The organism is Streptomyces sp. M2CJ-2, assembly GCF_016757295.1.
In the GTDB taxonomy this organism is placed as follows: Bacteria; Actinomycetota; Actinomycetes; order Streptomycetales; family Streptomycetaceae; genus Streptomyces.
On record NZ_JAESIF010000038.1, the window covers coordinates 1 to 55,917 of the forward strand.

The window sequence follows — 55,917 nt, forward strand, 5'->3', positions numbered from 1 at the left end:
GTCCTTCACCAGCCGGGCGCCGGTGATCCGGTTGTTCTTGTCGGCGCGCCTGCCGACCGGCAGGTCCCTGGTCCACACGAAGAGCGGCACCCCGCCGGCGGCGGTATCACAACGCCCGCGCCCTCTCCGACCAGTGCCTTCCCGCCTCCGGTCGACATCAGGGCGAGGGTGTCTCCGCTGACGACCTGCTCGACGGTCTCCTGCTGCTCCCCGTGGAAAGAGCTGTGGCCGAAAACACGGTGGAGCGCCCACAGGGCGTCGGATTCTCGGAGGAGTCGTCGGAGAGAACCAGTCGTGAAGACTGACGGCCCCGACCGACGCCCTGTCCCCGACCGTCTCGGCCTGCGGAAAACTCCGACGGCGGCATTCGGCCACCCTTCGGCCGTCCCGTCCGATTCAGACGACTTGCCGTGACGCTGACCGGGTATTGCTGCTTAGCATGGCCGTAACACGCGCGCCTCCAGCACCTGGTTCACCGCGGCCGTGCCCGGCCCCGGCGGACGGGGCGCGTGGCGGAGGCTCGTGGAGCGGGGAACGGGGGGCACAGGGGTGGAACATTCACTCGCGGAGTCGTGGCGCGTACGGATCCTGGACGCACAGGGCACGCCGGTCGGCGCAGGGGTGCTCGTGGCCGGCGGCAGGGTGGTGACCTGCGCGCACGTCGTGGAAGGGGCGCTCGGCCCCGACGACGGGGACCCGCGGGAGGCGGAGCTCACGGTGGACTTCTCCGGCTCCCTCGCGCCCGGCGCCGGGCCGGTGCGCGCCGGAGTCGCGCTCCGGGGATGGGCGCCGCCGGACGAGGAGCGGGCCGATGTCGCGGTGCTCGACCTGCACGAGGACGCCCCGGTCGACTGCCGGCCCGCCGGGCTGCGGCCGTGCGGCCCCGCCCGCGACCGGATCGTCCGGGCCTTCGGACAGGTCCTCGGCGCGCCCGCCGGGCTGTGGGTGCGAGCGCGGCTGGTGGGGCCCGGCGGACTGAGCCCCGAGTGGATGCAGCTCGAGGCGGCGGGCGAGGCCGGGGACCGGCTGCGACAGGGCTACAGCGGGGCGGGGGTCGTCGACGACTCCGGGGACGTGATCGGCCTGGTGGTCGCGGAGGACACCCGCGCGGAGCGCCGTACCGGCTGGATGGTCCCGGTCGAGACCCTCGTACGGTACTGCCCCGATCTCGCGGACGCGGTGACCAACCCCGCCACCGGGGCGGACCGGGTCCCGGGCGCCGACGGGCCCCGCGGATCCGGTCCCCACACGCGCCGACCGTACGGCTCGCATCACAGGCTCGGCTCGTACGCTCCGGACCGTGCCCCCGGCTCTTACAACTCGGCCAACGACCCCGGTTCGTACGGATCGGACCGCGACCCCGGCACGGAGGACATCCTTCCGCCACCCTGGCCGCCCAGCGCCGAGCGGGATCTTGCCCGGGTGCTCGTGAAGGTGCGGAGCTTCGCCGATCCGCACCGCCGCGAGCGGGTGCTGCGGGACACCGGGGACCACATAGCCTTCCATGTCGAGCGAACCGGGGTCCTGATCAACGACGCCCGGGCCGTGCTCGGGCTCTGCCTGGAGTACGAGGACGGCATCGACCGGTTCGCGGCGGCGCTGCGCTGGTACGAGTCGGGCTCGCTGCCGATGCGGGAGTTCGACCGAGAGGTCGCCCGGCTGCGTGCGCGGGGGGCCGGCGATGGAGCCGCCCGATGAGCGGCTCCCACGATCCGTACTGGACGCTGGCCCATGAGATGGTCCGGCTCCAGCGCTCGCCCGCGGACACCTCCTCGGCCCGGCGGGCGGCGCTCCGCCGGGTCACGTCGGAGTGCGGGGCGGCCCCGCGCTCGCCCGAGGGCGTCACCGTGGAGGCGCTCGCCTTGGAGCTGGCCTACTGCGCCGACCATCCGGGCGGACTGACCGTCTATCTGGAGGAGTTCTCCCGCGGCCACCAGAAGACGACCAGCTGGCGGACGGTGGAGCGGCTGCACCGGCAGCTCTTCCCTTCGGACCTCCTGGAGCCGCATCACCGCCGGACCCTGTGCGAGCTCCTGGAATCCTGCGAGCAGGCGCCCCGGCTGCGCCCCCTCGCCCTGCGCGTCCTGCACGAGTCCGGCGCCGCCCCGGCCTCCCCCGAGGACTGGGGGTCCGGCCGGGGCCACGACGACCGGCACGGTGAGATCGCGGCCCTGCTGACGGTCTTTGAGGACCTGCCGTACGGCTGGGAGGACGAGCCACACCCCCTGCTCGTCCTCGTCGAGACCGTCGCCGTCCTGGAGGACACCCCGCTCCGGGCCCGGCTGCACGCCTGGAGCGGGCGGGTCGCCGCCCAGCTTGGCTGCCGCAGTCCGCAGCGGCTGGTCCGGCTGCGCGACGAGGTGGCCGCCCGGGCCGGCCGACCGCTCTCCCCGTACCGGTTCCTCGTGGAGATCACCGCGCGCACGCCCGTGTCCCACCTCTACACCGTGCGGTCCTGGGTGGTACCGCCCGGCCCGGACGGAGCACGGCCGTACGGCGAGCCGATGCAGCTGTCCTCACGGTCCGCGATGGAGGAAGAGGTCGCGGGCCGCTATCTGTCCTGCGTGCAGAGGCTCGGGGAGCTGAGCGCGGGGATGGTGGTCGAGTTCCTGCTGCCGAGGCCGCTGCTGTGGCTGCCGGTGGACCAGATCATGGCCCGGCCGCCGGACTCGGTGGCTCGTCCGATCGGCGCCGACCACACGGTCCTGGTCCGCAGCCGGGACCGGTGGGCGAAGCCGCACTGGCGTCCGCAGCTCCACGCGCGGTCCAACCTCCTCACCACCGCCCTGGAGACCGCCTTCGAGTCGGCCGCCGTGCGCGTGGTGCCGTACGGCGAGCAGTTGCGGCCGGTCGAGCTGCTCCGGCAGCTGCGTCACGACCGCGAGCAGCTGGGCTGGCTGTTCCTCGAACCTCCCCCGTACACCGGTGGTTTGGAGGGGGACGCGGTCAACGTGCTGCTGGAGATGGGGATTCCGGTGATCGTGGCGGTGCGCAAGGTGGGCGGCCATCCGGAGGCGGAACGGAAGACACGAAAAGTACTGGCCGGCAGGCTCATGGAACTGCCCGAGCGGGTAAGGATGCTGAGGGGGGAAGTGGGGCCGGACGCGGAGGCGTTCTCCGTTCTGGACCTGCATCGCCACATCAGCCTAGTGTGGGACGGTCGTGACGGACTGGAGGGGGCGGACTCCGCACTGGGGCATCCGTCGACCGGGGGTGGCTTGCCATGAGCGGGACCGTGCACCGCGCGACGGGCGGCACGAGTGGTGCCGGTGGGACCGACGGATCCTCCGTGCCCGGCTGGTGGGTCTTCCGGGACACCGGTGAGCACCGCTCGCCGCAGGACGAGGTGCTGCCGAAGCTTCCCCCGCCGCCGGCCTGGCGCCGTTTCCGGTCGGAGTCCGAGCGCGGTCCGCTGGCCGTGCCGGTGCCCGCCGACGGCCACGACACCTGGCGCCGACTCGGCAGGCGACGCGGCGGCACGCTGAACCCGAAGGTGCTGCACGTCGTCAACGCCGCAATCCATCTGCGCCGCCCTCTGCTCGTCACGGGCGCGCCAGGCACCGGGAAGTCCGCCCTCGCCCACCAGATCGCCTCCGAGCTGGGGCTGGGCGGGGTGCTGTGGTGGCCGGTGGTCAGCCGCACCACGCTCCGCGACGGCCTGTACGACTACGACGCCATCGGCCGGGTCCAGGACGGCCCGCAGCCGGGGCGCCGCTCCTCCACCGGGGACAGCCCACTGCCCGGCATCGGCCGCTACCTCACGCTTGGTCCGCTGGGGACGGCCCTGCTGCCGTGGCGGCGGCCCCGGGTGCTCCTCGTCGACGAGCTGGACAAGAGCGACGTGGACCTCCCCAACGACCTGCTGCACATCTTCGAGGAGGGCGAGTACCGCGTCCCCGAGCTGGAGCGGCTCGCCCAGTCGCAGCGCCAGGTGGAGGTGGCCACCGCCGACCACGACCACCGGGTCACCGTGGCGGCAGGCCGGGTGCGCTGTGCCGAGTTCCCCATCGTAGTGATCACCAGCAACGGGGAACGCGACTTCCCACCCGCCTTTCGCCGCAGGTGTCTGGAGGTGCGGATGCCCGCGCCGGACGGGCAGCGGCTCGCCATAATGGTCGCCTCCCACTTCGGCGGGGCGCTTGACGAGCGGACGCGGGAGCTGGTGCGGGAGTTCGTGGAGCAGCGGGGCGACAGCGCCGACCTTGCCATCGACCAGCTGCTCAACACCGTGCACATGCTCACCAACGGCGCCGCCGAGGCGGACGACGCCTCCTGGCGGCAACTGCGCGACGCCCTCTGGCGGAAACTGTCCTCGGACACCTCACCATGACCGGACCCGGGGGCTCCGCAGAGCCCACGGCCCGCGAATGGGCGGAGGCGATCTGGCTCGCGGAGATAATCGGCCAGGAGGAGGGGCCGCCGGGCCCCGACCCTGACACCGACGACCGGGACACAGGCGATCGGGGCGCCGACGGCCGCGAAACCGGTGCCGCCCTCAACCATCCTTCCGGAGCCTCCCGTACGACGGAGGACATGGCCGAAGCAGCGGACACCGGCACAGGAACGGACGACGGGGCGGACACCCGAACGGGTCCCGGGAGCGGTGTCAGCGGAATGGAGCCGGCCCCGGCGGACGGCTCCTCCGCTCCCGGCGCTGGCGCCACCGGCCAGACCGTCCCCGACGGCCCGCTGCCCGCCCTCCCCCGGGTCTCCCACACGCTCTCCTCCGGCCGGGGGGCCGTCACCGGAGAGGAGTTGCCCGGCGCGCTCCGCGACGCCCGGGGTCTGGCCCGGGCTCTGCGGCCGCTCAATCGTCGGCTGCCGGGCGGCGCCCGGCGGCGGGTGCTGGACGAGGAGGCGACCGCGGTACGGGCGGCCGAGACCGGCCAGTGGAACCCGGTGCTCACCCGGCCGCCCGACCGCTGGTTCGAGGTGGCCTTCGTCGTGGAGCGCAGCGTGTCCATGACGGTGTGGCAGCCAGTGGCCCGCGCGTTCGCCGAACTGCTGCGCATGCAGGGTGCGTTCGCCGACGTACGGCTCTGGTCGCTGGACACCCAGGACGGCAAGCACGCGGTGCTGCGCTCGGCCGACGGGGGGCTTCGGCACAGCCCTGCCGAACTGTTCCATCCGGACGGGCGCCGGATCGTTCTGGTGATGAGCGATTGCGTGGGCGACGCCTGGGCGGGCGGGGCCGCGCCCCGACTGCTGCACACTTGGGGCAGACGCGCGCCCGTCGCCGTGCTGCAGCCGCTTCCGACCCATCTGTGGGACCTCTGCGACGGCGTACCGATGGAACTGCGGGTGCGCGCCCCCGCGCCGGGGCTCCCCAACTCCCGTCTCGAACTGCTGCGGTACGGCCGGTGGGAGCGGCCCCGCGACAGCGACCCGGCCGACCCGCTGCCCGTCCCCGTACCCGTGCTGGAGCTGGAGCCCGACTGGTTCACGGGCTGGGCCCGGATGGTGACCGGGGGCGCCCTGCCATGGGCCGAAACGACCTCGCTGCTGGTGGACGAGCAGGGGCTCACGCCGCACTGCCTGCCTCCGTTCACCTGGGAGGAGCGGCGCCGTCCGGTGCCACCAGACCTGGCGGTGCGGCGGTTCCTGCAGCACGCCTCGCCGACCGCGCGGCGGTTGGCGGCCCGACTCGCGATGGTGCCGCTACGGCCCGAAGTGGTGGAGGCGGTGCGGCAGGGGCCGACGGCGACCGGCGGACCGCTGCCGTTCGCGGAAATCCTGCTGGGCGGACTGCTCGCGTTACGCACCACGGCCGACCAGGGACGGACTGGCGAGGAGTACATGTTCGAGTTCCTGGACGGGGTGCGTTCCCGGCTACTGCGCGGGCTGGGCCGCACCGAGCTGCTGCGCACACTCCAGGAGACCTCCGCGCTGGCCGGACGTGCGGTCGGGGCGCGGTCGGACCTGTTGAGCACCGTGATCGGCAGCCGGGAGAAACCCCACGCGGACACCCTCACCGATCTGGACCGCGAACTCCTCGACGCCGCAGGGCCCGCGCTCAGGGCGCTCGGTCCACCCTATGGTGCGGTTTGGGACCGGGTTCGGGGCACGACTCCGTTCGGTCCGGTCACCACCGGGGAAGGGGTGACGGCGGAGGAGGATCCGGCGGGGAGCGCTCCTGCGGACGGCGCCTCGCGGGCAGGTCGGCCGGCAGACGGCGGAGCGGGCGAGAAGCCGGCTGCGGCCGGACCTCCGCCGACCGACGGAGCAGGAGATGACCCCCGCCCCGGAAACGAGGCCGGAACCGGAGCCGCCTCCGCCCAGCACAACGGCACAATGCCCCCGAACGTAAAGGACACCACCACCATGGAACCCCCACCGGCGGGAGGCACCGCACCGGGTGCCACGTCCCCCGGCTCCGGCGACATCGGCACCGGTCCCGGCACCAAGGGACCGGCCCCCTCCAACCAGTCCCGTTCGCCCCGTTCCGTACCCCTGCCCAATCCGCACTTCGCCGGGCGCGAGACCGAACTGGCCGAGCTGCACCGGCAGCTGGGGACGAGCACGCGGGCCGCTGTCCTGCCGCACGCGCTGCACGGCCTCGGGGGCGTCGGAAAGACGCAGCTCGCACTGAAGTACGTCCAGCTGCATCGGCACGAGTACGACCGGGTGTGGTGGATCGACGCCGAGCAGCCCGCAGTGATCCGCGCCCAGCTGACCATGCTGGCACCGGAACTCGGCCTGGTGCCGGACCCGCAGAGCGATACGGTGGCGCGTGTGCTGGCAGCGCTGGCCTCGGGCGTGCCGCACAACCGCTGGCTGCTGGTGTTCGACAACGCGGGACAGCCCAACGAGGTCATCCCGTATCTGCCGTCACTGATCGGCGACTCCGAGGGAGCCGGGCGCATCCTCATCACCTCGCGCCACGCCGGCTGGTCGGACCGGGTGCTCGCGACCAAGATGGACGTGTTCACCCGCACCGAGAGCCTGGGCTTCCTGCGGGCGCGCGCCCCCTGGGCCAGTCCGGAGCAGGCGGACCAACTGGCCGAACTCCTGGGCGATCTGCCGCTCGCCCTGGAGCAGTGCGCGGCACTGCAGCGACAGACCGGCATCGCGGTGCCGGACTTCCTGACGATGATCGAGCGGCGGCGGGCCGAGGTACTGGCCGAAGGCGTCGACTCGATCACCCTGCCGGTGGCTGTGGTGTGGCGGGCCTCCATGGAGTCGCTGGCCACGCAGACGCCGGGCGCGCTCGAACTCCTGCGCCTGCTGGCCTTCTTCGGGCCCGAGCCGGTGGCGCTGGGCTTCCTGCACGATGCCAGGATGCTGCCGTTGCCCCCGGCGCTCATGCGGCTTGCCCGCGACCCGCTGTCCCGGGGCCGTACCATCCGGGCGATCAACCAGTTCTCACTGCTCACTGTCGACAACGTGGCCGGGACGGTGCAGATGCACCGGCTGGTGCGAGCGGTCCTCCAGGACGAACTGTCGGCACAGACGCAGAGCGACATGCGGCACCTGGTGCACCAGGTCATTGCCGCGCACGACCCGGGCGACACCCAGCGGCCCGAGTACTGGCGGAACTACGCCGACATCCTTCCGCACCTGGAGCCGACGGGGCTGCCGCACTGCGACGACCGGCACATCCGGGACACCGCGACCAACCTGATCTCCTATCTGCTGGCGCGGGGCGTGCTGCGCGGAGCGGCGCAGCTCGGCGAGCGGATCAGCACGGACTGGCGGTCGTTCCTGGGCGCGGACGACCTCCAGACCCTGTGGGCGACGCGGTACCGGGCGAGCGCGCACTGGCAGCTGGCCGAGTTCGCCATCTCGCGGCCGCTGAGTGAGGAGGTGTTGCGGCGGCTTCGGGAGACCGTGGGCGACGACCACGAGTACACGCTCACGGCCGCCGGAGCACTCGCCGCCGACCTGCGGACAGCGGGCCGGTTCGCGGACGCCCTGGAGCTGGACGAGGACGCGTACCGGCGCAGCGTGAGCGTGTACGGGGCAGAGGACCCGTTCGCCCTGCGGGCCGGACACAACTACGGGGTGAGCCTGCGTGTCAATGGGCGCTACGGGGAGGCCCTGGACCTCGACCGGCGCGTCTACCACGACCGCCGCACGGTCCTCGGCCCCACCACGCCCTCCACCCTCTTCTCCGTCAACAACGTGGCCCGAGACATGCGTGAGTGCGGCGAGTACGCGGCGGCGCTGGAGCTCCAGGAACAGACGCTCGCACAGTACCGCGCGCAGTACGGCGACCGGCATCCGCACACCATGCGGGCGATCAAGAACATGTCGGTGACCTGCCGCAAGGCCGGTCGTTTCGACTGGGCGCGGGCGCTGGCCGAGGAGGCGCTCGACCTGTACCTGGCGATCTTCGGGCCGATGCACATCGACACGCTCGCCGCGTTCGCCAACCTCGCCAACGACCTGCGGCTGACGGGCGACGCGGAGGCTGCCGAGCGACAGAGCGCGCAGGCCGTGGAGCAGTACCGGACGGTGCTCGGCGCCGAGCACCCGTTGACGTACGTGGCGGCCGTCAATCACGGTGCGGCGCTGCGCGCGGTGGGCAAGTTCCCGCAGGCGCTCCGGCTCGACCAGGCGACTGCGCCCGGTCTCGAACGGGCGTTGCACGAGACGCATCCGTGGCCGCTGCTCGCGCACGTCAACCTGGCGACGGGACTGGCCAAGGCGGGCGAGCACGAGGCGGCGCGCGACCTGGGTGAGCGGTGTGCCCGAACCCTGGAGGAGTGCTACGGGGACCGGCATCCGGCCACCCTGGCCGCCTTGTGCAACGTGTCGCTCGACCTCGTGTCCTGTGGGGAGGAGGAGCGGGGCGCGGAGCTGCTGGCCTCGGTGGTGCGCCGCTACCACGAAATCCTGGGGGCCGATCACTGGGAGACGCTGTCGGCGGAGGCCGGGCGACGCGCGGAGTGCGACATCGAGCCGCCCCCACTGTGACGCTCCGGCACCCGCAGGGCCGTCGCCCGCATCCGTGGGCCGGGCAGCGGCCTTACGGGAGCGGGCGGCGGTCCCGCTCTTCCCACGAGGCGAGAACGGCGTGCAGGGCACCGAGCAGCCGCCGGCCCTCCTCCGTCGTCCAGTCGTCGTGGGCGGTGAGGGTGGCGAGGGCGGCTGCGGCGGTGCGGCGACAGTGCTCGTACAGCCGCCGGGCGGCGGGGTTGCCGAGCCGCAGTTCGGTGCGCCAGAAGCCGGCCGTGACGAGGAAGGCGGAGCCGCCCTGGAGCAGCGCGGCGGGTGGGCGGGGCCGATCGCTCCAGGGAGCGTCGGCCCGGGCACCGGGCGGGGAATCGAGCAGTTCGACGAGGTCCATGGCGGCGTAGAGCAGCGAGTGCTGGGTCTCGTGGACGAGGTCTGCGGCGAGTTCGGCCGGGTCGTCGACCGGGGAGAGCGCGACCAGTCCGGTCGCGTCGCCGAACGAGGCGCTGCGCCAGCCGGTTCCGTCCTCCCCCGTGAGCGGCACAAGCACGCGCAGCACCTCCGCGACCGTCTCCGCCCGCTCGGGGTGACGTGCCGTCAGCAAGTGCCAGGCGCCGTCGAGTCGATGGCCCCAGCCCGCGTGCTCGGCAGGCGACAGGGGGCGGGGCTGCAGGGGGGCCGGACCGCCGAGCCGCAGCGGGTCGAGGGTGTCGAGCCGTACGGCGGCCCGGCCGCCGAGGCGCAGCCTCGGCACGGGGAACCAGCCCCCGGTGCCGTCGGGAGCGGCCGCCGAGGCGCCGTGGATCGGTACCGGCCGCTCCCCGTCCCGTACGGCCGCAGCGCCGCTCCCGTCGCACAGGACGGTGGCGGCGCAGGGGCCTGGGTCCGGGAAGAGGACAGCGCCGAGTCCGGGCAGGACCAGCGCTGTACCGTTCGCGACCGGCACCCGGATCCGGAAGCGGAGCCCGGCGCGGAGGGCTGCCGCGGCGGCGAAACGGGCCAGTCCGGGAGCGGGTTCGCGATCGGTGCCGCGCACGGTTACGCCCTCGGGGGTACGAGGATGGGAGTGCCGCGCAAGCCAGGCGCCGGCCTCCGGGTCGCCGAGCAGTTCGGCGAAGACCTCCGGCCGGGCGCGGCGGACCTCGGCGAGCAGGGCCACCGCCGCCGCCCAGTGCGGGTCGGCCCGGTGACACTGGTGGGCGACGCGAAGCAGCAGGAGGTTGCGGTTGCGGCGGGCGGTGCGCAGGGCGGCGAGGACGGCCGGGCCGGGGGCACCGGCCGCCAGGGGCTCCCAGAAGTCCTGCCGGAAAACACGCGGAGGCAAGGACCGGATACTCATCCGCCGTGCTCCGCACCCCGGCAGCCCGGGGCCCGCCCTGCCGTCGCCATCGCCTTCGCCGTCGCCGCCGTCGGGAGGTCGGCAGCGACGGTCTGTGCCACATGGCCGATGAACCGGGCGAGGTCGGGGCAGTACACGGACGGGTTGTCGTGACCCACGCCGCCGGATCCCTCCCGGTAGCGGTGCGGATAGTGGCCGCCGCCGCACACAGCGACCAGCGGACAGGCCTGACAGGCGGCGCAGAGCCCCGTCCGGTCGGCCTGGCGGGCCGCGACGCCCGGGTGGCGGAGCAGCACGTCGAACGGGTCGCGGTACACGCTGAGTCCCGTCCGGTCGGCGCCGTCGTAGGTGGTCTTGAGGTGGTCGGAGAGGGTGAGTGAACCGTCGGTGTCGATCACGGCGAGCCGACTCGGGCCGCCGCCGATCACCTCGCTGCTGGAATCACCGCCGAGCAGCAGGTCGATCACCGACTCGAAGAGGGTGACACGCGGCGCCCGACCCGCACTTCCGTACCAGCGGTCGAAGACCTGGACGAGCCAGTCGGCGTACGGGGTGCGGGCCGGGTCCGGGACGCGGCCGGGCGGGGGGACGGTCCAGTTGCCGAGCGGCAGGATGAGGGTGAGGGCAGGCGGGTTGTACGAGAGCAGGTGGTCGTACGTGGCGAGCGGGTCGGTCGAGGGGTCGACCGTGGTGAGCAGCCCGCCCCAGAGCGGACGGTGCTCGGGGCGAGCGAGGAGTTCCAGCGCGGTGGCCACCCGGGCGTGGCTGCCGCGGCCGGCCGGGTCGCGGCGGTACCGGTCGTGGACGGCGGGCGGGCCGTCCAGGCTGACCCCGATCTGGATGTCCTCGGCGTGGCAGAGCCTCAGGACCGTCTCGTCGAGGAGGGTGCCGTTGGTCTGGAGGGCCACCTCGGCACGGGTGGCGGCGGGCAGCACGGCCCGCAGTCCGCGGACGAACCGGGCGAGGAACTCCCCACCCGCGAGCAGGGGTTCGCCGCCATGCAGGATCACCCGAACGGAACGGAGGGCGTGACTGCGGGCGTGCTCGGCGATCCGCAGGGCGAGCCGCCCTGCCGTCGCGGGGGTCATTCGGACCGGCTGGGTGCGCCAGCCCCTGTCCTCGCTCTCGTACACATAGCAGTAGCGGCAGGCGAGATTGCAGCGGCTGTGCACCTTGACCAGGAACTCCCGGAACGGAAGCGGCGGCCGGGACCGTTCGGGCACGGTCACACCAGGAGGTCGTCGACGGGCACGGCGGACGAGTCGTAGGCGGCGAGCGGCGCCTCCTCGGCCCTCAGCCGGTCGAGGACGCGCCTGGCAGCGCGTGCTAGCACCGGATTCGGCGCGTCGAGGAGCTCCTCCAGCGGAAGCCCCGCGAGATCCGGGAGACAGGAAACCGCCGGGAGGTCCGCCGGTTCCGCCGGGTCCATCAGCTCTGGCGCCCTCGCGGGCGGTACGACGTCCGGACCTCGCTCGAGTGGACCGGCCCTCATGCACTCCCCCTGTCGCGCGCGTATCCCACGGCCCGCCCGCCTCCGGCGTCTCTGCGCTCCGTCGTGCGCGGAGACGTGCGGGCTCCTCCCCGTGTCATGACCACTCATCGACCTCGCCAAACAGATGGCCGATCACCGGCGGTGTGATCGAGGCGGCGCGGCGGTGGCGCGGACCTGCCCTTCCCTGGGCCACAATGCTATGCGAAATGACCCGAACAGCCAGGGAGATCCGATGAGTTGGAAGCGAAAGACCACAGCACCTCGCTCCAGCGCCGGTCGCCCTCTGCCATGGTCCGCGGCCCGGCTGTTCCCCTCTCCGGGAGCATCGGCCGACCCACTGTCCCGCTGGATCGTGCCGGCCCTGCTGATCGGCACGGTAGCGGGGCTGGGCGCAGTGGCGCTGTTCGGACTGCTGCATCTGTGCACCGAGTTACTCCTCGAAGACATCGCCGGATTCCGCCCGTATCGGACCTCCTCCGAGGGCGGCCCTCGCGACCTGGTCCCGTCCGAACGCCCCTGGGCCGTCCCACTGGTGGCCGCCGGGGGCGCGCTCCTCGCCACCGCGTTCGCCCTCTGGCTGGCCCCAGAAGCGCGCGGACACGGGACGGACGCCGCGATCTCCGCCGCACACCACGATCCGGCCGGGATGCGCGGCCGGACGACCGTGGTGAAGCTCGTCGCGTCGGCGCTGACCATCGGTTCCGGCGGTTCGGGCGGTACGGAGGGGCCCGCCGCGCAGATCTCTGCGGCATTCGGCTCGGTGATCGCCCGCCGTACCGGCATGTCCCGTCGACAGGCCCGCACCGCCCTGGTGATCGGTCTCGCCTCGGGCGTCGGCGCGATCTTCCAGGCCCCGTTGGGCGGGGCGCTGCTCGGCGCGGAGCTCCTGTACCGCAGGGACATGGACGCCCGGGTGCTGCCCAAGGCGCTCGTGGCGGCCTGCGCGGGCTGGCTGGTCTTCGGCGCGTGCTACGGCTTCGCGCCCGTCCTCGGGCGGCACGCGCCGGACGGGCCGGGCTTCGGAGCGAGCGACTTCGTCCTGATCGCCGTGACCGGGCTGCTGTGCGGACTGGCCGGCCGGCTCTACACCAGCGCCTTCTACGCCGTGCACCTGCGCACCGAGGATCGCGTCCGGTCCGTACCGGCCCGGATCGCCACTCCGGTGGCCGCCGCCCTGCTCGTGGGCATCCTCGGGCTGCTCGTGCCCGGCGTGCTCGGCACGGGGTACGGCCTGATGGAGGCGCTCACCGACCGCGAACTCGTCGCCGGGCTTCCCGTACTGCTGCTACTCGCCATCCCGCTCGCGAAGATCGCGGGCACGGCCCTGACCGTCGGCTCCGGCGGCTCCGGCGGTATCTTCGGACCGTGCATGGTCGTGGGTGCGGGGACGGGCGCGCTCGCCTGGCGCCTCGGCGAGGCGCTGCACCTGCCGTCGGCCGGACCGTTCCCGTACGTGGTGGTGGGCATGGCCGCCTGCCTGGGTCCCGTGGCCAACGCGCCGCTCGGCGTGCTGGTCATGGCGACGGAGATGGTCGCGGACGCCTCCCTCCTGGGGCCGGGCATGCTGGCGGTCCTGTGTGCGTCGGCAGTGACGGGACGCACGACGCTGTACCGCAGCCAGTTGGAACGCCGGACGTGGAAGCCACGGGAGACGGCTGAGGAGCAGGACGAAACGACAAAGAGCCGCTCCGGGACGGCGCACACCCCGGGCCCGGCTCCAGCACCGGCCCGGACTCCCGAACAGGAGCCCGGGCCGTCACCGGAACCGAAGTCCGCACACGTGGCTACCAGCAGGGTGACGGGGGCAGGCTCGACGGCGAGCCCGGTGGCCGGGCCTGTCCCCGGGCCCGCGGACCAGCCGATGGCTCAGCCCTCGCCGTCCGCCCCCGCCTGCGCGTCCGACTGACCTGCGGCCGCGTCGTCTCCGTTCCCGCCTCCGGCCGGGACCGACGTGGTCGAGGACGCTTCGACCTCCTCGGGCTGTCGGTGCTGCTCGCCCCGCTCCCAGACCACCTTGACCTTGAGGTGCCCCTCGACCCCGGTACGGGCGATCACCGCACCGGTCTCCACGTTGAACTTCACCCCGAACTCGAGCTCCACGGCCGACGGCGGGGCAGGCAGCGACACCATCCGTTCCAGCGTCCGCCCGGCCATCTGCCGGACCTGGTCGAGCCCTTCCTCGAACCGTCCCGCCGCGACATCTACGGCACCGTTCCCCGACCGGTTACGGCCCCGGGCCCGCACGATCTCCGGATTCTGGTCCTCGAAAGCCACGTACACCGAGGCGTCCCCGTCGCCGAGTTCGAACCGCGCCAACTCCTCCGGCATGTCCCCTCCGCCTGCTCCGGACCGGGCCGTGCGCCCGACGGCGCCAGCCTACGGCGCACAGCACCGAAGCACACCGACGCGGACCACCTCGCCGGACAGGCCCGCAGCCGGCGCCGAACCGCTCGACCACCGGGTGCCTCACCGCTGGTGGGACCGCAGCGCGTCGAGATTGTCGTTGGTAGTGACCAGCCACACGCGGCGGACGTCGGCCCGACGGCACCTGCCTTCGGTCAGCAACCCCAGAACACAAGTACGAACATCGACCGCTGTCGGCAGGGGCGTTGGATGGGCGCGGGCGTGCGAGCATCGTTCCGTGGAGGGCGGAAAGTGCGCACGCCGACGGGCCGTACGGCGCGCCTTGACCGGGTCAAGGCGCGCTTCAGCCCAGTCAAGTGTTCTGGTCCCCAGCCGGTCCCCGAGAATGATCGAGGGGCCATTTCAGATCTCCTCTGAGATGACCCCTGACCTGCGACTTCGTAAAGTCGGGACGACAGGATTTGAACCTGCGACCCCTTGACCCCCAGTCAAGTGCGCTACCAAGCTGCGCCACGTCCCGTTGCGTTCCGCGCGGCGAACCGCGTGATCTCGCAGGTCAACCCTACCTCATGCGGAGTGCGGTCCGTCGCCCGGCGGTGTGCCGTGGGCCTGGGTCGCACAACTCGACGCGGTTGCCGCCCGGTTCGCGGACCCGGCGGAAGAACACCTGCTGAACGGCGTGCTTGTGCGGTCCCGTCTCGACGAACACATCGGTGCCGACGGTGAGATCGGCGCGAGGGAGTCGACGTGGTCGAGCCGCCGTACTCCCACGTCCTGTCGGGTTCGACCTGCGGCTCCTTGACACTCTCACCCGAACACGCTCAAGGTTTGTCTGGACAAGCAGGACGGATCTTGAACGGATGACGGAACGGTCCGGTGACGGAACGGTCCAGGGAAGGGCTCTCATGGTGGATACGCTCGGTGTCGCCGTCGTCGGATTCGGCTGGATGGGGCGGGTGCACACCCAGGCGTACGCGCGCGTGCCGCACCACTATCCGCAGCTCGCCCTGCGCCCTGAGCTGATCACGGTCGCCGAGGAGGTGCCGGGCCGGGCCGAGGAGGCCGCCGCACGGTTCGGGTTCGCCGGCACGACCCGCGACTGGCGCGAGGTGGCCGCCGACCCACGGGTCCGGGCGGTCAGCATCACGGCCCCGAACTTCCTGCACCGCGAGATCGGTGTCGCGATGGCGGAGGCCGGGAAGCACATCTGGATCGAGAAGCCCGTCGGTCTCACCGCCGAGGACGCCCGCGCGGTGGCCGACGCCGTCGCCAAGGCCGGTGTCCGCAGCGCGGTCGGCTTCAACTACCGCAACGCGCCCGCCGTCGAGGCGGCCCGCACGCTGATCGCCTCCGGTGACATCGGCACCGTCACCCATGCCCGCATCCGCCTGTTCAGCGACTACGCCGCCCACCCCGAGTCCGCGCTGACCTGGCGCTACGAACGGGAGCGCGGCGGCAGCGGAGTCCTCGGCGACCTGGCCTCGCACGGCGCCGACCTGGCCCGCTTCCTGCTCGGCGACATCGCCTCGCTGACCGCCGACACGGCGATCTTCCTGCCGGAGCGGGCCCGCCCGGCCGGGGCCACGGCCGGCCACTCCCGCGCCACCGGCGGCGAACTCGGCCCGGTGGAGAACGAGGACTACGTGAACTGCCTGCTGCGCTTCGCCTCCGGCGCGCGCGGGGTGCTGGAGGCCTGCCGGGTCTCGGTCGGCGAGCAGAACAACTACGGCTTCGAGGTGCACGGCACCAAGGGCGCCGTGTTCTGGGACTTCCGCCGGATGAACGAACTCGGCGTCAGCCGCGGCACCGCGTACCAGGACCAGCCGGTGAGCACGGTCTACGTCGGTCCGGGCGACGGTGAGTTCGGCGCGTTCCAGCCGGGCGCGGCGAACGCCATGGGCTACGACGACCTCAAGGTCGTCGAGGCGTACCGGTTCCTGCGTTCCGTCGCCGAGGGCGTCCCGTACGGCGCCACCCTCGCCGACGCCGTGCACAGCGCGAGCGTGCTGGACGCCATGGCCCGGTCGGCCGAGCAGGGGGCATGGGTGACGGTGGACGCGGCGTCGTGAGCGTCAGCCGGAGGCCGCCGCCTCCCCGCGGCCCAGCCAGACCTCGACCGGGATCAGCACCAGCCACCACCACACGGCGGCGGGCCCGATCAGCAGGGCCGGCGGGACGGCCAGGAGGAACACCGCCACCGTCACGCCCGGCCCGCCGCCCGTTCGCCACACGCCGTCACCCCGTCACGTCACGGCCTGCGACGGCATGTTGTAGGGCGTGACCACCTGGATCGGGGACGGCAGGGTGGGGCCCGCGGGCGGCAGGGCGCCGTGCGCGCGCATCACGATGTGGCAGGCCTCGCGCAGGTCCTGGCGCAGGTCGTGGTGGAGCACCGCGGACAGGCGGTGCTCCCGCAGCAGCCGGGTGTTGTCGTGGTCGAGGTCGTGTGCGACGAACACGGCGCACTCCCGCCCGGCGTCCTCGAAGGCCCGCAGGGTCGCGATGTTGCCGCCGCCGATCGAGTAGACCGCGCGGATGTCCGGGTCGTGGTCCAGGGCGGCCCGGACGAGGTCGTACTGGGTGGTGTCCAGGCCCTGGCCCTCGGCGATCTCGACGAGGGCGCGCCCGGGGTGCCGGGCGCGCATGGCGGCCCGGAAGCCCATCTCGCGTTCCTCCTCGTTGCGGAAGAACCCGCTGCTGAGGCTGGTGAGCACATGGCCGGGCCGGTCCCCCAGCCACTGGCCCACGAGATAGGCGGCGGTGGCGCCCGCGGCCCGGTTGTCGCTGCCGACACAGCCGACCCGGGCGCTCGTCGGCAGGTCGGTCACCAGGGTCACCACCGGGATGCCCACCGCGGCGAGCCGGCCGACGGCGGCGGTGATTTCGGGGACGTCCGGCGCCTTGAGGATCACGCCCTGCGAGCCGCGCCGGGCGATCCGGTCGAGGACGGCGGTCAGTTCCTCGGCGGGGCCGGTCTCGCGGAAGTGGAAGCGGGAGCGGACCACCGCCGGGTGCAGCGCGGGCAGTTCGGCCTCCAGGGCGGCGCGCACGGCGGTGGAGAACCGCTCGGGCGACTGCATCACGATGTCCACCATGAACGTGCGGCCGACCAGCCGGACCTGGGTGCGCTGCCGGTCCAGGTCGGCGATCGCGCGGTGCACCTCCTGCGCGGTGCTCTCCCGCACCCCGCCGCGGCCGTTGAGGACCCGGTCGACCGTGGCTTCGCTCAGCCCTGCCTGACGTGCGATTTCCCTGATCGGGAAGGGGTGGCCCATGCGCCGGCTCCTGAGGATCCTGAGGGGTTTTTGATGGCTGGCTGATGGTTGTTCGAAGGCTTTGTACTGACAAGAATGGCAGAGCCGAGTCCCCCGTGACCCGAAAGGACGAACATGTCCTTCTCCACCGCTTCCACCCCGGCCCAGCCGTCCACGGAGCAGCGGCCCTGGCTGTCCGAGCAGGACTGCGACCTGGACGCCTTCCGTGCCCTGGTCGAGCAGACCACGGAAGGCGCCGACTACCCGTACGCCTCGGCCGTGGAGCAGAACGTGCTGCTCTACGACGCCGACCGGCTCGCCCTCGCGGACCGCCGCGACGCGCAGGCCGAGCTGGTGCGCGCCCTCTCGGGCGGCCCCGGCATCGTGGTCGTCCGGGGTGCCTTCCCCGATCCGGCGGTCGTGGACCGGGCCACCGCCGTGTTCGACGCCCTGATCGCCGAGCAGCGCGCCACGGGCGCCGCCGCCGGCGACCACTTCGCCAAGCCGGGCGCCAACGACCGGGTGTGGAACGCCCTGGAGAAGACCGCCCTCCACGACCCGCAGACCTTCGCGGACTACTACGCCAACGACGTGATCGCCCTGGTCTCCTCGGCCTGGCTCGGCCCCGGCTACCAGGTCACCTCCCAGATCAACGTGGTCAACCCGGGCGGCGCCGCCCAGACCGTGCACCGCGACTACCACCTGGGCTTCCTGTCCAACGAGGTCGCCACCGCCTACCCGGCGCACGTGCACCGCCTCTCCCCCGTGCTCACCCTCCAGGGCGCGGTCGCGCACTGCGACATGCCCGTCGAGTCCGGTCCCACGCTGTATCTGCCGCACTCGCAGAAGTACGGGCCCGGCTACCTCGCCTGGCGGCTCCCTGAGTTCCAGGCGTACTTCGAGGAGCACCACGTGCAGCTGCCGCTCGCCAAGGGCGACGCGGTCTTCTTCAACCCGGCTCTGTTCCACGCCGCCGGCGCCAACCGCTCGGCGGACATCCGGCGCATGGCCAACCTGCTCCAGGTGTCCTCCGCGTTCGGGCGGGCCATGGAGACGGTGGACCGCGAGGCCGTGACCGGAGCCGTCTACCCGGCGCTGCTCAAGGGCCGGGCGGAGGGCGCCGGCGAGCAGTGGCAGGAGAACGTGATCGCGGCGAGCGCCGAGGGCTACCCCTTCCCCACCAACCTCGACAACGACCCGCCGGTCGACGGTCTGGCCCCGCCCTCGCAGGCCGACCTCGTACGGCGGGCGCTGCGCGAGGAGTGGACCGCGCGGACCCTGCGGGACGCGCTGCGGGCCGCAGCCAAACGGCGCGACAGCTGAAAGGACCGGACCCCAGGAGCACAGTCATGGGACTTCTCGACGACAAGGTCGTCCTCGTCAACGGCGGCAGCCAGGGCGTCGGCGCCGCCGTCGCGCGGGCCGCCGTCCGCGAGGGGGCGGTCGTGGCCGTCACCGGGCGCCGCCCCGAGCCCGGTGAGGCCCTGGTGGCGGAGCTGACGGCCGCGGGCGGCGAGGCGATGTTCGTCCGCGCCGACCTGGCGGACGCCGAGCAGGCGAAGGGGTCCGTCACCCAGGTGGTGCGGGCCCACGGCCGGGTCGACTGCCTGGTCAACTCGGCGGGGCTGACCGCCCGCGGCACGCTGCTGGACACCACGCCGGAGCTGTTCGACCAGCACGTCGCGATCAACCTCAAGGCACCGTTCTTCGCCATGCAGGCCGCCGTGGCGGACATGGTGCGGCGCGAGGCGCCCGGCACGGTCGTCAACATCATCACCTCGTCGGCGCACGGCGGGCAGCCGTTCCTCGCGCCCTATGTCGCCGCCAAGGCCGGGCTCATGGGCCTGACGCGGAACGCCGCCCACGCCCACCGCTGGGACCGGATCCGGATCAACGGCCTGAACATCGGCTGGACGGCGACCGAGGGCGAGGACGCCACCCAGCGCACCTTCCACGCCGCCGGCGACGACTGGCGCGAGCGGGCCGCCGCCCGGCTGCCGATGGGCAGGCTGGGCCGGCCGGACGAGATCGCCGACTTCGTGGTCCTCCTGCTGTCCGACCGCTCCGGCGTGGTCACCGGCTCCGTGATCGACTGGGACCAGAACGTCCTCGGCGGCCTCGACTGACCTCCCCCGCTCTGCCGCGGTCCGCTCGTACGCGCCCCCGCACCCCCGCACCCCCGCACCCAAGGAGCACCAACCCCATGCGCATCGGAATCCTCGGCCTCGGCCGCATCGGCGCCTTCCACGCCGAGACCCTCTCCGGGCTCGACGCCGTCGAGTCGCTCGTCGTCTCCGACCCCTTCGCGGACGCCGCGAAGGCCGCCGCGGACCGGTTCGACGCCGAGGTCGCCGACTCCCCCGAGGCCGTGCTCGCGGCCGGGGTGGACGGCGTGGTGGTCGCCGCGGCAACCGACGCCCACCCGGGACTGATCCTCGCCTGTGTCGAGGCGGGCGTCCCCGTGTTCTGCGAGAAGCCCGTGGCCGGCACGATGGCCGAGGGCGTACGGGTGTTGAAGGCGGTCGAGGGCCGGGACGTGCCGATCCAGATCGGCTACAACCGCCGGTTCGACGCCGCCTTCCTCGCCGCGCGGGCCGCCGTGCACAGCGGCGAACTCGGCACGCTGCACACCGTGCGCTCCACCACGCTGGACCCGGCGCCGCCGCCGGCCGCGTACATCGCCGCGTCCGGCGGCATCTTCCGCGACTGCTCCGTGCACGACTTCGACATCATCCGCTGGGTGACCGGCCGTGAGGTGACCGAGGTGTACGCGGTGGGCGGCAACCGGGGCGCCGACTACATCAGGGAGGCGGGCGACGCCGACACCACCGGCGCGATCCTCACCCTGGACGACGGCACCATCGCCGTGGTGTCCAACAGCCGCCACAATGCCCGTGGTTACGACGTCCGCATGGAGATCCACGGTTTCCAGGACTCCATCGCGGTCGGCCTGGAGGACAAGCTGCCGCTCCGGTCGGTGGAGCCGGGCACGACGTTCCCCTCCGGCACCCCGCACGACTTCTTCATGGACCGCTTCACCGCGGCCTACCGGGCCGAACTGACCGCGTTCACCGAGGTCGTGGCCGGGTCCCGCCCCTCTCCCTGCACGATCGAGGACGCGCTGGAGGCGGGCTGGATCGCGGAGGCGTGCACCCTCTCGCTGCACGAGCACCGCCCCGTCACCCTCGAGGAGGTACGTCAGGCATGAGCGTGGGGGCCGTCCTTCCGAAGGACGGCCCCCACCACGCGTCACGTCGTCTCACCGGTACAGCGGGGGCTTCTTTGCCAGTTCGACCGCGACCCGGCCGCCTTCCTCCAGGGCCCGCACGCCGGCCTCGCAGACGGCGGCCGCCGCGTAGCCGTCCCAGGTGCTGGGACCGGTGATCTCGCCCCGGCGGGTGGTGTCCACCCAGGCCTGGACCTCGTCGTCGTAGGCCTGGGCGAAGCGTTCGGCCCAGTCCTGGGCGATGGTGCCGCCCCAGCGGCCGGCCATGTGGGTGACCAGGTCGTGGCCGTCGCCGATGCGGGCGGTGCCCCGTTCGCAGACCGCCTCGGCCTGGACCTGGTAGCCGAAGCCGCAGTTGACGAAGATCTCGACGTCGCTGATCGCCCCGCCGTCGGTCTCCAGGACGACGAACTGCGGGTCGCGCAGTCCGTCCGGGGCGCCGGCGGAGGGGGTGGGGCGCAGTACCGTGACCGCGGTGATCTCGTGGCCCAGCAGCCAGCGGGTGGCGTCCACTTCGTGTGCCACGGAGTCGCTGATCAGCATGGAGCTGGTGAAGAACGGCGGGCTGGCCACGTTGCGGTGCCGGTTGTGGAGCATCAGGGGGCGGCCCAGCTGCCCGCTCTCCAACAGGGCTTTGAGGCGGACGTACTCGGCGTCGTAGCGGCGCATGAAGCCGACCTGGACGCGGCGGTGGCCGAGTGCCTGTTCGGCTTCCATGACGCGCAGCGCGGAGGCCGCGTCGGGGGTGAGGGGTTTCTCGCACAGGACGGGCAGGTCGTGCTCGAACGCGGTGAGCAGGGCCGCCTCGTGGGCCGGCCCCGGGGAGGCGATGAGGACGGCGTCGACGTCGGCCGCCGCCATCGCGGCGGCCGGGTCGGTGTGGGCGGTGCAGCCGTCGACGCCGGCGGCCACCGCCTTGGCCCGTTCCGCGTCGACGTCGACGACGGCGGTGACCCGCGCGCCGCTGATGACCTGGTCGATACGGCGTACGTGGTCCGCGCCCATGCGGCCCGTGCCGATGACGGCGATTCCCAGGGGTCCCTGCCGGTTCATGTCGTCGCCTCCCCTTTCCGGGTGGTCGGACTCCTGGCCGTCAGGCGCCGCAGGAGCGGAGGAACTTGCGGGTGCGGACCGCGATCGGCAGCGGCTTGTCCGGTTCGCAGGGGTACATGTCCTGCTCGACGATCGCGAACAGGTCCACGCCCAGTTTCTGGGCGGCCGTGAGGACCGGGCCCAGCTCCGGTACACCGGCGGGCGGTTCGCACATCACGCCGCGCTGCACGGCGGGGCCGAACGGGATCTCGTTCTCGACCACGTCGGCGAGGATCTCCGGGTCGACCTGCTTGAGGTGCAGATAGCCGATGCGTTCGCCGTAGGTCTCGATCAGCTTGACGCTGTCGCCGCCGCAGTAGGCGTAGTGGCCGGTGTCGAGGCAGAGGTTGACCAGGGAGGAGTCGGTGGAGTCGAGGAAGCGCTCGACGTGTTCCTCGGTGTCGATGTGGGTGTCGGCGTGCGGGTGGACGACGATGTCGAGATCGTAGGTGTCCCGCACCTGCCGGGCGAGGCGTTCCATGCCCTGGGTGAGGCGGCCCCACTGCTCGGTGGTGAGCTCCGGGGCCTCCAGGATCTCGGCGGTCTTGTCGTCGCGCCAGAAGGACGGGATGACGACGAGGTGCTCGGCGCCCATGGCCTGGGTGAGGGAGGCGACCCGGCCGACCTGCTCCCAGGTGGACTCCCACTCGGAGGGGCCGCGGTGCAGTCCGCAGAAGATGGTGCCGGCGGAGACCTTGAGGTCCCGCTTCTCCACCTCGTCGGTGAGGCGGGCGGGGTCGGTCGGGAGGTAGCCGTAGGGGCCGAGTTCGATCCAGGAGTAGCCGGCCTCGGCGACCTCGTCGAGGAAGCGCTGCCAGGGCACCTGCTGCGGGTCGTCGGGGAACCAGACGCCCCAGGAGTCGGGGGCGGAGCCCACCCGGATGCGGTCGAGCGCGACTGCCATGTCAGGTCTTTCCTTCCGGGGATGCCGCTGCGGGGGTCTGGAGGTCCTCCGCCTCGGGGAGCTCCTCCACGTCGACGCCGCGCACCTGTGCCAGCTCGTGCTTGAGGGCGGCGAGTTCGGTGCCGCCGGCCATGTGGTTGGTGAGTTCCTCGAGGGTGACGTCGCTGCGGGAGGCGGAGAGCTCCATGGTGCCCAGGCGCAGGACGCTGAAGTGGTCGCCGACCATGTAGGCGTGGTGCGGGTTGTGGGTGATGAAGATGACGCCGAGGCCGCGGTCGCGGGCGGCGGCGATGTACCTCAGCACCACACCGGACTGTTTGACGCCGAGCGCGGCGGTGGGCTCGTCGAGGATGAGGACGCGGGCGCCGAAGTAGACGGCACGGGCGATGGCCACGCACTGGCGCTGGCCGCCGGAGAGGGTGCCGATGGGCTGCTCCAGGTCGTCCAGGACGATGCCCATGTTGCGCAGTTCCTCGTCCGCGGTCCTCTTCATCCGGTCGATGTCGAGGCGGCGCAGGGGCCAGGGGCCCTTGGTCATCTCGGAACCGAGGAAGAAGTTGCGCCACACCGGCATCAGCGGGACGACGGCGAGGTCCTGGTAGACGGTGGCGATGCCCTGGTCGAGGGCCTCGCGCGGGGTGGAGAAGCGTACCGGGGTGCCGTCGACGAGGAACTCGCCCTCGGTGTGCTGGTGCAGTCCGGAGACGATCTTGATGAGGGTGGACTTGCCGGCGCCGTTGTCCCCGAGGACGCAGGTCACCTTGCCGGGGTGGACGGTCAGGTCGACACCGTGCAGGGCGCGGATGTTGCCGTAGGACTTGCCGGCGCCGCGGAGTTCGACCAGGGGGTGCTCCCCGCCTGGGTCGGTGTCCTTGAGGACGGCACCGTGGGTGCCGGTCGTGTCGTCGGTCATCGCTGTCACCTCCGGGTCGCCGTGCGCTGGACCCACAGATTGATGAGGACGGCGCCGAGGAGCATGACGCCGAGGAAGGCCTTGAACCAGTCGGGGTTCCAGCCTGCGTAGACGATGCCCTGCTGCACCATGCCGAACATGAAGGCGCCGAAGACCGGGCCGATCGCGGAGCCGTAGCCGCCGGTCATCAGGCAGCCGCCGATCACCGCGGCGGCGATGTAGATGAGCTCCTGGCCCACGCCCTCGCCGGACTGCACGGTGTTGAAGGAGAAGAGCTGGTGCATGCCGACGAACCAGGCGCCGAAGCCGACCAGCATGTACAGGGAGATCTTGGTGAAGTTCACCGGCACGCCGACGGCGCGGGCGCTCTCCTTGTTGCCGCCGACCGCGAAGATCCAGTTGCCGTACTTGGTGCGGAGCAGCACCCAGGCGGCGAGGACGGCGAAGACCAGCCACCACACGATGGTGATCTTCACCTGGACGCCGCCCAGCTCGAAGCTGGAGGCGAAGAGGGCCTTGGCCTGGTCGAAGCCGTCCATGTCGCTGATGTCGTCGGTCGCGACGTTCCCGGTGACCGTCTTGGTCACGGCCAGGTTGACGCCCTGGAGGATCAGGAAGGTGCCGAGGGTGACCAGGAAGCTGGGCAGGCCCGTCTTCATCAGGAACCAGCCGTTGAACATGCCGACGGCGAGGGACACCGCGAGGGCGGCGATGACGCCCACCCATACGTTCATGGACAGCTGGTAGGCGAGCATGCTCGCGGTGAGCGCCGAGGTGACCACGGCGACGCCGGCCGAGAGGTCGACCTCGCCGCCGATCATCAGCAGCGCCACCGGCAGGGCCATGATGCCGATGGTCGAGGACTGGTACAGGATGTTCGCCATCGAGCTGCTGTCCCGCATCGGCGGGGCGGCGATCAGGAAGAACACCAGAACGACCACGACGCCGAGGAAGACGCCGACCTCGGGCCTGGCCAGCAGTCTGCGGAGCGGTGTGCGCGGCGCGGTGCGGCCGTCGTTCGCCTTCGGGCCGGAGGCCGGCGGTGGGGTCACCGCCGGCTCAGCCTGTCGGGTCACGCTCATCACCGAGTGCCCTTCGCGGCGTACTCGGAGACCGCGTCGACGTTGGACTTGTCGACGAACGCCGGGCCGGTCAGCACCGGCTGCTCACCGCCGCCGCTGTAGTTGCCGTTGTTCTCGTAGAGCCACAGGCCGTCGATGGCGAGGTAGCCCTGGAGGTAGGGCTGCTGGTCCACGGCGAACTCGATGTCGCCGGCCTGGATCGCCTTGGTCAGGTCCTTGTTGAGGTCGAAGGTGGCGACCTTCGCCTTGCTGCCGGCGTCGCCCACCGACTGCACCGCGGTCGGCGCGAACGGGGCGCCGAGGGTGGCGACGTAGTCGATGGCGGAGTCCTGCTTGAGCTTGGCGGTGATCGTCGACTTCACCGACGGCATGTCGACGCCGTTGACGTTGAGGATCTGGGTCTTGCCCTCGAAGGTCTTCTTCAGGCCGTCGCAGCGCTGGGTCAGGCCGACGTTGCCCTGCTCGTGGACGACGCAGACGGTGTTCTTCGCGCCCACCTCGTTCAGCTTCTTACCGAAGGCCTCACCCGCGACGGACTCGTCCTGACCGAAGAACTCGAGCAGGCCGAGGTCCTTCCAGTCGCTCAGGCCGGAGTTGAGGCCGACGACGGGTATGCCGGCCTTCGTCGCCTTGTCGATGACGCTCTTGAGCGCGTCCGGCTTGGCGAGGGTGACGGCGATGCCGTCGACCTTCTGGTCGATCGCGTTCTGCACCAGGTTGGCCTGGTTGCCCGCGTTCGGGTCGAAGGAGTAGACGAGCTTGACGTTGTCCTTGGCGGCGGCGGCCTCGGCGCCCTTGCGGACGATGTCCCAGAAGGTGTCGCCGGGCGCCTGGTGCGTGACGAGGGCCACCGTCATGCGGGGCGTGCTCGCCTTGCCCGCCGAGGAGGCGTCCGTGCCTTCCTCGGACTTCTTGCCGCCGGAACCGCTGGAGCAGCCGGCGAGGGTCAGGGCAGCCGCCGCGGCCACCGCGACGAACGGCGCGATTCTGCGGGGGCGGTTGTGAGAAGAGCGGTCCATCTTTGCCTGCACCTCACTGTGCTACGCGGAAAAAGGGCGGGTTCCGAGGATCCTCCCCGGAGCCTCGGACGTCCGGTCTGTCGTGCGAAACGGCTGTCGTGCTGGGACGGGATCAAATCCCTTGACGCACACTCTGTCAATACTTTGTTAAGACATCATTTCACTTGCTAGTCCGAATGTAAGTACAAACTATTGACATCGTCGCCCTCCGCGACCTACACCTGAGAGGCGGCAGGTCCCCGGTTTCCACGTCCCCACCGTCGCAGGGCACTACGGGACCCGCATCCCCCTGTAGTTCGAGGAGCTTCGCTCGATGACCGACTCAGACGCACCACAGTATTTCGACCTGATCACCATGGGTCGCATCGGGGTCGACCTTTACCCGTTGGAGACCGGCGTTCCGCCGGCGAAGGTCGAAACGTTCGGAAAGTTCCTCGGTGGTTCGGCCGCGAACGTCGCGGTGGCCGCCACCGGGCGACGCGAGCCTGCCGAACCAGCCCTGAACGGAGTCCTCTCTTGAACCTCAGCATCCGTGACCTCACCGCGGTCCGGGCCCGGCATCCGGAGGCCGTCGCCGAGGCGGCGGCCCGCCGGGCGCGCCGTCCGCTGATCGGCGACAGCGGACGGCTGATGATCGTGGCCGCCGACCATCCCGCCCGGGGCGCGCTCGGCATCGGCGACCGGCGGCTGGCCATGGCCGACCGCGCCGATCTGCTGGAACGTCTCTGCGTCGCCTTGTCCCGGCCCGGTGTCGACGGGGTGCTGGCCACCGCCGACGTCCTGGAGGACCTGCTGCTGCTCGGCGCGCTGGAGAACAAGGTCGTCATGGGGTCGATGAACCGCGGCGGGCTGGCCGGCTCGGCCTTCGAGATGGACGACCGCTTCACCGGCCACCGCCCCGAGGACATCGAACGGTTCGGCTTCGACGCGGGCAAGCTGCTGGTCCGCATCGACCACGAAGACCCCGGCTCCCTGACCACCCTGGAGTCCACCGCCCGCGCGATCGACGCCATGGCCGAACGCCGGCTCCCGGTGTTCGTGGAACCGTTCATCTCGCGCCGGGTCGACGGCAGGGTCCGCAACGACCTGTCGGCCGAGGCCGTCATCCGGTCCATCGCCATCGCCTCCGGCCTCGGCGGCACCTCCGCCTACACCTGGCTGAAACTCCCCGTCACCGAGAACGCCGACGACATGGCGGAGGTCCTGCGGAGCTCCACCCTGCCCGTGGTGCTGCTCGGCGGCGAGGTCGGCGATCAGGAAGCCGCGTACGAGCGGTGGGGCAAGGCCCTGCGGCTGCCCTCCGTGCAGGGCATGGTCGTCGGCCGCTCGCTGCTCTACCCGGCGAGCGGCACCGTGGAGTCGGCGGTGGACACGGCCGTCGGCCTGTTGTGAAAAGCCCGTTCCGAGACGGAGGCATGCCATGAGGTACCACCTTCCCGCGGGCAAGGCGCACGCCGGCCCCTACGTCGTCGACGTGACCCCGAGGACCGCCGGCTGGGGGTACTCCAGCCTGCGCGTGCTGGAACTGCCGCCCGGCGGCAGCCACACCTTCGACACCGGCGACAGCGAGTGGATCGTGCTGCCGCTGAGCGGCGGCTGCACGGTCACCGCGGACGACGAGTTCGGCCACGACACCTTCGAACTCACCGGCCGCACCGGCGTGTTCGACGGCGTCACCGACTTCGCCTACGTCCCGCGCGACGCCCGCGCGAGCGTGACCTCCGCCGCCGGCGGCCGGTTCGCGCTCACCGGCGCCCGCTGCACCCGCCGCCTGCCCGCCCGCTACGGGCCGGCCTCGGACGTCCCCGTGGAGCTGCGCGGCACCGGGAACTGCTCCCGGCAGGTCAACAACTTCGGCGCGGCCGGGGTCTTCGAGTGCGACAAGCTGATCGCGGTGGAGGTGCTCACCCCGGGCGGCAACTGGTCGTCCTTCCCGCCGCACAAGCACGACGAGCACCGGCCGGGCGAGGAGTCCGTGCTGGAGGAGATCTACTACTTCGAGTTCGCCGGCCACGACGGCACCCCCGGCCTCGGCTACCAGCGGGTCTCCCCCTCCGGCCCGGGCCGCGAGACCGACGTGCTCGCCGAGGTGCGCGACGGCGAGGTCGTCCTCATCCCGGACGGCTGGCACGGCCCGTCCATGGCGGTGCCCGGCCACCACATGTACTACCTCAACGTCATGGCCGGCCCGGAAGCCGAACGGGCCTGGCTGATCTGCGACCACCCCGACCACGCCTGGATCCGCGACACCTGGCCGGACCAGCCGGTCGACCCCCGTCTCCCCCTCTACACCGCCCCGGAGAGGTCCGCATGAGCGCCCCCACCCGCCGACTGACCACCGCCCAGGCCCTGGTGCGGTTCCTGTCCGTCCAGTACACCGAGCGGGACGGCGTGCGCCACCGGCTGATCGCGGGCACCTGGGGCATCTTCGGCCACGGCAACGTGGCGGGTGTCGGGCAGGCACTCGTCGAGTACGCCGACGTCATGCCGTACCACCAGGGCCGCAACGAGCAGGCCATGGTGCACGCGGCCGTCGCCCACGCCCGCCAGCTCAACCGGCTCTCGGCGCAGGCCGTGACCACCTCGATCGGCCCCGGCGCCACCAACCTGGTCACCGGCGCCGCCCTCGCCACCGTCAACCGGCTGCCGGTGCTGCTGCTCCCCGGCGACTACTTCGCCTCGCGCGCCGCCGACCCTCTGCTCCAGCAACTGGAGCACCCGGTCGAGGCCGACGTCTCCGTCAACGACACCCTGCGCCCCGTCTCCCGCTACTTCGACCGGATCACCCGCCCCGAGGCGCTGATCGCCTCCGCGCTGAACGCGATGCGGGTGCTCGCCGACCCGGCCGAGACCGGCGCCGTCACCCTCGCACTGCCGCAGGACGTCCAGGCCGAGGCGTACGACTGGCCGGAGGAGTTCTTCGCCGACCGCGTCTGGCCCGTACGGCGCCCGGCGCCCGACCCTGCCGAGCTGACGGCGGCCGTGGCAGCCGTACGGGCCGCCCGGCGCCCGCTGATCGTCGCCGGCGGCGGCATCCACCACAGCGAGGCCGAGACCGCGCTCAAGGCCCTCGTCGACGCCACCGGCATCCCGGTCGCCTCCACCCAGGCCGGCAAGGGCTCCCTGCGCCACGACCACCCGGCCGACCTGGGCGGCATCGGCCACACCGGCACCGCGGTGAGCGACGACCTCGCCCGCACCGCCGACCTGGTGATCGGCGTCGGCACCCGTCACACCGACTTCACCACCGCCTCCGGCACTCTCTTCCGCCACCCGGACGTCCGCTTCCTCAACCTCAACATCACCGGCTTCGACGCCCACAAGCTGGCGGCGCGCACCCTGGTCTGCGACGCCCGCACCGGACTCGAGCAGCTGGCCGGGGCACTGACCGGGCACCGCGTGGACGCGGCGTACGAGGCGGAGTACCGCGCCGGCAAGGAGCGCTGGGAGCAGGTCGTCGAGACCGCCTACCGCGCCGACGACGAGAACGCCGTGCCGACCCAGACCCAGGTGCTCGGCGCGCTCGACGCGGTCGTGGGCGACACGGACGTGGTGATCAACGCGGCCGGTTCGCTCCCCGGCGACCTGCACAAGCTGTGGCGTGCGCGCAGCCCGCGCCAGTACCACCTGGAGTACGGCTACTCCTGCATGGGCTACGAGATCCCCGCCGCCCTCGGCGTCCAGCAGGCCGCGCCCGACACCCCGGTCTGGGCGCTGGTCGGCGACGGCACGTATCTGATGATGCCGACGGAGATCGTCACGGCCGTCCAGGAGCGGCTGCCCGTCAAGATGGTCCTGATCCAGAACCACGGGTACGCCTCCATCGGCGGCCTGTCCGAGGAGACCGGCGGCGAACGCTTCGGCACCGCCTACCGCTACCGGGCCGGGGACGGCACCTTCACCGGCGCCCCGCTGCCCGTCGACCTCGCCGCGAACGCGGCCAGCCTGGGCATGGACGTACTGCGCGCCAAGACGGTGCGGGAGCTGCGGGACGCCCTGGCACAGGCCCGTACCGCCGACCGTCCGACGTGCGTGTACGTCGAGACGGACCCGGCCCCCACCGCTCCCCCGGCCGAGGCCTGGTGGGACGTGCCGGTGGCCGAGGTCGCCTCCCGCGAGGCCGCCGTCCGGGCCCGCGAACGGTACGACGCCCGGGTCGCCGAACGCCGGCGCCACCTCTGATCATTTCCCGAACCGACCGTCCCCGACCGCGCCCTCGACAGGGAGGTACCCCATGGCGAAGACCGGTGACCGGCCCCGTGCCGTGACCGAACCCGCGCTCAGCACAATGGACTTCGCCCTGGACCGGGGCAGCCCGGTGCCGCTGTACCACCAGCTCGCCCAGCAGCTGGAGGCGGCGATCGCACGCGGTGTCCTCGCCCCGGGCGACCTCCTGGGCAACGAGGTCGACCTCTCCGTACGCCTCGGTCTGTCCCGCCCCACCGTCCGCCAGGCCATCCAGTCCCTCGTCGACAAGGGGCTGCTGGTCCGGCGGCGCGGGGTGGGCACCCAGGTGGTGCACAGCCGGGTCAGACGGCCACTGGAACTGAGCAGCCTCTACGACGACCTGGAGGCGGCGGGACAGGGCCCGACCACACAGGTCGTACGCCACGAGACGGTACCGGCGCCCGCCGAGGCGGCCGCCGCGCTCGGCCTGGCAGAAGGCAGTGAGGTCGTCCTGCTGGAACGCCTGCGCCGCACCCACGGCCAGCCGGTCGCCCTGCTGTGCAACTACCTCCCGCCGGAGCTGCTGGACCTGGACGACGCCCGGCTGGAGTCGACCGGCCTGTACCGCATGATGCGTTCGGCCGGCATCACCCTGCACAGCGCCCGCCAGACCGTCGGCGCCCGCTCGGCCACGGCCTCGGAGGCGGCCCGCCTGGACGAGAAGGAGGGCGCCGCCCTGCTCACCATGCAGCGCACGGCCTACGACGACACGGGCCGCACGGTGGAGTACGCCACCCACGTCTACCGCGCCTCCCGGTACTCCTTCGACTTCCAGCTCCTGGTCAGGTCCTGAGGCTCGCGCTGAAGGGCGTGACAGGGCGCCGGAGGCGCTCACCGTCCACGGTGAGGTCGACCGCCTCGTTGAAGAAGGCCAGTCGGCCCCTGATCGCGGCCACGGCGGGCAGCGGCTCGGAGTAGCTCCACACGATGTCCGGCGGCACGGCGCCCCCGCCGCGCCAGGACCAGTACCGGTCGGCCGTGCCCTTGTACGGGCAGTCGGTGCTGTGGTCCGTGGCCTCGAAGAGGTCCAGGCGGACGTCCTGGCGCGGCAGGTAGTAGCGGGTCGGCAGGGCGGTCTCGAACAGCAGGACCGGGGACCGGGTGTCGGCGACGACGGTGCCGTCGATCCCGGCCCGGACGTGGCGGCTGCTCGGCACGGCGTCCACCCGGGTGTGCGGGTCGCGGGGATGGACGAAGATCTCCTCGTCCTCCTCGTACCAGTGGTCGAGTCCCGTGTCGGTGCGCCGGAACCACTCGAAGACGATGTGGCCGGCCAGGTCGTCCGCGGGGAACGTCCAGGCCGCGTCCGGGCGCACCCCGTCGCCCGCCTCGAGGTCGTAGAAGACCGTCGAGCCGGTGTGCCTGCCCGTGGGCGGGTCCTGTGCGGGGCGGAGGAGGTCCGTGCGCACCTCCGCACGGGGGAAGGCGTACTGCGGGACGGGCAGCCGGGGCTCCCAGACGAGGAGCGGGTGGCGGCTGTCGACGACGGTGACATCGCCCGCGGTACCGCGCACCCAACGCTCACTGGGCTCCCACAGCAGGCCTTCGGGGGTCGCCCGCATGGCGCGGGCGGCGGGGTGGCTGGTCATGGCCGGCGCTCCCTCCGGATGTCCGGTTGTCCCTTCCACGGTCCCACCGCCACACCCGGACGTCTCAGCACGCCCCATCCAGCCGAGCCCGCTGCCCCGCCGTCAGGTTCTCCTCCGGCTGGGCCCCGAGCTGCCAGGTCGGCGGACGTGAGGAAGCGGCAGGGCAAGGTGTGGTCGTCCGATCGGTGCTGACAAGATCGGGTCATGGGTTTGAACATGGTCGTCGGTGTGCTCGTCGACGCCGAGGACGACTACACCGAGATGGTCCGCGCCGACTTCGCCACGATCGGCGAGCTGCTGGAGCGGGCGGGAACGCGGCAGTGGGCCGAGCCCGACCTGGTCGAAGCGGACGTCGCGGAGTTCGAGATGTGGGGCTACTCGGGCCTGCACACTGTTCGTCGTCTCGCCGTCCACCTCGCGGCAGGTGGGCGCCTGCCCGAACCGTTGGACAAAGCCCGGCGTGCGACCGACGACCCGCTCCTGAGCAAGGTCTACAAGACGCTCCCCGGTGACCCTCCCGGACCGTTCGACCATCTGATCCACCATTCGGACTGCGAGGGCTACTACGTCCCCGTCGACTTCGCCCACGTCATCGTCGACAAAAAAGCACCGGGCGGCTACCTCGGCTCCTCGGTGCGACTGCTCGCGGAAACCCGTCGGCTCGCCGAAGACCTCGGGCTCCCCGAAGACCTCGACCCACACTCCGAAGAGGTCTTCGGAGCCGCCGACGCCGAGGAGCCGGCCACCAGGGGATGGCAGCGTTACGGCATCGAGTCCTATGCCTGCCTGCAACTCCTCCGGGCCGCGAAACTCTCGCTCGCGGCCGGGGCAGCCATCGCCTTTACCTGAGAAGGACGCCGGAAGACGACCATCTGCCGACACCCACCCCGGCAATCGCAAACCCGCAGGTGGGCAGTGTCGGCAATCCACGTCGAAAATCAACGTCGGCGAACGGCCTGGCCGATGGATTCCGACACATGTTCATCGGCTACGTGCAGGGCTCTACCGCCGACCAGAACCCCGATCGTCAGATCGACGCACTCCTGCGGGCCGACATCGACCGCGACAACATCCATGTCGACGAGGCGAGCGGCGCGAAGCCGCCCCGGACGAAGCTTGCTCTCATCCCTGAACTGTTGTGTGAGAGCGACGCGCCGAAGGTCACCCAGCTCGACCGGCTCTCCCGCTCGACGCTGCACCTCGTGGCCCCTGGAGGCCCGAGGGTGCTCGGAATGCTGCCCTCACCAGCCAAGTTCTTCTGTGAGCTAATCGTGGCGAACACCGACGACGGTCGCGTCTCCGCACGGGCCCGAGACCGTTTCAGCGGGCGCCCGGCCGGTGAACGCCACCCAAGCCAGGGCTTCCCACCTGTCTACAGCCGCCCCCGCATCTCCTCACGCGGTGTCACCACGGCCAGGCGCTCCGGCTGCTCCGAAACCCACTGACCCGGCCCGGACTCCGGCCGCAGCACCCATACAGCGCCGCCGCGCACGTCCGTGACGATCCCGCGTCGACCGGCGTTCTCGTCATGGATCAAGTCGCCCACCCATGGGGTTCGTTCGCCGGTCATCCGCGTTTCTTCCCGTGTAGCTCTGCCCACACCCGCTTGCCCCAGGGCAGCAGATCGGTGCCCCAGTCATCCGCCAGTAATCCCACGAGCGTGAGGCCACGTCCGCTCTCGTCCTCTTCGTCTGGTTCTCGGGGTTCTGGGCAAGCCCTCGACTTGTCCACGACACCGATGTACACCCGTGCTGTCTCGGGCCGAGTGACCGTGACCCGGATGGAATGGCTTCGTGCGTGCCGGACGGCGTTGGACACCAGCTCGGAGACGATCAGGGTGCCGTCGTCAGCAAGTTCGTCCAGACCTCAGACGGCCAGCGCGGCGCGCACCAAGCCCCGGGCTGCGCCCGCACTTTCGGGCTGGCGCGGCAGAGTCTCGCTGTACCCGGGGCAGCCAGTACGGCGCGCCCGCGATGTAGATTGCGGCATGTCGGTCTGCTTTCTCAGATCGGCCGGGCCCCGGGACCGTTCGCGCGGTCGCCGGGGTGCTGCCTCTCATGCAAGCGACATACCGAGGACGCCGACAGGGACGTAACGTCCCACTTTCACCACGCTATTCACTGACCCCCAGGAACTCCGCCAACGGCCGGAGCCCCGGCGGGTGGTTGGGGAGCGCCCACAGGTCGCGCACGATGGCCACGGCCAACGTGTGGTGCTGCATCCACGTCGGTGCCACCCGGCGCAGGGACTCCAAGGTCTTCACCGCTCCGGCCGCATCTCCCAAGTCCGTGTGTGCTCGGGCCACGTCCAGCAGAAGCCACGTCCGCCAGGACGGCGGGGTGTCCTTGCTCAGCCGCCCCTTGGCCAGCGCCAAGGCGTCCTGCGGATGCCCGTACTGGACAGCGAGACGGACGCGTTCGATGCGAACCGACGACGGACTGAAGACGCTGACCATACGGTTGTCGCCACCATCGGGCAGTTTCGAGACTCGGGCGGCTTCCTTCTCCGCCGCCTCCATCATCGCCGCCGCGCGCTCGTAGTCGCCGCTCCGCGCGGCCGATGTGGCGGCGCTCATGGTCAGCGCGCCCCACACCTTCAGGCCGTCGGCCGTCTCGGTGCGGCCCCTGTCTGCCATGTCTGCGGCAGCACGGAGGGCAATGCTCAACGCGTCCTCCAGGCGTCCTTGCCGCTGGTAGGTCCACGCCATGGAGTTGACAACCATCGGTAGAAGCAGCGGATCGGAGGACTGTCCCGCAGCATCTATCGCGCGCTCCAGGCTCGTCAGGGCGAGGTCCGTCTTGCCCATCCGTACGGCGACGTGCCCGGCGAGCTGAAGCGCCTTGCCCAGGGCCGCGAAACCGGCCCTGCGGTCGTCGTCGCTGCTCGATGTCGTGGCGGTGCGCGCGGCCGAGAGCAAGTCCGGCAGTACCTTCATCACCGTGTCGAACTCGGCGGAGTGGTACTGCGTCCAGCCGTCCGCGATCTGCTCACGCAGACGGTCCAGAGAGAACTCGGAGCTTGGCGGCTCCGGCTCCGATCCCCACAACACGGGCATGATGGCGCGGCGCACGGCCACGAAGCGCGGCCCGTCGCTCTCTCCCGTGGAGGAGACCGCAGGCGGGTCACCCAGGAGCGTGGTCAGCTCCACACCGAGACCGTTGGCCAGCGCGTGCAGCGTGGGGAGGCGCGCCGAGTGCTTCCGCCCCTGTTCGAGCTGACGGATCACGTCGACGGACACCTCGGAGCGTTCGGCCAGCTCTTCTTGCGTCAGGGAGGCCAGGCGGCGCAAGCGGCGCAGGGTCCGCCCCAAGTCTTCGTTTGCCACGCTGCCACGGTACGCCGCCGCCATCGGGGACAGCGCCGCCGAGGGTGATACCTGCAGTGGCACCCACATCGAGGTGCGCACCCTGCAGCATCCACGAGCAGCAACCAGTCAATTCCGGAGCCCGCCGAGTGCCGTCCGGGCCCCCCTTGCACCCCGGCGCAGCCTCGGCCTCACATCGAACTCTTTGACCAGACGCAGATGTCAGCATGCGGCCGAGCACCAGCAGCACCCGGTCAAGGGCGAATGGCGTTTCGGTGGACCCGGCCGCGCTCTCGTCCGGCTCGCTGCCGTCGTCGTACAGGTACAGGCTCTCCTCATCCTCGTACGGGAAGGAAGACAGGTGGGCGGTGACGATCCGCTCGACGGCGACGGTCTCAGCCTCCGTCGGGGGCATCGCCCGGAGTCACGTCGCACCGAGCAGGCAGCGAGGCCTGAGGTGGGGGGTGGCCTTCCCTGCACAGGCGCGGCGCGCTGCCGCCGACTGTCTGCGGACTGCCGGTCACGCGCACGGACCACCGATCTTTCCGCCTGATTGTACAGCAATCAACGGATTGCCTCCCGCGGGGAGTTGGGCTTGCATCAGGAGGTCCCCGCTGGGGGTCGGAGACGGATGAATCAGGGGGATTCATGCGCCGGAGGTCCAGATCCGCCATGCTCGGAATCACCGCCTCGACATGCGCCACGGCGCTTCCGGCGCCCGCGGGCGCTCTCGCGTCGCCGTACCGGCAGGTGAAGATCGAGGGCTCACCCGTCCAGTACGTCACCGAAGGTGTGCACAACCCCTCCGGGGGCACCTCCGCCGACGCCGACGGGCGGCACGTCGTCTTCGCGTCCGCCGGCAGCGGCCCGATGCCCGGCACTCCCGGCCCGAGCGGTGACGTATACGTCCGGAAAACGCGCTGACGGACACGCCCGACGTATCCGCGTCGGCCCACCTCACCCGGTCCGTCGCGAGGACGGTGGGCCGGGCCCGTCCCATCACGTTTTAAAGGGGGAACTTCATCCATGCGAAACGGACTTGGAAGGACGGCCGTGACCGCCGCGGCCGCGTGCGTCGCGGTACTGCTGACGACTGCGGGGGCACCGGCCGCACCGCCCGACGCACAGCACGGGAAGCCGGGGAAGAAGCCGAGGGCCCCGCACAGCCTGCGCCTCACCCAGGGCGCCGACGGGGCGTCGGAGGCCCCCTCACTCAGCGCTGACGGCCGGTATGCGGTGTTCACGTCGTCGGCTTCCAACCTGGTCCCTGGTGACACCAACGGCGCCCCGGACGTCTTTCTGCGGGACCTGAGAACCGGCCGCACGCAGCGCGTCAGCACCGACGCCGCCGGAGGCCAGTCCGAACTCGGCGCGACCGCCGGGGCGATCAGCGCGAACGGCCGGTACGCGGTCTTCGTGTCGGCCTCGGCCGACCTGATCCCGGACGAGGTCCACGACGTCCCGTCGGTCTACCGGCGGGACCTGCGGAGCGGGGAGGTGGAGTACGTCGGCAACGAGCTCGGCGGTTCCACGCGGTGGGCCCTGCACGCGGCCGTCAGCGCCGACGGCCGATACGTCGCGTTCGCCTCGAGCTCGACCGTTCCCAGGCCGGGCGCGGGGGTGGGCGTGCGGGACATGCGCACGGGGGAGCTGGCGGTACAGCCGTCCTGCCTGCACCGCCCCCTCACCCCGCAGCTCAGCGACGACGGCCGCGCCCTGGTGTACACGTGCTACGGCTTCCCGGTGCTCCAGAACCCGCCTTCCGACGTCGTGGTGGCGGACCCGGTGACGGGCGCCCGCCGTTCGCTGCACACCACGCCCGAGGGCGCCCGTGGCAACGGCAGGGTGTCCCAGGGCGGCATCAGCGGCGACGGCCGGTACGCGTCCTTCACCTCGACGGCCACCGATCTCGGCCCCGAGGACACCAACGGCGCCGGTGCCAACGTGTTCGTCCGCGACCTGCGCACCGACACCCTGCGCATCGTCGAGGCACCCGACCCCACCCTCTCGACCGCCGACGGGGCACTGAGCGGCAACGGCAGGTACCTGCTCTTCCGGGCATTCGCGACCGAGGCGGACGCGGGCACCTGGTACCTGCGTGACCTGCGCAGCGGCCGCACCAGGGTGGCGATCGTGGGCGCCGACGGCACGCCGGTCCAGGCGGCAGTCGCGGCCCGGCCGCTCGACGCCCGGGCACGGGCGGTGGCCTTCTCCTCGGCGGCCGACGACCTGGCCCCGGGGGCGCGCAGCCCCGGGACGGACGCCTACGTACGTCGTCTGCCCTGACCTCCCCTGCTCCCCAAGGACGATCGAGGGCCGGTTTCGGATGTCTCCGAAACCGGCCCTCGATCTACGACTGTCTCCAGTCGGGACGACAGGATTTGAACCTGCGACCCCTTGACCCCCAGTCAAGTGCGCTACCAAGCTGCGCCACGTCCCGATGCGCTCACGTGCGGTGAAGCTCGTGAGCGCGCGGACAGAACTTTACCGCACACCGCGCCCTGTGCCGAAGCGAGGTCGGCCGGGGGACAATCGGCGTATGGACAGCACGGACAGGACCTCCCCGGACCGGACGGCCGTCACGAGGGACCGGGACGGTGAGGGGCGGGCGCGCAACGCCCGGCCGCGGGACGGGCTGGGGCGGCCGCTGCCGTACGGCGCGGAGGGTGTGCCCCGGCAGCCCGAGGGGATCGTCCGGCCGCCGGAGGAGAGCGTCGCCGAGGCGCAGCGGCTGCTGGACGAGGGGAAGCCGTTCCACGCGCACGAGGTGTTCGAGGACGCCTGGAAGTCGGGGCCCGAGGAGGAGCGGGAGCTGTGGCGGGGGCTCGCCCAGCTCGCCGTGGGGCTCACCCACGCGGCGCGCGGGAACGTCACCGGCGGGGCCCGGCTGCTGCGGCGCGGGGCGGGCGCGGCGGAGGAGTGGGCCGCGGGTGCCGGGTCCGCGCGTCCGCACGGGATCGACCTCGACGGTGTCGTCGCCTGGGCCCGGGAGCTGGCGGCGGAGGTGGAGCGGGGGGACGGCGTTCCGGTGGACGCGGGGTCGCGGGCACCGCGGCTGCGGGACACGTCCCGGCGAGGGTAAGTCCCGGACGCGGTGCGTGGGGTGTCGGTGGCGTGCGGCAGACTCGGGGCGTGCGAAAAATCCATGTCATCGGTATCGGCGCGGGCGATCCCGACCAGTTGACCCTGCAGGCTGTCAAGGCGCTGCGCGGCACGGACGTGTTCTTCATCCTCGACAAGGGCGAGGTGAAGGCGGACCTGACCGGGCTCCGCCGGGACATGCTCGACACACACCTGCCGGAGCGGACGTACCGCGTCGTCGAGGCGCGCGACCCGGAGCGGGACCGGAGGGCCGGCGGCGCGGCCTACTCCCCCGCCGTCGGTGACTGGCGCAGCGCCCGCGCGGACATCTACGAGCGGCTGATCGCCGAGGAGCTGGGCGAGGGCGAGGTCGGCGCGTTCCTGGTGTGGGGGGACCCGTCGCTGTACGACAGCACGCTGGGGATTCTCGAGGAGGTGCTGGCGCGGGGCGTGGTCGCCTTCGAGTACGACGTCGTGCCGGGCATCAGCAGTGTCTCGGCGCTCGTCGCCCGGCACCGCACGGGGCTCAACCGGGTCGCCCGCCCGGTCCAGATCACCACGGGACGGCGGCTCGCGGAGGGCTTCCCCGAGGGGGTGGACGACGTCGTCGTGATGCTGGACGCCCATCAGACCTTCCGGCAGTACGCCGACCAGGCCGACCAGGAGATCGACATCTACTGGGGCGCCTACATAGGCACGCCGGACGAGATCCTCGTCTCCGGGCCGCTCGCCGAGGCCGCTCCCCGGATCGAGCGGCTGCGCGCCGAGGCCCGCGAGCGCAAGGGCTGGATCATGGACACGTATCTGCTGCGGCGGAATCCCGGGGACGGCTGAGCCGGCCGAGACCCGTCGCGTCAGAAGGGTGCCAGGCGTTCCAGGACGCTCGTCACGTCGGGCACCGGGCTGACGCCCTCCGGCAGCGGTGGGCGGCGTACGACCACGACCGGCAGGCCGAGTTCGCGGGCCGCCGTGAGTTTGGCGGACGTCGCCGATCCCCCGCTGTCCTTGGTCACCAGTACGTCGATGCGGTGCTCGCGCAGCAGAGCCGTCTCGTCGGCCACGGTGAACGGTCCGCGGTCCAGCAGGACGCGCGCGTGCGGCGGCACGGGCGGCTCGGGAGGCTCCACCGACCGGATCGTGAAGTGGAGTCGGGTCAGCCGGGCGAAGGCGGCGAGGCCCAGGCGGCCTGTGGTGAGGAAGGCTCTCTGTCCGAGCCGGGGCAGTAGTTCGGCGGCGGCGTCCAGGGAGGGGACCGGGTGCCAGCGGTCGTCCGGTCCGGGCTGCCAGCCGGGGCGGCGCAGTACGACCAGGGGCACGCCGGTCGCGGTCGCGGCCCGTGCCGCGTTCGCCGTGATCCGCTCGGCGAACGGGTGCGTGGCGTCGACCAGGGCCGTCACTCCCTGGTCGCGGAGCCAGTCGGCGAGCCCTCGCGCCCCGCCGAAGCCTCCGACGCGCATCCCGCCCTCGACCGCTGAGGGCCGTGCCACCCGTCCGGCGAGCGAGGTGGTCACCCGCATTCCGGGGCGGGCGGTCAGCTCGGCGGCGAGTTCGCGTGCCTCGGTGGTACCACCGAGGACCAGGACGTGTGCGGACATGACGCCGAGCGTACGAGTCCGGCGCCGGGGAGGGCGGGGCGGGCCCGGAAGGGACGTCGGAGGGGCGCCTGAGGGGCGCCTGAGGGGCGCCTGAGGGGCGCCTGAGGGGCAGGCCTGCGGATGTCGGACATGCGCCGTGGCCAGGACGCGGATGTCGGCAACGCCCGTGCCCCGTACGTCCTACGATGACGCCGGCGACTGGAGGAGTCATGGCCGTGGACTTGAGCAGGCGGGCCTACCGGGTCCAGCGGTGGTCCGCACGGGTGGCGCTGGCCGCGGCCACGCTCGCGGTGCTGTTCCCGCTCCTCTACGGAGGTCTGGAGGGGCTGGTGCTGCTGCTCTGCGGTGTGGCCGGCCTCGCCGTGAGCATCGCGGCTCTGTGGTGGACGCTGACCCTGCGGGGTCCGCTGCGCTGGGTGGCCGGGCTGGTGGCGCTGTGTGTGCCCGCGGCCGTCGTCGCGCTGTTCGCCGTCACCCTGTTCTGGGCGCTGCCGCTGTCGCTGGCCCTGTGGGGGCTGGCCGTGTGGAGCGGCCGGTACGCGCTGCGGGGGACGGGGAGCGAGCGGCCGCGGGATCGGCAGAGGGAGCGGCGGACACCGCCGCCCCGGCGGCCGGTGCTCATCATGAATCCCCGGTCGGGCGGTGGGAAGGTGGGCCGGTTCGGCCTGCGGGAGAAGGCGGAACGCCTGGGGGCCCGGGTCGTCCTGCTCGATCCGGAGGCGCAGAACGACGTGACCGCTCTGGCCCGGGAGGCCGTCGCGGACGGTGCCGATCTGCTGGGTGCCGCCGGCGGTGACGGCACGCAGGCGCTGGTCGCGGCCGTGGCCGCCGAGCACGGCATCCCGTTCCTGGTCATCAGCGCCGGGACGCGCAACCACTTCGCCCTGGACCTGGGTCTGGACCGCGGGGATCCGGCCGCCTGCCTGGACGCGCTCACCGACGGGGTGGAGCTGCGCGTCGATCTCGGTTTCGCCGGTGACCAGCCCTTCGTGAACAACGCGTCCTTCGGCGCGTACGCGTCGATCGTGCAAAGCCCGGCCTACCGGGACGACAAGCTCGGCACCAGTCTGGAGCTGCTGCCGGACCTGCTCACCGGGCAGCAGGGTCCCCGGCTGGTCGCCCGCATCGGGGACACGACACTCGACGCCCCGCAGGCGGTGCTGGTCAGCAACAACCCCTACCGAACCGACGATCCCTTCGGCCTGGGCCGACGGGATCGGCTCGACTCGGGTGTCCTCGGTGTCCTCGGTGTCAAGGTGGAGGGCGCGGTGCACGCCGCCGCACTGCTGCTGGATCCCGCGCCGAGCGGGCTCACCATCCTGACCGCCTCCGAGGTGGTCATCGAGGGGGACCGCGCGGAGATAGAGGCCGGGGTCGACGGGGAGGCCCTGGTGCTGCCGGCGCCCGTCCACTGCCGTATCGCACCCGGCGCGCTCCGGGTCCGCGTCCCCCGCAAACGGCCCGGGGTCGCGCCGGCGCCACCGCGCCTGGACTGGCGGCGGCTGCGCAAACTGGCGGCGACGGTCGGGCGCACGGCGGCCCCCAGCCGGTTCCGGCACCAGGATCTCCCGCAGACGGAGGGCAAGGAGCCCTTTCTCGGCTCGCGGTAGGTCCGGCACCCACCGGCTCCGGCTCCCGGCTCCCGGCTCCCGGCTCCCGGCTCCCGGCTCAGTGCAGCAGCAGCTGCACGCCGCCCACCACCGTGGCCGCGATCACCAGCCGCTCGAAGAGCACCTGGTTGATCCGGCTCACGGCCCATTTGCCGAGGAACGCGCCGGGCACGACGAACAGGACGAGCGCCGCGTCGAGCAGCAGCGATTCCGCGTTGATCAGCCCGAGGCCCACACTGAACGGCACCTTGGACGTGTTGACGATCAGGAAGAAGAAGGCCGACGTCCCCAGGAAGCCCAGCTTCCGGAAGCCCGCGGAGAGCAGGTACAGGGACATCACCGGTCCGCCCGCGTTGGCGACCATGGTGGTGAAACCGCCGAGGACGCCGTACGAACGGGCCTTGAGCTTGCCGGCCCGGGAGGTGACCGCGTCGGGTTCGTTCCCGGCGCCGGCGCCCTTCGCGGCTCTCTCCGCGGCTCGTCGCCGCCACACCGTCACCCCGGCCATCAGCAGCAGGATCGCCCCGATCGACGTCCGTACGGCCTCGTCGTCCGCCCACATCAGGAAGACGGTGCCGACCACGACGCCCGCGGCGACCGCCGGGAACAGCCGCCACAGCGTGGGCCAGTGGGCGTGCCGCCGGTAGGTGAGGACGGCGAGCACGTCCCCGGCGATCAGGATGGGCAGCAGTACGCCGGTGGAGGCGCGGGCGGGCAGCATCGCCGCGAAGATGGCGAGGCTGACCGTGTTGGCCCCGCTCACGGCGGTCTTGGAGAAGCCCACGAGCAGGGCCGCGAAGGCGAGGGCGGCGAATTGCCAGCCGTTGAGGTCCCAGAGCGTCATCGTGTTCATTGCGGGGACCGATGCTATGTCCCCCGGTGATCGCGGTCAGCACCGTCTCGCCTGATGGTCCTGCCGCCACCGCCCGCCGGACCGCGCGCACCGCGGGTGTCGCCGGGTTTGCGCCGGAGCGTCCGGGGCACCCGCGCGGTCGGACGAGGAAGAAGAAAACGTGAAGGGAGCCCCCACCCCATGACCGTTGTGCGGAGCACGCTGCCCGACGAGGACCGCCGGATCGCCTGCGAGGCACTCCAGAGCACCCTGGTGGACCTCCTCGGCCTCTCCCTGATCGGCAAGCAGGCGCACTGGAACGTCGTGGGCCCGCGGTTCCGTTCGGTCCACCTCCAGCTGGACGAGGTGGTCTCGGCCGCGCGCACCGGCGCCGACACGGTCGCGGAGCGCTCCGCGACGCTCGGCGTGCCGCCGGACGGCCGTCCGGAGACCGTCGCCAAGGTCTTCTCGCTGCCCGTCCCCGAAGAGGGCTGGCTGCGGGACGAGGACGCCGTGCGGGTCATGACGGAGGCGCTGGGGACCGCGATCGTGCGGCTGCGCGAGCGTGTCGACGCCACCGAGAAGGCGGACCCGGTCACTCAGGACCTGCTGATCTCCGTCACCGCCGAACTGGAGAAACTGCGCTGGATGTTCGAGGCGGAGAACACTCCCTTCGGCTCCTGACGGACGCACGCGGCGCCCCGTCACCCGCTCCCCTGCCCTCTCTCGCTCCCGCTCCCCTGTTCCGCTCTCCCATTCCCGGGACAGGGTGATCACCGCGCGGCACAATGACCGCGACGGCCGGATCCGGCCGGAGGAGCGAGGGAGGGCGAGAGACGTGGGTGAGAGCCACACCCCGCCGAGGGTCCCGGCGCGGCTGGACACCTCTGTCGCGCACAACGCGCGCGTGTGGAACCACTGGATCGGTGGCGAGGACAACTACGAGGTCGACCGGCGGGTCGGCGACCAGGTCGCCTCGATCATCCCGGTCATCCGGGACATCGCCCGCGCGGACCGGGAGTTCCTGGGCCGGGCCGTCGCGTATCTGGCCGGTGAGCGCGGGGTGCGGCAGTTCCTCGACGTCGGCACCGGGCTGCCGACCGCGGACAACACCCATGAGATCGCACAGCGGATCGCTCCGGACTCCCGGATCGTCTACGTCGACAACGACCCGACCGTGCTGGTCCACGCCCGGACCCTGCTCACCGGCAGCCACGACGGCGCGACCGCCTACATCGACGCCGACGTGCGCACCCCGGACGCCATCCTCGAACAGGCCGCCGCCACACTCGACTTCGACCGTCCGGTCGCGGTGATGATGCTGGGCATCCTCAACTTCGTCCTCGACACCGGCGAGGCCCGTGAGATCGTACGGCGGATCGTGGCGGCCGTCCCCTCCGGCAGTTTCCTCGTGCTCACCCACCCCACCTCCGACGCCGAGGTGGGCGGCGAGAACCAGATCCCCGCGATGGAGTTCTGGAACGAGAACGCCACTCCCCCGATCACCGCCCGCGGTGCCGAGGACATCGCCGCGTTCCTCCAGGGGCTGAACCTGGTCGAGCCCGGCCTGGTGTCCTGCTCGCGGTGGCGTGCCGAGGCGGACGCCTCGGTCGTCGTACCGCAGTACGGCGCGGTGGCGGTGAAACCCTGACGCCGTGCACCCCTGACGCGACCGTCGATCCGATCCGGCCGAGCCCCTCGAGGAGGACACACCACCGCGGAGCGGCCGGCACCCCGTAAGTCCGAACCGTTGAAAGTATGATCAAGCGATGTCTGACATGACCGAAACCACGCCGGGTTGGCTGTCCTCCGACGAACTGGAGATGACACGTGCCCGCATGCCGATCCTGTACGTCGAGTCCGTCCCCGTCCGTGTCGACGACAGCGGCGAAGTCACCAGCGTCGGCCTGCTGTTGCGCATCGGACCCGACGGCACGGTCAGCCGGACGCTGGTCTCCGGCCGGGTGCTGCACCACGAGCGGGTCCGCGACGCACTGCTGCGCCACCTGGAGAAGGACCTCGGCCCGGTGGCGCTGCCTCGGATCCCGGCATCGCTCCAGCCGTTCACGGTGGCGGAGTACTTCCCCACGCACGGCGTCACGCCGTACCACGACCCGCGTCAGCACGCGGTGTCCCTCGCCTACATCGTGCCGGTGACGGGTGACTGCCGGCCCCGGCAGGACGCCCTCGACCTGGTGTGGTTCAGCCCGCAGGAGGCCCTGTCGGAGGCCGTGCAGAGCGAGATGCCGGGCGGGCACGGGGTGCTGCTGAAGCAGGCGCTGGCCCACGCGGGCTGCGTGGGCTGACCCGGCGGGGGCCCCGCGAGCGGGGTCAGGGTGCGTCCGTGCTCTCCGGGCGGGTGAGGTTCGCCCCGGTCGAGGGGTCGAAGACATGCGCCTTGCCCATGTCGACCCGGAGTTCCACGGGCGCTCCCTCACGGGCGCGGGTGGCGGCGTTCAGCCGGGCCACGATCTGCTGCGCGGCCCCCGCGCCGGTGTCGCGCAGACCGGAGTCGGTGGCGAGTTCCTCCAGTTCGGTGGTCGTCACCGGTCCGCCCTCGGCGCCGAAGTAGACGTACACGTCGGAACCGAGCGACTCCAGCACGTCCACGGTGGCCGTGAGGACGGGGCCGCCCGGCTCACGGGCCAGGGCCGCGTCCTCGAAGGCCTCGGGGCGCAGCCCGACGATGACGTCGCGCGGCGCGTTCCGCCGTTCCAGCGCCTGACGCGTACGGTCGTCGAGCGGCAGGTCGCCCAGCGGTGAGCGCAGCACACCCGCCTCCAGGACGGCGCCGACGAAGTTCATCGCCGGGGACCCGATGAAGCCCGCGACGAAGAGGTTGCGCGGCAGGTCGTAGAGGTGCGCGGGGGTGCCGATCTGCTGGACCAGGCCCTGCCGCATGACCACGACCCGGTCGCCGAGGGTCATCGCCTCGGTCTGGTCGTGGGTGACGTAGACGGTGGTGGTGCCCAGGCGGCGTTGCAGCCGGGAGATCTGGGTGCGCATCTGCACCCGCAGCTTGGCGTCCAGGTTGGACAGCGGCTCGTCCATCAGGAACGCCTTGGGGTCGCGGACGATGGCCCGACCCATCGCCACCCGCTGGCGCTGGCCGCCCGAGAGGTTGGCGGGCTTGCGGTCCAGGAACTCGCCCAGGTCGAGGACCCGCGCGGCCTCCTCCACCTTGCCGGCGATGGTGGCCTTGTCCACCTTCGCCAGGCGCAGCGGGAAGCCCATGTTCTCGCGCACGCTCATGTGCGGGTACAGGGCGTAGCTCTGGAACACCATGGCCACGTCACGCTCCTTGGGCGCGAGGTCGTTGACGACCTTGCCGCCGATGCGCAGGGTGCCCTCGGTGATGTCCTCCAGTCCGGCGATCATGTTCAGGGTGGTGGACTTGCCGCATCCGGACGGGCCGACCAGGATCACGAACTCGCCGTCGGCGATGTCGAGGTCCACGTCCTTCACGGCGACGGATCCGTCGGGAAAACGCTTGGTGACGCCCTCGAGGACGATCTCGGCCATGGGTGGTGCCTCCTTGCCTTCGTGACGGGCCTTCGGGCGGCCGGGTCCGGGTGTGGTGCGGGGTGGCTCGGTGCGGGCCCGGTCACCCCTTGACCGCCCCGGAGGTCAGTCCGGCCACGATCCGCCGCTGGAAGAACAGGACGAAGACGATGATGGGGATGGTGATCACCACGGCGGCGGCGGCGATCGACCCGGTGGGCTGCTGGAACTGGGAGCTGCCGGTGAAGAACGCGATCGCGGCGGGCACCGTCCGCGCGGACTCGGTGGAGGTCAGCGAGATCGCGAACAGGAAGTCGTTCCAGCAGAAGATGAACACCAGGATGGCGGTGGTGAACACGCCCGGCGCGGCCAACGGCGCGATGACCAGCCGGAACGCCTGCGCGGGCGTGGCACCGTCCACCTTGGCGGCCTTCTCCAGGTCCCACGGGATCTCCCGGAAGAACGCCGACAGGGTGTAGATCGCCAGCGGCAGCGAGAAGGTCATGTAAGGGATGATGAGCCCGATCCAGGTGTCGAAGATCCCGATGGCCCGCTCGATCTCGAACAGCGGCGAGACCAGGGAGATCGGCGGGAACATGGCGATCAGCAGCGACATCCCGATGAGCAGCTGCTTGCCGGGGAACCGCAGCCGGGCCACGGCGTAGGCGGCCATGGTGCCCAGGGCCACCGCGATCACCGTGGCGATCAGCGCGATGCCGATCGAGTTGATCAGTGCCCGGGTGAACTGGGAGGTCTCGAAGATGCCCCGGTAGTTCTCCCAGGTCCAGTCCCGGGGGATGTAGTCGCCGTCGGTGAGAGTGCTGGGGTCCTTGAACGACAGCGCGGCGATCCACCACACCGGGAACAGGGCGTACAGCACCACGACGACGTTGACGACGCCCCAGCGGGTCGCGTGCGTCCTGCCCGCTGCGGCCATCAGCGCTTCACCTCCGCGCCGGGTGCGGCGGCGCCGAACAGCTTGACGAAGGTGAAGGCGATGATCCCGACACAGAGGAAGATCAGGACCGAGATCGCCGACCCGATGCCCAGGTTCAGCGCGGTGAACAGGTTGTTGTAGCCCAGGATCGACAGGGAGCCGGTGCCGTGGGCGCCCGAGGTCAGGACGTAGATGTTGTCGAAGATCCGGAAGGCGTCCAGTGTGCGGAAGAGCAGCGCGACGAGGATGGCCGGCTTCATCAGCGGCAGTACGACCCTGGTGAACCGTTGCCAGGCGGAGGCGCCGTCCACCATGGCCGCCTTCAGGGTCTCCTCGGGAACCAGCGCGAGGCCGGCGAGCAGCAGCAGCGCCATGAACGGGGTGGTCTTCCACACCTCGGCGAGGATGATCAGCCAGAGCGCGGGCCACTGTTCGGTGAGCGGGGCCTCTCCGCTGGGCAGCAGTTCGGCCAGGTAGCCGAGGTCGGGGGTCCAGGCGTACTGCCAGGAGAAGGCGGCGACCACGGTGACGATGCCGTACGGGACGAGGACCGCGGTGCGCACCGTGCCGCGCCAGAAGAGCGTGCGGTGCATCACCAGGGCGAGTGCCATGCCGAGGACGAGTTCGACGGCCACGGAGACGGCGGTGATGAACAGCGTGACCCAGAAGGCGTCCCACCAGAACGGGGAGGAGAGCACCGCCCCGTAGTTGCTCAGGCCCACGAACTCGGCCCGGGCCGGGAAGCGCAGGTCGTAGCGCTGGAGGGAGAGGTAGACGGCGTATCCGATGGGGTAGGCGGTCACGGCGGCCATGACGACGACGGCCGGCGCGCACAGCAGCCAGCCGAGGCGCCGTTCCTGCTTGGCGCCGGCCGAGAGTGCTTTCCCGCTCTTGTCCGGGAGGCGGTGGCTCACGGAATCACACCCTCGGATCGCAGAGCGTCGTCGATCTGGTCCCCGATGGTGTCGACCGAGCTCTTCGGCTTGATGGCGGACGGTGGGGACAGCGTGTGGGAGACGGCGATCGACACGTTCTGGTAGGCGGGGGTGACCGGCCGCACGCTCGCCGACTGCAGAGCGGCCAGCACCTCCTTGGAGAAGGGGTACTGCTTCTCGAGCGCCGGCTCGTCGTACAGGGTGCGCAGGGTGGGCGGCAGCCCCCCGTCGAGCGCGGCGGTGAGCTGGTTCTCCCGGTTGCGCAGGCACAGGGCCGCCTCGAAGGCGAGGTCCGGGTGGCGGGAGTAGGAACTGACGGCGAGGTCGATGCCGCCGATGGTGGGCCGGGCGGGGCGGCCGGGGTCGACGCGCGGGTAGGGCGCCCAGCGGAAGTCCTTGAACAGCCGCGGGTTGTTCTCCTTCATCGACGGATAGACGAACGGGTAGTTGAGTTCGAACGCCGCCACCCCCGACTCCATGGCGAGGCGGTTCTGGTCCTCCATCTGGTTGGGCAGGGAGGGGTCCGCGGCCGGTGAGTCGGCGAGGTCGCGCATCAGGGCGGCGGCCCGGCCCGCCGGCGGGCCGAGGGAGGGCGCGGTGGCACTCGGGTTGAGGATGGCACCGCCCGCGCTGTTGACCAGCGTGTTGAACCAGACCGTCAGGCCCTCGTACTGGGCGCCCTGGATCTCCACGTAGTGGGGCTTCCCCTGCCGGGCCAGCTCGCGGGACATGTCCAGCATCTCGGACCAGGTCCTCGGCGGGGTGGGCACCAGGTCCTTGCGGTACCACAGGAGCTGGGTGTTGGTGTTGTACGGGACGGCGTACAGCTTGTTCTTCCAGGTGGCGGTCCGCAGCGGGACACGCAGCGTGCCCGCGGTGGCCCGCCGTTTCCTCTCGCCCGTCCACTCCCGGATCCAGCGGGCCTCGGCGAACTCCGCGGGCCAGGTGACGTCGAGGCCCATGATGTCGATGGATTCGTCCTGGGCGGCGAGCCGGCGCACCAGTTGCTGGCGCTGGCCGTCGGCGCCCCGCGGCAGCTTGTTGTAGCTGATCCGGTAGCGTCCGCCCGATGCCCGACCGCACCGGTCGGCGGCCTTCTGCAGGGCGCCGGAGTCGTCGGGGAAGTTGTACCAGTTGAGCGCGGTCCGGCCGGAGCCCTCCTGTTCACCGCCGCAGGCGGCGAGCGTGGACGCCAGCACCACCAGCGCGAGCAGCACCCGTGTCCGCGGCCGTCGCGTTCGTCGAGGTGGTCGGGGTCGCCGGGGGCGTCGCACCTCGCCGGGGTTCCCCGAGTCCGGTCGGCCCCCGCACATCGCGTGCACGCGCTCCACACCTCGCTTCCGGGACGGCGGCACGGGAGTCGGGCCCCGCGGCGGTGCTCACCCGGCGAACACTAAGCAGTACATAGTGCTACATCAAGGACATCTACGGGCGAATCGACTGCGGAGTACGTCAGACGGCTCGCCAGACGTTGTCGAAGGCCGCGTCCTCGATGCCTCGCCGCTGCCGTACGGCCCCCAGTTCCATGACGGCGTCGTTGACGGCGGCCAGGACGGTCACGACCTGGTCGTCGGCGAGCTCGGCGACCAGGTCCTCGGCCGGCTGCTCCCCGACCCCCGCGGCGGCGGCGAGGCCGGCCAGCACCGGTTCGCGTGACGCCCAGCGGCCGGCCGCCCGGCTCCGGGCCGGCGAATCGGCCGGCACCGGCGGATCCGCCCGGAAGGAGATCCGGCGGGCGCGCGGCCGGGTGACCAGCCCTTCCGACTCCAGGTCGGCGAGATGGGCGGCGGCCAGGCCGCGACCCCGGCGCCACAACCAGTCCTCGACGGATTCGTAGGGCGCCTGCCGTGCGAGTGACGACGCGGCCTCGCGCAGCAGCCCCTCACCGCCGGCGGGCGACAGCCTGGGCACGACGAGCTGCCCGTCCAGGGTGACGGCCTCCGCGTCCATGAGGTCGATCAGCTCCGCCCCCGCGAGCGCGAGCGACAGCTCGCCCTGCGCCACCGGAGGGGTGGAGGGGGCGTCGAGAGCGACGATCATCAGGTCCCGTGCCGTGGTCATGAGCGACTCCCTGTCGATGGCTCTCCGTCAATGGCTCCCCCGTCGAAGGGGTGACGGCACATCCCACAGACGACACATCGTAGGACCGCCGCACCGGGGGACGGCGAAAAGCCGCCTCCTCATCCATGAGAAGGCGGCTTCCGACCTGCTACAAGCTGGTCGGGACGACAGGATTTGAACCTGCGACCCCTTGACCCCCAGTCAAGTGCGCTACCAAGCTGCGCCACGTCCCGATGCCCGTCTGACCTGGGGATTCCCCCGGATCAACGTGCACGGAAACAATACCGCACTCGGGACGGTGATCGCGCACCCGTTTGCACGGCGGGGCTTGACCTGAAGCTTGGTTGAGGTTGCACGATCGCCGTATGACGATCATCGAGGAGCACACACATACGTACGGATTCGCGGATCTGCCGGGGCTGATGGGCCTGATGACCGGCGACGAGAAGCACGGGCCGGCCGCCACCTCCACGCTGGACGTGCTGTGGGTGCTCTACGACCGGGTGCTGCGCGTCTCGCCGGAACGGATGGACGCCCAGGACCGGGACAGGTTCCTGCTGTCGAAGGGGCACGGGCCGATGGCGTACTACGCCGTGCTGGCCGCCAAGGGCTTCCTGCCGGTGGAGTGGCTGCCGGGCTTCGGCTCGTACGACTCCCCGCTCGGCCACCACCCCGACCGGGTGCTGGTGCCGGGGGCCGAGATCGGCAGCGGCTCACTGGGGCACGGGCTGCCGATCGCGGTCGGGACGGCGCTGGGGCTGCGCGCGCAGGGGCTCGACGGGCCGGGGGTGTGGACGCTGGTCGGGGACGCCGAACTGGACGAGGGCAGCAACCACGAGGCGATCGCGTTCGCGGGGCCCGCCGGTCTGGAACGGCTGCACACCGTCGTCGTCGACAACTCCTCCGCCGCCCACGCCCGGCCCGGCGGGATCGTCGCGCGTTTCGAGGCGGCCGGCTGGTCCGCGCTCACCGTCGACGGCCGTGACCACGAGGCGCTGTACGCCGCGTTCACCGCGCCGCATCCGGGCCGCCCGCACGTCGTCGTGGCCCGGGTCGAGCCGAAGTACGCGTGACCCCTCCCCTTCTTTCAGTCGAGCTTTCAGTCGAGTTCGGTATGCGGTATGGAAAGGACTGACTTCCGTGGACACCATGCGTGACCGTTTCGCCCCTGTCGTCACCCGGCTGCTCGACGAGGACCCCCGGGTCGCGGTGGTCCTCGCCGAGGTCGGCAAGGACGGCTTCGGCGAGGCACTGCGTCGGCATCCGGACCGGGTCGTCAACGTCGGCATCCGGGAGCAGCTCCTGGTGGGAGCCGCCGCCGGGATGGCGCTCACCGGCCTGCGGCCCGTCGTGCACACGTTCGCCGGCTTCCTCGTCGAGCGGCCCTTCGAGCAGGTCAAGCTGGATCTCGGGCATCAGGGCGCGGGTGCCGTGCTGGTGAGCGCCGCCGCGTCCTTCGACTGGCCGGCCGGCGGTTACACGCACATGGCGCCCGGTGACGTGGCGCTGCTGGACACCCTGGACGGCTGGACCGTGCATGTGCCGGGGCATCCGGACGAGGCCGAGACGCTGCTGCGGCACGCGGTGGCCGCCGGGGACGACAAGGTGTACGTGCGGCTGTCCCTGCAGTCCAACGCGCACCCGCTGCCGGTGGACGGTGAGCGCTTCCGCACCGTCCGCGAGGGCCGCTTGGCGGTGGTGGTCGCCGTGGGGCCCGTCCTGGACGCCGTCCTCGCGGCCACGGAGGGGCTCGACGTCACCGTCCTGTACGCCACCACCGTCCGGCCGTTCGACGCGGCCGCGCTGCGGCGGGCCACCGGGAGCGCCGGGACGGACGTCGTCCTCGTCGAGCCGTACCTGGCGGGCACGTCGACGGCGGCGGCCAACGACGCGTTGGCCGCCGTACCGCACCGGGTGCTGGGGCTGGGCGTGGGGCGACGGGAACTGCGACGGTACGGGCAGCTCGAGGAGCACGTCGCCGCGCACGGTCTCGACGCCGCCTCGCTCCGGGAGCGGATCGCGGGCTTCGTCGCGGGGTGAACCGACGGCAACGCCCGTCGGTGTTCAGCCCATGGACGGCAGCCCCAGCCGGGGATGCGCTTCGAGCAGCCGGGGCGGGGCCGCCTGGCGCCAGGAGTCGGCGAGGATGTCACGCAGTTCGTCCTCGCCGTCGAGGGCGGTGAGGCGGGCCCTGACCCAGGCGAACTGCGCCTCGTGGTCAGCGATCCAGAACTTCTCCGGTTCGGCGAGGGCCAGTTCGTCGCGCTCCTCCTTGGGACAGCGCACGGCGATGGAGGTCTCGTCCTCGGGCAGGGTGGCGAACATCTTCCCCGCGACCCGGAACGTGGGCATGCTCCATGCGATCTTCTCCGTGGTGTCCGGCAGGGACAGGGCGATCCGTCGTACGTCTTCGGCATCCGGCATGTCAGGCACCGTAGCGACTGCCACTGACAATCGGTCACGGGACGGGAGCCGGTCGCCTACGGTGCTCCGGCGGCCTCGCTCAGCGCGTCCAGCACGGGCCGGATCAGCGGGTGCTCCTCGGCTCCCCGGCGTACGGCGGCGAAGACCCGGCGGGTGGGCGCCGCACCGTCGACGGGACGGACGACGACGCCCGTCAGGTCCGTGCCGCGCAGCGCCGAGCGCGGGACCAGGGCGACACCCACGTCCGCCGAGGCCAGCGCCACCACCGCGCGGAAGTCGTCCGAAGTGTGCTCCAGACGGGGCTGGAATCCGGCGTTCTCACAGGCCAGGACGAGTACGTCATGGCAGGGGTTGCCGGGGTAGGGACCGATCCACGGGTCCTTGGCCAGCTCGGCGAGCGGCACCTCGGGCAGGTCGGCCAGCCGGTGGGTGACGGGGACGACCGCGTCGAAGGGTTCCGCGTACAGCGGTACGTGAGTCAGCCGCGGGTCGTCGGCGGACGGCGCTCCCCGGTACTCGACGGCCACGGCGACGTCGATCTGCCGGTCCAGCAGCATCGGCAGGCTGGCGTCGCCCTCGGCGTCCTGGACGTGGATGCGGATACCGGGCGCCGTGGCGGCGAGGCGGACCAGAGCGGGCACGACGACCTGGGCGATCCCGGTCGCGAAGGAGGCGACGGTGAGGGTGCCGGCCGCGCCCGAACTGTAGGCGGCGAGTTCGGCCGCGGCCCGCTCCAGCTGGGCGAGGACCACGTGGGTGTGGTCGAGCAGGATCTCGCCGGCCGGCGTCAGCCGTACCCCCTTGGCGCTGCGCTCCACCAGCCGGTGGCCGGTCTCCTGCTCCAGCGCGGTGAGTTGCTGGGACACGGCCGAGGGGGTCAGATACAGCGCGGCGGCAGCCGCCGTGACCGTGCGGTGGTCGGCCACCGCACGCAGGATGTGGAGCCGCCGTGCCTCGATCATGAGACCGGATTCTCCCAGATCCCCCGGGCCGGACTCCCCCGGACGCCGCCGCGCGCTCCGCTCAGGCGTCGAGCTCCGCCCGCGCCGCCACGAAGGCGTCCACCGCGCGGTTCACGTCCTCGGTGGAGTGGGCCGCGGACAGCTGGACCCTGATCCGGGCCTGCCCCTCGGGCACCACGGGGTAGGAGAAGCCGATCACGTACACACCGCGTTCCAGCAGCAGCTCCGCCAGGCGTCCCGCGCGGGCCGCGTCGCCGATCATCACCGGGGCGATGGGGTGGTCGCCGGGGAGGATGTCGAAGCCCTCGCCGGTCATCCGGCGGCGGAACAGGGCGGTGTTCTCGCCCAGCCGGACCCTCAGGTCGTCCGCGGACTCCAGCAGGTCGAGGACCTTCAGCGAGGCCGCCGCGATCACCGGGGCGAGGGTGTTCGAGAACAGGTACGGACGGGAGCGCTGGCGCAGCAGGGCGACGATCTCCGCGCGGGCCGCGACATAGCCGCCGGAGGCACCGCCGAGCGCCTTGCCGAGGGTGCCGGTGAGGATGTCGACGCGGTCCATGACGCCGTGCAGTTCGGGGGTGCCGCGTCCGCCGGTCCCGACGAAGCCCACGGCGTGCGAGTCGTCGACCATGACCATGGCGTCGTGGCGGTCGGCGAGGTCGCAGATCTCGTCCAGCGGCGCGACATGGCCGTCCATGGAGAAGACGCCGTCGGTGACGATCAGCTTGCGCCGCGCCCCGCCCTCGGCGGCCTCCTTCAACTGGCGCTCCAGGTCCGCCATGTCACGGTTGGCGTAACGGAAGCGGCGGGCCTTGGACAGCCGGATGCCGTCGATGATCGACGCGTGGTTGAGCGCGTCGGAGATCACCGCGTCGTCCGGGCCGAGCAGTGTCTCGAACACGCCGCCGTTGGCGTCGAAGCAGGACGAGTAGAGGATCGTGTCCTCCTGGCCGAGGAACGCCGACAGCCGGGCCTCCAGTTCCTTGTGCACCTCCTGCGTGCCGCAGATGAAGCGCACCGACGCCATGCCGTAGCCCCAGCGGTCGAGGGCCTCGTGGGCGGCGGCGAGCACCTCGGGGTGGTCGGCGAGGCCGAGGTAGTTGTTGGCGCAGAAGTTGAGGACCTCACCGGGCCGGCCGCCCGCGGTGACGTTCACGGTGGCGGACTGCGGGGTGCCGATCACCCGCTCGGGCTTGTGCAGTCCGGCGGCGCGGATCTCGTCGAGGGTGGTGCGGAGGTCGTCGCGCACGGAGTCGAACATGGGAAGGCTCCTGGTGGATGAAGGTGCTCGCGGATGAGGGGATGCCGAGGAAGGTGCCGGACGGGTGCCGGGACGGATGCGCCCGGGACGGGGGTGCCGGGGTCAGGACGTCCAGTCGAGGATGATCTTGCCGCCGCGGCCGCTCGCCGCGTCCTCGAACGCCGCCTCGAAGTCGCGGTGGGAGTACCGGCCGGTGATCACGGGGGCGAGGTCGAGGCCGCCCTCCAGCAGTACCGACATGGCGTACCAGGTCTCGAACATCTCGCGGCCGTAGATGCCCTTGAGGGTGATCATCGAGGTGACGATCCGGGCCCAGTCGACCGGGAACTCCTCGGCCGGCAGGCCCAGCATCGCGATCCGGCCGCCGTGGGTCATGTTGGCGATCATGTCCCGCATCGCCTCGGGGCGGCCGGACATCTCCAGGCCGACGTCGAAGCCCTCGCGCAGGCCGAGGATCTGCTGCCCGTCGGCGATGGCCGACTCCCCCACGTTCAGCGCCAGGCTCACGCCGATCTTGCGGGCGAGTTCCAGACGCTCCTCGCTGACGTCGGTGATCATGACATGGCGGGCTCCGGCGTGCCGGGCCACGGCGGCGGCCATCAGGCCGATCGGTCCGGCGCCGGTGATCAGGACGTCCTCCCCGACGAGCGGGAAGGACAGGGCGGTGTGCACGGCGTTGCCGAACGGGTCGAAGATCGCGGCGACATCGAGGTCGACGGGCACGCGGTGCACCCAGACGTTGGTCGCGGGCAGCGCGACGTACTCGGCGAACGCGCCGTCGCGGCCGACGCCGAGCCCGATGGTGGCGCGGCACAGGTGCCGTCGTCCGGCCAGGCAGTTGCGGCACTTGCCGCACACGAGGTGGCCCTCGCCGCTGACCCGGTCACCGGTCCTGATCTCGTCGACGTCCCGGCCCGTCTCGACGACCTCGCCGACGAATTCGTGCCCGAGGACCAGCGGAGTACTGATCGTCTGCCGGGCCCAGCCGTCCCAGGACCGGATGTGCAGGTCGGTGCCGCAGATACCGGTGCGCAGCACCTTGATCAGCACGTCACCGGGCCCGATGGCCGGCTCCGGAACGTCCGCGAGCCACAGCCCGGGTTCGGCCTTCTCCTTGACGAGCGCCTTCAACGCCACGGCTCCTGAGGGTGAGTCCCGGCTCCCGGGCATGCCGGAGCAGCCCAGGCCGGGAAGCGGAGTGGATTCGCACTGCAATCTGCCGTACGCCACCCTCACCGGTCCATCGAGGATTTCTTAAGCGTGGCCACAGCTTTCCTTCACGCCGTCACCCCATCGGCCCCATCCTCACCACCAGGTCAGCGGGTTCACCACGACAGCCCGTCGGTCTCTCCGTGTTCGAGATGTGCGGGGTTCTCGGGATTCTCGAGGTTCTGGAGGTTCTCGAGCCGTACGACGAGGTCCGCGGCCCGCTCCTTGATGGCGGTGAGCCCCGCCTGCCCCCAGGCCCGCGGCTGGATGTCGGAGACCGACACGGTGCCCAGCACCATGCCGGTGCTGTCGATGAGCGGGGCGCCCAGGTAGGAGCGCACCCCGAACTCGTCCACGACCGGATTGCCCGCGAACCGCGGATAGTCGCTCACGTCCCCCAGGGCCAGTGCCTTGCGCCGGGCCACCACATGGGGGCAGAAGCCGTGGTCGCGGGGCAGTGCCCGGCCCAGCAGGGCGCCGGTGCCGTCGCCGCGGACGACGGGCGCGACCGCCGGGGTGTGCAGACCGGCGAAGAACTGCCCGTCCTCCCCCAGGAAGTTGACCATGGCGTACGCCGCCCCGGTGAGCTCGAAGAGGCCGTACGCGAAGGCGTCGAGCGCGGGCTCGGGGTGCTCGCCCAGACCCAGCCGGCGCAGCCGCCGGGTGCGGGCCGGGGCCTCCTTGTCCTCGGGGGTGAGCAGCAGACGACCGGCCGGGCGGGGCGGGTCGTAGCTCATGGGCGGGCTCCCTGGGTGTGGGCAAAACACATATACGGGCTCCGTGACGGTGTGCGGGGATCACATGTGGGC

At 71.8% G+C, this 55,917-nt stretch carries 52 protein-coding genes, 3 tRNA genes and 2 pseudogenes (1 of these 57 only partly in view); 26 read left to right on the plus strand and 31 right to left on the minus strand.

Going from position 1 to position 55,917, the window contains the following annotated elements:
* Positions 1-549: 549 nt before the first annotated feature.
* The 4 genes from JL475_RS24940 to fxsT are packed head-to-tail and all read left to right on the plus strand — an operon-like array spanning position 550 to position 8,916.
* Complete coding sequence (locus tag JL475_RS24940; RefSeq protein WP_202280167.1) at positions 550-1,698, plus strand: trypsin-like peptidase domain-containing protein; 1,149 nt, start codon at positions 550-552, stop codon at positions 1,696-1,698.
* The gene (locus tag JL475_RS24945; protein ID WP_202280168.1) at positions 1,695-3,227 is read left to right on the plus strand and encodes a hypothetical protein; all 1,533 of its coding nucleotides are present in this window, start codon (positions 1,695-1,697) and stop codon (positions 3,225-3,227) included. The genes JL475_RS24940 and JL475_RS24945 overlap by 4 nt, the downstream gene beginning before the upstream one ends.
* Complete coding sequence (locus tag JL475_RS24950) at positions 3,224-4,330, plus strand: MoxR family ATPase (protein WP_202280169.1); 1,107 nt, start codon at positions 3,224-3,226, stop codon at positions 4,328-4,330. The genes JL475_RS24945 and JL475_RS24950 overlap by 4 nt, the downstream gene beginning before the upstream one ends.
* Positions 4,327-8,916 (plus strand): FxSxx-COOH system tetratricopeptide repeat protein, encoded by a 4,590-nt coding sequence (fxsT, locus tag JL475_RS24955; protein ID WP_202280170.1) that lies wholly within the window; start codon positions 4,327-4,329, stop codon positions 8,914-8,916. The genes JL475_RS24950 and fxsT overlap by 4 nt, the downstream gene beginning before the upstream one ends.
* Before the next feature lie 52 nt (positions 8,917-8,968).
* On the opposite strand, the gene JL475_RS24960 is transcribed toward fxsT, so the two are convergent.
* From JL475_RS24960 to fxsA, 3 genes are read right to left on the minus strand one after another with little or no spacing between them, the layout of a single operon-like run.
* The gene (locus JL475_RS24960) at positions 8,969-10,219 is read right to left on the minus strand and encodes an HEXXH motif-containing putative peptide modification protein (RefSeq protein WP_202280171.1); all 1,251 of its coding nucleotides are present in this window, start codon (positions 10,217-10,219) and stop codon (positions 8,969-8,971) included.
* An 11-nt stretch (positions 10,220-10,230) separates the two neighbouring features.
* Positions 10,231-11,463, minus strand: a complete 1,233-nt coding sequence (locus JL475_RS24965) for an FxsB family cyclophane-forming radical SAM/SPASM peptide maturase (protein ID WP_202280172.1) — start codon at positions 11,461-11,463, stop codon at positions 10,231-10,233.
* Positions 11,460-11,726 (minus strand): FxSxx-COOH cyclophane-containing RiPP peptide, encoded by a 267-nt coding sequence (gene fxsA / locus JL475_RS24970; protein WP_202280173.1) that lies wholly within the window; start codon positions 11,724-11,726, stop codon positions 11,460-11,462. The genes JL475_RS24965 and fxsA overlap by 4 nt, the downstream gene beginning before the upstream one ends.
* A 232-nt stretch (positions 11,727-11,958) precedes the next feature.
* Between fxsA and JL475_RS24975 the strand changes: the two genes are divergently transcribed.
* Positions 11,959-13,632 carry a chloride channel protein gene (locus JL475_RS24975; RefSeq protein ID WP_202280174.1) on the plus strand — a complete coding sequence of 558 codons (1,674 nt, stop codon included), beginning with the start codon at positions 11,959-11,961 and terminating at the stop codon, positions 13,630-13,632.
* On the opposite strand, the gene JL475_RS24980 is transcribed toward JL475_RS24975, so the two are convergent.
* The 3 genes and pseudogenes from JL475_RS24980 to JL475_RS40245 form a co-directional block, all read right to left on the minus strand.
* Positions 13,593-14,054 carry a CU044_2847 family protein gene (locus tag JL475_RS24980; protein ID WP_202280175.1) on the minus strand — a complete coding sequence of 154 codons (462 nt, stop codon included), beginning with the start codon at positions 14,052-14,054 and terminating at the stop codon, positions 13,593-13,595. The two genes, JL475_RS24975 and JL475_RS24980, sit on opposite strands and share 40 nt — an antisense overlap.
* Positions 14,055-14,536: 482 nt before the next feature.
* Positions 14,537-14,610, minus strand: a tRNA-Pro gene (locus tag JL475_RS24985).
* 90 nt (positions 14,611-14,700) lie between these two features.
* Positions 14,701-14,823, minus strand: a pseudogene (locus JL475_RS40245) (catechol 2,3-dioxygenase); the annotation flags it as partial.
* A 172-nt stretch (positions 14,824-14,995) separates the two neighbouring features.
* Here JL475_RS40245 and JL475_RS24990 point away from each other — a divergent pair.
* Positions 14,996-16,159, plus strand: coding sequence for a Gfo/Idh/MocA family protein (locus tag JL475_RS24990; protein ID WP_202280176.1), 1,164 nt, complete (start codon positions 14,996-14,998; stop codon positions 16,157-16,159).
* A 3-nt stretch (positions 16,160-16,162) separates the two neighbouring features.
* On the opposite strand, the gene JL475_RS24995 is transcribed toward JL475_RS24990, so the two are convergent.
* Both JL475_RS24995 and JL475_RS25000 read right to left on the minus strand, forming a co-directional pair.
* Positions 16,163-16,321 carry a hypothetical protein gene (locus tag JL475_RS24995; protein WP_237408181.1) on the minus strand — a complete coding sequence of 53 codons (159 nt, stop codon included), beginning with the start codon at positions 16,319-16,321 and terminating at the stop codon, positions 16,163-16,165.
* Between the two features lie 12 nt (positions 16,322-16,333).
* Complete coding sequence (locus JL475_RS25000; RefSeq protein ID WP_202280177.1) at positions 16,334-17,365, minus strand: LacI family DNA-binding transcriptional regulator; 1,032 nt, start codon at positions 17,363-17,365, stop codon at positions 16,334-16,336.
* 114 nt (positions 17,366-17,479) lie between these two features.
* Here JL475_RS25000 and JL475_RS25005 point away from each other — a divergent pair, with 114 nt between their 5' ends.
* The 3 genes from JL475_RS25005 to JL475_RS25015 all read left to right on the plus strand — a co-directional run bounded on the left by JL475_RS25005 (position 17,480) and on the right by JL475_RS25015 (position 20,552).
* On the plus strand, positions 17,480-18,667 hold the full coding sequence (locus JL475_RS25005; protein ID WP_202280178.1) for a phytanoyl-CoA dioxygenase family protein: 1,188 nt from the start codon (positions 17,480-17,482) through the stop codon (positions 18,665-18,667).
* A 26-nt stretch (positions 18,668-18,693) separates the two neighbouring features.
* Positions 18,694-19,470 (plus strand): SDR family oxidoreductase, encoded by a 777-nt coding sequence (locus tag JL475_RS25010; RefSeq protein WP_202280179.1) that lies wholly within the window; start codon positions 18,694-18,696, stop codon positions 19,468-19,470.
* 77 nt (positions 19,471-19,547) lie between these two features.
* The gene (locus JL475_RS25015) at positions 19,548-20,552 is read left to right on the plus strand and encodes a Gfo/Idh/MocA family oxidoreductase (RefSeq protein ID WP_202280180.1); all 1,005 of its coding nucleotides are present in this window, start codon (positions 19,548-19,550) and stop codon (positions 20,550-20,552) included.
* A gap of 51 nt (positions 20,553-20,603) precedes the next feature.
* On the opposite strand, the gene JL475_RS25020 is transcribed toward JL475_RS25015, so the two are convergent.
* The 5 genes from JL475_RS25020 to JL475_RS25040 are packed head-to-tail and all read right to left on the minus strand — an operon-like array spanning position 20,604 to position 25,580.
* Positions 20,604-21,623, minus strand: coding sequence for a Gfo/Idh/MocA family protein (locus JL475_RS25020; RefSeq protein WP_202280181.1), 1,020 nt, complete (start codon positions 21,621-21,623; stop codon positions 20,604-20,606).
* 40 nt (positions 21,624-21,663) lie between these two features.
* Entirely contained in the window at positions 21,664-22,566 is a 903-nt protein-coding gene (locus JL475_RS25025; protein ID WP_202280182.1) for a sugar phosphate isomerase/epimerase, read from the minus strand.
* A gap of 1 nt (position 22,567) precedes the next feature.
* Positions 22,568-23,479 carry an ATP-binding cassette domain-containing protein gene (locus JL475_RS25030; protein ID WP_202280183.1) on the minus strand — a complete coding sequence of 304 codons (912 nt, stop codon included), beginning with the start codon at positions 23,477-23,479 and terminating at the stop codon, positions 22,568-22,570.
* A gap of 5 nt (positions 23,480-23,484) precedes the next feature.
* Positions 23,485-24,561, minus strand: a complete 1,077-nt coding sequence (locus JL475_RS25035) for an ABC transporter permease (protein ID WP_202280184.1) — start codon at positions 24,559-24,561, stop codon at positions 23,485-23,487.
* Positions 24,561-25,580 (minus strand): sugar ABC transporter substrate-binding protein, encoded by a 1,020-nt coding sequence (locus JL475_RS25040; RefSeq protein WP_202280185.1) that lies wholly within the window; start codon positions 25,578-25,580, stop codon positions 24,561-24,563. The genes JL475_RS25035 and JL475_RS25040 overlap by 1 nt, the downstream gene beginning before the upstream one ends.
* Before the next feature lie 313 nt (positions 25,581-25,893).
* Between JL475_RS25040 and JL475_RS25045 the strand changes: the two are divergent.
* The 5 genes and pseudogenes from JL475_RS25045 to JL475_RS25065 all read left to right on the plus strand — a co-directional run.
* Positions 25,894-26,049, plus strand: a pseudogene (locus JL475_RS25045) (5-dehydro-2-deoxygluconokinase); the annotation flags it as partial.
* Positions 26,050-26,096: 47 nt separating this feature from the next.
* Positions 26,097-26,972, plus strand: coding sequence for a deoxyribose-phosphate aldolase (locus tag JL475_RS25050; protein WP_202280186.1), 876 nt, complete (start codon positions 26,097-26,099; stop codon positions 26,970-26,972).
* A 28-nt stretch (positions 26,973-27,000) separates the two neighbouring features.
* Positions 27,001-27,894: a 5-deoxy-glucuronate isomerase gene (gene iolB, locus JL475_RS25055; protein ID WP_202280187.1), complete on the plus strand. Its 894-nt coding sequence runs from the start codon at positions 27,001-27,003 to the stop codon at positions 27,892-27,894.
* Entirely contained in the window at positions 27,891-29,762 is a 1,872-nt protein-coding gene (gene iolD, locus JL475_RS25060; RefSeq protein ID WP_202280188.1) for a 3D-(3,5/4)-trihydroxycyclohexane-1,2-dione acylhydrolase (decyclizing), read from the plus strand. Before iolB ends, iolD begins: the two co-directional genes overlap by 4 nt.
* Before the next feature lie 52 nt (positions 29,763-29,814).
* Positions 29,815-30,600 carry a GntR family transcriptional regulator gene (locus JL475_RS25065; protein WP_202280189.1) on the plus strand — a complete coding sequence of 262 codons (786 nt, stop codon included), beginning with the start codon at positions 29,815-29,817 and terminating at the stop codon, positions 30,598-30,600.
* Here the strand turns inward: JL475_RS25065 and JL475_RS25070 are convergent.
* Complete coding sequence (locus JL475_RS25070; protein WP_202280190.1) at positions 30,590-31,396, minus strand: DUF427 domain-containing protein; 807 nt, start codon at positions 31,394-31,396, stop codon at positions 30,590-30,592. The genes JL475_RS25065 and JL475_RS25070 overlap by 11 nt on opposite strands.
* A 204-nt stretch (positions 31,397-31,600) precedes the next feature.
* On the opposite strand from JL475_RS25070, the gene JL475_RS25075 reads away from it, so the two are divergent.
* Both JL475_RS25075 and JL475_RS25080 read left to right on the plus strand, forming a co-directional pair.
* Positions 31,601-32,245 (plus strand): hypothetical protein, encoded by a 645-nt coding sequence (locus JL475_RS25075; protein WP_202280191.1) that lies wholly within the window; start codon positions 31,601-31,603, stop codon positions 32,243-32,245.
* A gap of 59 nt (positions 32,246-32,304) precedes the next feature.
* Positions 32,305-32,841, plus strand: a complete 537-nt coding sequence (locus JL475_RS25080) for a recombinase family protein (protein ID WP_307825149.1) — start codon at positions 32,305-32,307, stop codon at positions 32,839-32,841.
* A 121-nt stretch (positions 32,842-32,962) separates the two neighbouring features.
* On the opposite strand, the gene JL475_RS25085 is transcribed toward JL475_RS25080, so the two are convergent.
* Positions 32,963-33,214, minus strand: a complete 252-nt coding sequence (locus JL475_RS25085) for an ATP-binding protein (protein WP_307825150.1) — start codon at positions 33,212-33,214, stop codon at positions 32,963-32,965.
* Positions 33,215-33,509: 295 nt separating this feature from the next.
* A complete protein-coding gene (locus tag JL475_RS25090; protein WP_202280192.1) occupies positions 33,510-34,721 on the minus strand; it encodes a helix-turn-helix transcriptional regulator in 1,212 nt (403 codons plus the stop codon).
* 651 nt (positions 34,722-35,372) lie between these two features.
* Between JL475_RS25090 and JL475_RS25095 the strand changes: the two genes are divergently transcribed.
* Positions 35,373-35,624, plus strand: a complete 252-nt coding sequence (locus JL475_RS25095; protein ID WP_202280193.1) for a hypothetical protein — start codon at positions 35,373-35,375, stop codon at positions 35,622-35,624.
* Between the two features lie 129 nt (positions 35,625-35,753).
* Positions 35,754-36,986, plus strand: a complete 1,233-nt coding sequence (locus tag JL475_RS25100) for a PD40 domain-containing protein (RefSeq protein ID WP_202280194.1) — start codon at positions 35,754-35,756, stop codon at positions 36,984-36,986.
* A gap of 80 nt (positions 36,987-37,066) precedes the next feature.
* Here JL475_RS25100 and JL475_RS25105 read toward each other — a convergent pair.
* Positions 37,067-37,140, minus strand: a tRNA-Pro gene (locus JL475_RS25105).
* A 99-nt stretch (positions 37,141-37,239) separates the two neighbouring features.
* Between JL475_RS25105 and JL475_RS25110 the strand changes: the two genes are divergently transcribed.
* Together JL475_RS25110 and cobF are read left to right on the plus strand one after the other, a co-directional pair.
* Positions 37,240-37,782 carry a DUF309 domain-containing protein gene (locus tag JL475_RS25110; RefSeq protein ID WP_202280195.1) on the plus strand — a complete coding sequence of 181 codons (543 nt, stop codon included), beginning with the start codon at positions 37,240-37,242 and terminating at the stop codon, positions 37,780-37,782.
* A 50-nt stretch (positions 37,783-37,832) separates the two neighbouring features.
* Positions 37,833-38,615, plus strand: coding sequence for a precorrin-6A synthase (deacetylating) (cobF, locus tag JL475_RS25115; protein WP_202280196.1), 783 nt, complete (start codon positions 37,833-37,835; stop codon positions 38,613-38,615).
* Positions 38,616-38,635: 20 nt separating this feature from the next.
* Here the strand turns inward: cobF and JL475_RS25120 are convergent, their stop codons facing one another.
* Entirely contained in the window at positions 38,636-39,376 is a 741-nt protein-coding gene (locus tag JL475_RS25120; protein WP_202280197.1) for a cobalt-precorrin-6A reductase, read from the minus strand.
* A gap of 209 nt (positions 39,377-39,585) precedes the next feature.
* On the opposite strand from JL475_RS25120, the gene JL475_RS25125 reads away from it, so the two are divergent.
* Entirely contained in the window at positions 39,586-40,986 is a 1,401-nt protein-coding gene (locus JL475_RS25125) for a diacylglycerol kinase family protein (RefSeq protein ID WP_202280198.1), read from the plus strand.
* A 58-nt stretch (positions 40,987-41,044) separates the two neighbouring features.
* On the opposite strand, the gene JL475_RS25130 is transcribed toward JL475_RS25125, so the two are convergent.
* Positions 41,045-41,839, minus strand: coding sequence for a sulfite exporter TauE/SafE family protein (locus JL475_RS25130; protein ID WP_202280199.1), 795 nt, complete (start codon positions 41,837-41,839; stop codon positions 41,045-41,047).
* Positions 41,840-42,019: 180 nt separating this feature from the next.
* Here JL475_RS25130 and JL475_RS25135 point away from each other — a divergent pair, with 180 nt between their 5' ends.
* The 3 genes from JL475_RS25135 to JL475_RS25145 all read left to right on the plus strand — a co-directional run bounded on the left by JL475_RS25135 (position 42,020) and on the right by JL475_RS25145 (position 44,124).
* A complete protein-coding gene (locus JL475_RS25135) occupies positions 42,020-42,502 on the plus strand; it encodes a Dps family protein (RefSeq protein WP_109376200.1) in 483 nt (160 codons plus the stop codon).
* Positions 42,503-42,656: 154 nt separating this feature from the next.
* Positions 42,657-43,469, plus strand: a complete 813-nt coding sequence (locus tag JL475_RS25140; protein WP_202280200.1) for an SAM-dependent methyltransferase — start codon at positions 42,657-42,659, stop codon at positions 43,467-43,469.
* 127 nt (positions 43,470-43,596) lie between these two features.
* The gene (locus JL475_RS25145) at positions 43,597-44,124 is read left to right on the plus strand and encodes an NUDIX hydrolase family protein (protein ID WP_202280221.1); all 528 of its coding nucleotides are present in this window, start codon (positions 43,597-43,599) and stop codon (positions 44,122-44,124) included.
* Between the two features lie 25 nt (positions 44,125-44,149).
* Here the strand turns inward: JL475_RS25145 and JL475_RS25150 are convergent, their stop codons facing one another.
* From JL475_RS25150 to JL475_RS25175, 6 genes are all read right to left on the minus strand, one after another.
* The gene (locus tag JL475_RS25150; RefSeq protein WP_202280201.1) at positions 44,150-45,340 is read right to left on the minus strand and encodes an ABC transporter ATP-binding protein; all 1,191 of its coding nucleotides are present in this window, start codon (positions 45,338-45,340) and stop codon (positions 44,150-44,152) included.
* An 82-nt stretch (positions 45,341-45,422) separates the two neighbouring features.
* Positions 45,423-46,256 (minus strand): carbohydrate ABC transporter permease, encoded by an 834-nt coding sequence (locus JL475_RS25155; RefSeq protein ID WP_202280202.1) that lies wholly within the window; start codon positions 46,254-46,256, stop codon positions 45,423-45,425.
* Positions 46,256-47,170, minus strand: a complete 915-nt coding sequence (locus JL475_RS25160) for a carbohydrate ABC transporter permease (RefSeq protein ID WP_202280203.1) — start codon at positions 47,168-47,170, stop codon at positions 46,256-46,258. The genes JL475_RS25155 and JL475_RS25160 overlap by 1 nt, the downstream gene beginning before the upstream one ends.
* Positions 47,167-48,408, minus strand: a complete 1,242-nt coding sequence (locus JL475_RS25165) for an ABC transporter substrate-binding protein (protein ID WP_307825151.1) — start codon at positions 48,406-48,408, stop codon at positions 47,167-47,169. The genes JL475_RS25160 and JL475_RS25165 overlap by 4 nt, the downstream gene beginning before the upstream one ends.
* A gap of 235 nt (positions 48,409-48,643) precedes the next feature.
* On the minus strand, positions 48,644-49,252 hold the full coding sequence (locus JL475_RS25170; protein WP_202280204.1) for a GPP34 family phosphoprotein: 609 nt from the start codon (positions 49,250-49,252) through the stop codon (positions 48,644-48,646).
* Positions 49,253-49,408: 156 nt separating this feature from the next.
* Positions 49,409-49,485 (minus strand) — tRNA-Pro (locus JL475_RS25175).
* Positions 49,486-49,617: 132 nt separating this feature from the next.
* Between JL475_RS25175 and JL475_RS25180 the strand changes: the two genes are divergently transcribed.
* The gene (locus JL475_RS25180; protein ID WP_202280205.1) at positions 49,618-50,325 is read left to right on the plus strand and encodes a transketolase; all 708 of its coding nucleotides are present in this window, start codon (positions 49,618-49,620) and stop codon (positions 50,323-50,325) included.
* Positions 50,326-50,392: 67 nt separating this feature from the next.
* Positions 50,393-51,292: a transketolase family protein gene (locus JL475_RS25185; RefSeq protein WP_202280206.1), complete on the plus strand. Its 900-nt coding sequence runs from the start codon at positions 50,393-50,395 to the stop codon at positions 51,290-51,292.
* Positions 51,293-51,316: 24 nt separating this feature from the next.
* Here JL475_RS25185 and JL475_RS25190 read toward each other — a convergent pair whose 3' ends face one another.
* The 6 genes from JL475_RS25190 to JL475_RS25215 form a co-directional block, all read right to left on the minus strand.
* Positions 51,317-51,676 carry an MmcQ/YjbR family DNA-binding protein gene (locus tag JL475_RS25190; RefSeq protein ID WP_202280207.1) on the minus strand — a complete coding sequence of 120 codons (360 nt, stop codon included), beginning with the start codon at positions 51,674-51,676 and terminating at the stop codon, positions 51,317-51,319.
* Between the two features lie 56 nt (positions 51,677-51,732).
* A complete protein-coding gene (locus tag JL475_RS25195; RefSeq protein ID WP_202280208.1) occupies positions 51,733-52,638 on the minus strand; it encodes a LysR family transcriptional regulator in 906 nt (301 codons plus the stop codon).
* A 61-nt stretch (positions 52,639-52,699) separates the two neighbouring features.
* Positions 52,700-53,899: a glycine C-acetyltransferase gene (locus tag JL475_RS25200; protein ID WP_202280209.1), complete on the minus strand. Its 1,200-nt coding sequence runs from the start codon at positions 53,897-53,899 to the stop codon at positions 52,700-52,702.
* A gap of 102 nt (positions 53,900-54,001) precedes the next feature.
* Complete coding sequence (gene tdh, locus JL475_RS25205; RefSeq protein ID WP_202280223.1) at positions 54,002-55,030, minus strand: L-threonine 3-dehydrogenase; 1,029 nt, start codon at positions 55,028-55,030, stop codon at positions 54,002-54,004.
* Positions 55,031-55,224: 194 nt separating this feature from the next.
* Entirely contained in the window at positions 55,225-55,845 is a 621-nt protein-coding gene (locus tag JL475_RS25210) for a GAF domain-containing protein (protein ID WP_202280210.1), read from the minus strand.
* Between the two features lie 60 nt (positions 55,846-55,905).
* On the minus strand, positions 55,906-55,917 hold the 3' portion of the coding sequence (locus tag JL475_RS25215; RefSeq protein WP_202280211.1) for an ATP/GTP-binding protein. Its footprint extends 606 nt past the window's final position; only the last 12 of its 618 coding nucleotides appear in the window; its start codon lies beyond the right edge, outside the window — the gene reads right to left on this strand; its stop codon occupies positions 55,906-55,908.

Coding starts and splice junctions, on each gene's coding strand:
- JL475_RS24945 (WP_202280168.1), top strand. CDS start 1,695: ATGAGCGGCTCCCACGATCCGTACTGGACGCTGGCCCATGAGATGGTC.
- JL475_RS24950 (WP_202280169.1), top strand. CDS start 3,224: ATGAGCGGGACCGTGCACCGCGCGACGGGCGGCACGAGTGGTGCCGGT.
- fxsT (WP_202280170.1), top strand. CDS start 4,327: ATGACCGGACCCGGGGGCTCCGCAGAGCCCACGGCCCGCGAATGGGCG.
- fxsA (WP_202280173.1), bottom strand. CDS start 11,726: ATGAGGGCCGGTCCACTCGAGCGAGGTCCGGACGTCGTACCGCCCGCG.
- JL475_RS24975 (WP_202280174.1), top strand. CDS start 11,959: ATGAGTTGGAAGCGAAAGACCACAGCACCTCGCTCCAGCGCCGGTCGC.
- JL475_RS24980 (WP_202280175.1), bottom strand. CDS start 14,054: ATGCCGGAGGAGTTGGCGCGGTTCGAACTCGGCGACGGGGACGCCTCG.
- JL475_RS24990 (WP_202280176.1), top strand. CDS start 14,996: ATGGTGGATACGCTCGGTGTCGCCGTCGTCGGATTCGGCTGGATGGGG.
- JL475_RS25000 (WP_202280177.1), bottom strand. CDS start 17,365: ATGGGCCACCCCTTCCCGATCAGGGAAATCGCACGTCAGGCAGGGCTG.
- JL475_RS25005 (WP_202280178.1), top strand. CDS start 17,480: ATGTCCTTCTCCACCGCTTCCACCCCGGCCCAGCCGTCCACGGAGCAG.
- JL475_RS25010 (WP_202280179.1), top strand. CDS start 18,694: ATGGGACTTCTCGACGACAAGGTCGTCCTCGTCAACGGCGGCAGCCAG.
- JL475_RS25015 (WP_202280180.1), top strand. CDS start 19,548: ATGCGCATCGGAATCCTCGGCCTCGGCCGCATCGGCGCCTTCCACGCC.
- JL475_RS25020 (WP_202280181.1), bottom strand. CDS start 21,623: ATGAACCGGCAGGGACCCCTGGGAATCGCCGTCATCGGCACGGGCCGC.
- JL475_RS25025 (WP_202280182.1), bottom strand. CDS start 22,566: ATGGCAGTCGCGCTCGACCGCATCCGGGTGGGCTCCGCCCCCGACTCC.
- JL475_RS25030 (WP_202280183.1), bottom strand. CDS start 23,479: ATGACCGACGACACGACCGGCACCCACGGTGCCGTCCTCAAGGACACC.
- JL475_RS25035 (WP_202280184.1), bottom strand. CDS start 24,561: ATGAGCGTGACCCGACAGGCTGAGCCGGCGGTGACCCCACCGCCGGCC.
- JL475_RS25040 (WP_202280185.1), bottom strand. CDS start 25,580: ATGGACCGCTCTTCTCACAACCGCCCCCGCAGAATCGCGCCGTTCGTC.
- iolB (WP_202280187.1), top strand. CDS start 27,001: ATGAGGTACCACCTTCCCGCGGGCAAGGCGCACGCCGGCCCCTACGTC.
- iolD (WP_202280188.1), top strand. CDS start 27,891: ATGAGCGCCCCCACCCGCCGACTGACCACCGCCCAGGCCCTGGTGCGG.
- JL475_RS25065 (WP_202280189.1), top strand. CDS start 29,815: ATGGCGAAGACCGGTGACCGGCCCCGTGCCGTGACCGAACCCGCGCTC.
- JL475_RS25070 (WP_202280190.1), bottom strand. CDS start 31,396: ATGACCAGCCACCCCGCCGCCCGCGCCATGCGGGCGACCCCCGAAGGC.
- JL475_RS25075 (WP_202280191.1), top strand. CDS start 31,601: ATGGGTTTGAACATGGTCGTCGGTGTGCTCGTCGACGCCGAGGACGAC.
- JL475_RS25095 (WP_202280193.1), top strand. CDS start 35,373: ATGCTCGGAATCACCGCCTCGACATGCGCCACGGCGCTTCCGGCGCCC.
- JL475_RS25110 (WP_202280195.1), top strand. CDS start 37,240: ATGGACAGCACGGACAGGACCTCCCCGGACCGGACGGCCGTCACGAGG.
- JL475_RS25120 (WP_202280197.1), bottom strand. CDS start 39,376: ATGTCCGCACACGTCCTGGTCCTCGGTGGTACCACCGAGGCACGCGAA.
- JL475_RS25125 (WP_202280198.1), top strand. CDS start 39,586: ATGGCCGTGGACTTGAGCAGGCGGGCCTACCGGGTCCAGCGGTGGTCC.
- JL475_RS25130 (WP_202280199.1), bottom strand. CDS start 41,839: ATGAACACGATGACGCTCTGGGACCTCAACGGCTGGCAATTCGCCGCC.
- JL475_RS25135 (WP_109376200.1), top strand. CDS start 42,020: ATGACCGTTGTGCGGAGCACGCTGCCCGACGAGGACCGCCGGATCGCC.
- JL475_RS25145 (WP_202280221.1), top strand. CDS start 43,597: ATGACCGAAACCACGCCGGGTTGGCTGTCCTCCGACGAACTGGAGATG.
- JL475_RS25150 (WP_202280201.1), bottom strand. CDS start 45,340: ATGGCCGAGATCGTCCTCGAGGGCGTCACCAAGCGTTTTCCCGACGGA.
- JL475_RS25155 (WP_202280202.1), bottom strand. CDS start 46,256: ATGGCCGCAGCGGGCAGGACGCACGCGACCCGCTGGGGCGTCGTCAAC.
- JL475_RS25170 (WP_202280204.1), bottom strand. CDS start 49,252: ATGACCACGGCACGGGACCTGATGATCGTCGCTCTCGACGCCCCCTCC.
- JL475_RS25180 (WP_202280205.1), top strand. CDS start 49,618: ATGACGATCATCGAGGAGCACACACATACGTACGGATTCGCGGATCTG.
- JL475_RS25190 (WP_202280207.1), bottom strand. CDS start 51,676: ATGCCGGATGCCGAAGACGTACGACGGATCGCCCTGTCCCTGCCGGAC.
- JL475_RS25195 (WP_202280208.1), bottom strand. CDS start 52,638: ATGATCGAGGCACGGCGGCTCCACATCCTGCGTGCGGTGGCCGACCAC.
- JL475_RS25200 (WP_202280209.1), bottom strand. CDS start 53,899: ATGTTCGACTCCGTGCGCGACGACCTCCGCACCACCCTCGACGAGATC.
- JL475_RS25210 (WP_202280210.1), bottom strand. CDS start 55,845: ATGAGCTACGACCCGCCCCGCCCGGCCGGTCGTCTGCTGCTCACCCCC.